The following is a 56,493-nucleotide window of genomic DNA, read 5'->3' as shown; positions in this document are numbered from 1 at the left end:
TGGCCTGGACTGGCATTCCGGGCCAGATCGATCAGCATCGGGACCGTATGAACGTCCGTGCCAGCAAGTCCCCTGACATCCTGCGCCATGCGACCGCCACCGTCCGGATAGGGGGCCAGCAAATTCTGAGGTGTCGAACGAAAAGCCACGACCGCAGAAGGATCGATCGCCAGCGGCGACAAAAAGCACGAAGGAGAGCCGGTCAGCAGCGTCATCGGATCCGGCCCGGCATCGGGCACCGGCGTCGCCGCGGGCTGAGACTGAGCTTCATTGGCGGCGCCAGACGGAGGCACAACCGAAGGGGTCGGCAAAGCCGTGGGCGCGGCGGCTGGCTGGACGGTCCCGGGCGCTCCCTGGGCCTGCGCCGAAGCACTCGCAACGAGACAGGCGACGATCGCGAACGATGCCCTCAGGCACGAAAGGCTCTCGGTCTTCATGGGCATGTTCTACTGTCTCGACAAAGCGGTGGAACAATACTGCCTGACCCAGCGAACAAAAGCAAGAAATGCACCGCCAAACGCGCTTCAACACACATACGACAACGACGGCGAGTCGACCCGGGCAACGGCAGAATCGAACCAGGGCGCTTTTCTCGCCAGCCAGCACGGGAAACCGGCACCGTTTACCAAGAATGCCCTTGGGAGCCAGCGAAACAACATTGTAAGAATTGACACATAGCATTTATGCCACAGGGAACCCTCAAAGGTTCTACGGAACATCATCGCATCTTGCTCGCGCCATGCCCTCGGTGTTAGCAGAGGGCCGGATGGGGACGATATGCTAACTGGTCTGATACGGTTCACGGCAGCCGGAGTGCTCGCGGTTTCGGTCTCGGCATGCACGTTCTTGCCTCGCTCGGGACCCGACCACCGTCAACTCGCGACCGAGGCCGCGGGTTCAGTGGCGCCGGAAGCCCGGCAGCCGGACCTTGCCTATGCGCTGGTCGATCTCTCCGACACGATCGTCAAGGCATCCGTTGCGTCTGCTCCGGGCTCGATCCATCAGTCTTTCGGCGGCGGTAAAGGCGGGGCCCCCGATATCAGGGTTGCGGTCGGCGATACGCTTCAGGTCACGATCTTCGAAGCCGTCTCGGGCGGGCTCTTTATTCCGAAGGATTCGGGAACTCGCCCCGGCAACTTTGTCACGCTCCCCTCCCAGGTAGTGGAGCGCAGCGGTGCGATCACCGTGCCTTATGCGGGGCGGGTGCCTGTCGTCGGCAAGAGCCTGAACGAGATTCAGGAAGACATCGTTTCCCGCCTTTCCAATCGCGCGATCGAGCCGCAGGTCCTGGTCACGTTCGCCGACCGCGGGTCCGAGGTCGCCGTCGTCGGGGACGTCAATTCGTCGGCAAAGCTCAAGGTCAATTTCGAAGGCGACCGCGTGCTGGATATGATCTCCCGCGCCGGCGGCCTGCGCTATGCCGGCCATGAGAGCTACGTCACGCTGCAGCGCCGCGGCCGGAAGGCAACGGTCTATTTCAACCGGCTCGTCCAGGAGCCGCGCGAGAATATCTTCGTCGCGCCTGGCGACACGGTCTATGTCTATCGTGAGCAGCGCTTCTTCACCGCCTTCGGCGCGTCCGGGTTGCAAGGCCGCTTCGATTTCGACGCGGAGAAGCTTTATCTCGCCGACGGCGTCGGCAAGGCGGGTGGCCTGCTGGATAATCGAGCCGATCCGGGCCAGGTCTTCATGTACCGCATGGAGAGCCGCCGCATGCTTGAGCAGCAGGGTGTTTCCCTGGAGAACTTCCCGGCCGACCAAAAGCAGATTCCGACGATCTATCGCGTCAACATGCGCCAGGGCCAAGGCCTGTTCCTGGCGCAGCGGATGGAAATGCGCGACCGCGACGTCATCTACGTCTCGAACGCCGATCAGGTCGAGCTGACCAAGTTCCTCAATCTGGTGAACGATATCTCGTCGACGGTCTCGGGCGTATCCAACGACGCGCTCGTTACGCGGAACTCGATCAGAGCTCTGAGAAATTGATGGTTCGCGCCGGGAGATGACAAGCTCCCGGCGCATTCCGTCCCTGAGCAAGCCGCTATCGCTGCAGCACGCTTGACGGCTCTTCGACACCTGACGGACGCCGTAACGGGACGCTCAGACCCACAAGGTCTTTGTTGTATGGCGGCTTCGCTGAAGCGGGCCTTCGGTTCTTCAGGTGAACCGGCATCCACTTCGCTCGAAAATGCTCGTGCAGCCTGCGCGCGGATTTTGTGAACAGAGGATCTGGTTCGGCCAGAAGGCCAAACCTGCAGCATCCTGGAGGCGAACGCTGATCTGTTCGAGGATGTCGAGCGTTTGGCTAGCGGCTGCACCCACATCTCGAAGAGCGTTTGATCGAGCGAATCTCGGGCCATGATCGTTGCCGAGATAACTGGGTGCTAGGCCGGACCGGGCTGCCATCAAACGGGCTTGCGCTTGTGGAGGCGCTGGCCGGCGAGCCTGCGCTGAAGCGTTATCACTTGCTGCCGGGCGCGCGCGGCAACCTGCTCGCCACCCTCGGCCGTCATCGGGAGGCGGCCGAGGCCTTCGAAAGCCCTCTCGGGCTCATGCAGAACGCCCGGGAGCGGGCGCTGATGCAGGAAAGGGCGGCGGAAGGAGCGCGCGGCGGGTCAGTGACACGCCGCTCCGCCGCGCCCGCTCAAGCCGCGCTTTCGGCTTCATTGCCTTCGGGGGCTGCAATGCCGCGGCCGACATCTGCATAGGCGAAGCCCTTGGCCCGGACCTGCTCGGCCCGGTAGACATTGCGCAGGTCGACCAGGACCGGCGCCGCCATCGCCGCCTTGACCCGGTCGAGATCGAGCGCGCGGAAGATGTTCCACTCGGTCACGATCACCGCCGCGTCCGCGCCCGCCACGCATTCATAGGCGTCGCCGCAATAGGTCACGCCCGCCGGCAGCACCGCCTTGGCCTGCTCCATGCCCTCCGGATCATAGGCGCGGATCGTCGCGCCGCCGTCGAGCAGGGCCGTGACCACCGCGATCGAGGGCGCGTCGCGCATGTCGTCGGTGTTCGGCTTGAAGGTCAGGCCTAGCACAGCGACCGTCTTGCCCCTGACCGCGCCGCCGCAGGCCGCGATCACCTTGCGCCCCATCGCGCGCTTGCGCTGGTCGTTCACCGCCGCCACCGTCTCGACGATGCGCGAGGGCGTGCCGTAATCCTGCGCCGTCTTGATCAGGGCCAGCGTATCCTTCGGGAAGCAGGAGCCGCCATAGCCCGGCCCGGCATGCAGGAACTTGCCGCCGATGCGATTGTCGAGGCCCATGCCGCGCGCCACGTCCTGAACGTTGGCGCCGACCTGCTCGCAGAGATCGGCGATCTCGTTGATGAAGGTGATCTTGGTCGCCAGGAAGGCGTTGGCCGCATATTTCGTCAGCTCGGCGGTGCGCCGGCCGGTATTCAGGATCGGCGCGTTGTTGAGATAGAGCGGCCGGTAGATATCGGCCATCACCGTGCGGGCGCGCTCGTCATCGGTGCCGACGACGATGCGGTCCGGCCGCTTGAAATCCTCGATCGCGGCGCCCTCGCGCAGGAATTCCGGATTGGAGACCACGGCGAAATCGGCATCCGGCCGCAGTTCCCGGATGATGCGCTCGACCTCGTCGCCAGTGCCGACCGGGACCGTCGACTTGGTCACGATCACCGTATAGCCCTTGATCGCCCCGGCGATCTCGCGGGTCGCGGCATAGACATAGGACAGGTCGGCGAAGCCGTCGCCGCGGCGCGAGGGCGTGCCGACCGCGATGAAGACCGCATCGGCCTGCGCCACCGGACCGGCGAGATCGGTGGTGAAGGACAAACGTCCCGCCGCCGCATTCGTCCGCACCAGATCCGACAGACCGGGCTCGAAGATCGGGATCTCGCCGCGCTTCAGAGCCGCGACCTTGGCCTCGACCTTATCGACGCAGACGACCTCGTGGCCGAAATCGGCAAAGCAGGCACCCGAAACAAGCCCGACATAGCCGGAACCAACCATCACGATCTTCATTCGTCACTCCTCAGCGATTCCAGGCGCGCCGCCGCGCTTGTCTCACGGACGATAGAGCCCTGTCATCACGCTCCATAGCGCTCCAAGCCTGCCCGTAGGCAGACCTGGGCGGCCCCAAGCTCTCGGCCGCACGCTTCAGGAGCGCGCGTAGATATCCTCGATCCGCACGATATCGTCCTCGCCCGTATAGCTGCCGACCTGGACCTCGATCAGCTCCAGGTCGATCTTGCCGGGATTGGCCATCCGGTGCGTGCAGCCGATCGGCAGGTAGATCGACTCGTTTTCGTGGATCAGGCGGATGGTGCCGTCAAGCGTGACTTCCGCGGTTCCGCGCACCACGACCCAGTGCTCCGAGCGGTGGAAATGCTTCTGCAGGCTGAGCTTTCCGCCCGGTTTGACATTGATACGCTTGACCTGGAAGCGCGAGCCGATATCGATCCGCTGATACCAGCCCCAGGGACGATACATCCGCAGGTGCTCGACCGCTTCCGGGCGCCCCTGCTGCTTGAGCTCCTCGACCAGCGCCTTGACCCTGGCAGCTTCCGATTTCGCCGCGACGAGGACAGCATCGCGCGTGGCGACGACAATCATGTCACGCAGGCCGATACCGGTGACCAGCATATCATCGCTGCGCAGCAAGGAGCCGGAGGTATCGAGGGCGACGACCGGCCCCTGCAAGACGTTGTCGGCGCCGTCCTTCGCCATCACCTCGTGGATCGAGTCCCATGCCCCGACATCGGACCAGTCGAAATCCGCAGACAGGACCCCGGCCTTGTCGGTCTTTTCCATCACCGCGTAATCGATCGAAATCTTCGTGATCTCGGCGAACGCTGCCGGGTCGAGCCGGATGAAATCGAGATCGGTCTTCGCCGCGTCCAGCGCGGCGCGAGCACCTGCGAGCACCTGCGGGGCAAAGCGTTCGAGCTCGGCGAGCATGGTCGCCGTCGAGAAAACGAAATTGCCGCTGTTCCAGAGGAAGCCGCGATCGAGATAGCCCTGTGCCGTCGCCGCGTCCGGCTTTTCCACGAAGCGCGCCAGGCGCCGCGCCTTGTCCGAACCCAGTGTCTCGCCCGGCTCGATATAGCCATAGGCCGTCGAAGGCTGGTTCGGAACAATGCCGAGCGTCATGATCCGCCCGTCGGCTGCGAGCGCAGCCGCCTCCAGGCAGTCTACCCGGAAAGCATCCGCATCCATCACCACATGATCCGCCGCCAGCGCCATCGCGACGGCGTCAGGTGAGCCGGCTTGGGCGAAAAGCGCACCAACTGCCACGGCGGCGGCCGAGTCGCGGCGCTCAGGCTCAAGGATGATATCGCCGGCGATGCCGAGCACATGCATCTGCTCGGCCACGACAAAGCGGAATTCCTGGTTGGTGATGACGACCGGCCGCCCGAATTGCGGGCCCTGAACCCGGAGCAACGTCGTCTGGAACGTCGACAGCCCGTCATCAAGCAGGTTGATGAACTGCTTGGGCATCGAGTCCCGCGACACCGGCCAAAGCCGAGTTCCCGCGCCGCCAGCCATGATCAGCGGCGTGACGATGACCCTTGTTCCGTCCCCGTTGGCTGGCTGAAGAGCGGGAGACCGGCTGGGTGCTGACGTTGATTCAACAGGCATGAAAAGGATCCATCGACGTGGAGAGACGCTGCTCTACCTCGCGCGCAAAAACCACAACGATCAGTAGGTATGCTTTATGTTGAAAAGCGTCCCGAAGGTTCGCGCAATGATCCGGATATCGAGCCAGATGCTGGCGTTCTCGACATACCAGAGATCCAGCTTAACGCGCTCAGCCATGCTTTCCGTGGTCGGCGTTTCGCCACGGCTGCCATTGACCTGAGCCCAGCCCGTCAGTCCGGGCTTGACGTGCTGGCGATAGGGATAATCGCCGATCAGCTGCTCGTAATATTCGTCATGAGCCATGGCGTGCGGTCGCGGCCCTACGATGGACATCTCTCCCCGCAGGACATTCCAGAGCTGCGGCAGCTCGTCGATGCTCAACTTCCGGATCCAACGGCCGACCGCAGTCACGCGATCGTCCTTGCGCGAGGCCTGCCGAACCACCTCCCCGTCTTCCATAACCCGCATGCTGCGGAATTTCAGGATCTTGAACGGCCGGTTGTTGAAGCCGTTGCGCGCCTGCTTGAACAGGATCGGGCCCGGACTGTCGAAGCGAATGGCAATCGCCGTCATGATCAGCAAGGGCGAGATCAGCAGCAGCCCCGAGCCGGCGACAGCGATGTCCAAGAACCGCTTGGCGGCACGCTCGCCCTCGCTCATCGGCGCGCGATGCACCTCGACCGCAACCAAGTTCGGACCGAAGCGCTCGACCGGACGCAAGACGAGATCGCCCAGCTTGCCGTCCAACATGAACTTGATCGGCAGCGGCAGAATCCGCAGCCGCGCGAAGACCAATTCCGCGAGGTCGAGGCGGCTGCTATCGAGCGCCACGACGATTTCCTGGATGTTCGACCCCCGGATCGCCGCGACGGCCTGGTCGAGGATCGTGTCCACGTTCCCCTCGGACGTTGCGTCACCGACAGGCAGGCGCACGCTCGCGTTCACCGACAAACCGAAAGGCGCGAGCCGCTGCGTCGTCCGGCTCAGGTCCCGGCCCGAACGATCGGAAATGATCGCGACCCGCCGTGTCGCGAATTTGCCATGCTCCAGTGCGCGGCGGATGAAGCCTTGCCAGTACAGGCGCGACATGGCGACCACGCCGAAAGCGACGACCACGAACGAGATGGTCGTCGCACGCGAGACGAGGTGCCCCGTCTTCAGCGCGAAGCCGATCAGCGTCAGGAACCCGGTAATGACGAGCCAAATGGCCAAGGCATTGGAAATCTGCCGGAGCGGCCGCAACAGCTCGATAGGCCGGTAAAAGCCACGCTGCTGCATTAGAAGAACGAAGAGGGCGGCAAAAAGCGCACCCAGCGCGGTGGAATCCACCAGGACGGACGAGGTCCCGTCCCGCACCACGTCGTAGACAAAACCACAAATCAGGCTCGAGCCAATAATCGCTGCAATATCGGTTAACGCAACGAAACGCCCCGAAAGGTCATAGCGAAACCGTATACCGCCTTCTCGGGTTGACTCGTTTGCAGCAACGAAATCGATCGCCATGAGAATCCCAATCATCGGTCAGCAGCGGGATATCTACGCTTTCTTAACCGCACTATCAACTATGAGCGCATCGCGTCGTTTTTTTAACGAAGATGAAACTTTTGATTGCCTGAAGCAAAGTCTGGGCCAGAAATCGGATGCGCCGCGCGTCCGGCCGGGCGCATGAACTGGAATCGAAATCTCCGTTCTCGTGCAGTGCGTTGTCGGAAGCGCCATAACCCAGATCCATGCATGATCGTGGCTTTCCTCCGCGATTCCGCATCACCGCCAAGGGCTCTTGTTGCGATAATTTTAGACACGGCGCGCACAGCCACCGGCAAATGTCCGCCACCGGAACCCCGTCCGCGCCCTGCTTCAGGATGAACGCCTTCTGGGCGTTTCAAGGGCTCAAATCAGGCTCGGATCATCATGCATGGTTTCAGGCGGCCTGCTTTCCAGCTCGGATTTGAGGGCGAGCCCGGCAGGCGTCGTATTGCCGAGGGCCGATTGGGCCGCGATCACTTCCTAAGCGGCTTGCGGAAACATGCGCCGCAAGGCGGGATCACGCGATGCTGTCGAGCGATCTGTCGCGAAGAGCCCCCCGGAATGCCGGCAGGAGATGACGATCTCCCGCCGGTTGCCTCACACGATAACCTCAGAGCGCGCTTGGAAACCCGAGACGACGAAGTGACTCCACAGGCTGTGCTGCGCTAGGTATCGCAGACAATTAGAAACGACGGACCGGCGGCATATGACGAGCCTGAAATTCGGTACTTCCGGCCTGCGCGGCCTCGTGACGGAGCTGGTCGGCCTGCCGACCTATGCCCATGTCCGCGCCTTCTGCGCCATGCTGCTGGAGGATCAGGCGGCCGGGCCGCAAAGCGAGGTGCTGATCGGCCGGGACCTGCGCTCGTCGAGCCCGCTTATCGCCGCGCAATGCGCGCAGGCCGTCGCCGATGCCGGGCTCAAGCCGGTGGATTGCGGTGCCGTGCCGACGCCGGCCCTCGCCCAGGCCGCCATGGCTGCCGGCAGTCCCGCCATCATGGTCACGGGCAGCCATATCCCCGACGACCGGAACGGGCTGAAATTCTACCGCGCCCAAGGCGAGATCGACAAAGCCGACGAGACACGCATTCTTGCCCAGCATGCCGCGCTCGCCCTTGCGGCAGCGCCAAATGTCTCGGTCGTGGCGCAACCGCGTGACGTGATTGCCAGCTACCGCGCCCGCTATGTCGATTTCTTCGCACGGGCGCTGGAAGGCCTCACCATCGGGGTCTATCAGCACTCCTCCGTCGGCCGCGACGTCATCTGCAAGGTACTGACCGCGCTGGGCGCCACACCGGTCGCATTGGGCCGCAGCGATGTCTTCATTCCCGTCGATACCGAGGCGCTGCGCCCGGAGGACGAGGATCTCGCCCGCCGCTGGGCCGGCGAGCGCAAGCTCGACGCGATCGTCTCGACCGATGGCGATGCGGATCGTCCGCTGGTCGCCGACGAGACCGGTCGCTTCCTGCGTGGCGACCTCGTCGGTGCCCTCACCGCGCGCTTCATCGGGGCCGACGCGATCGTCACGCCGGTCACGTCGAATTCGGCGCTCGACCGCCCGGGGTCGTTCGAGACAGTCGTCCGTACGCGCGTTGGCTCGCCCTATGTCATCGCCGGCATGGCGCAGGCCAAGACCGAGGGTGCCGATGTCATCATAGGATTCGAAGCGAATGGCGGCGTCCTGCTGGGCTCGGACGTCACGCGGGACGGGAGGCGCCTCGATGCCTTGCCGACACGCGACGCCCTGCTGCCGATCCTGGCGACGATCGCGCTGGCCCGCGGTTCCGGCAAGCCGCTGAGCACGGTGGCGGCGGAAGCGCGCTTCGCCATCGCCCTGTCGAACCGCCTGCAGGAGGTCGCGCAGGAGAAGACCGCAGCCCTGATCGCCCGGCTCGACGGCGAGGATGCGAGCTTCCGGGACACAGCCTTCGCCAGCCATGGCGGGGTCGCCGCACGCGATCGCCGGGACGGGCTGCGCCTGACGCTCGGCAACGGCGCAACGGTGCATTTCCGGGCTTCGGGCAATGCGCCGGAGCTACGCGTCTATGTCGAGGCGCCGACGCTCGAAACAGCCGAAGCGCTGCTTGCGGAGTATCTCGCTTTCGCCGCGGCGCAAACGCGTTAGAGCATCAGACGGAACATCGTATGCCGTTCGATGCCCTAGCTCTTTGATCTTGTATCGGCTTTGCCCGAAAACCGCGTTCCACTTTTCGGGCCGATGCTCTAGGACGATCCAAACTCGCCATACACGGCGAAAACACCCCGCACAGGAAGCGGCGCAGCCTGCCCGCGACCGTTTCTACAGGAAGCTCAGGTGGATCAAGCCCCTTCGTTCGAACGCGTGCTCCTGACCGGCGCGGCCGGCTTCGTCGGCTTCCATGTCACGCAGGCCCTGCTCGACAAGGGCGTTCAGGTTCTCGGCATCGACAACCTCACCCCCTATTACGACCCGGCCCTGAAGCAGGCGCGCCTCGACCGTCTCACGGCCCGCAACGGCTTCTCCTTCGAGCAGATCGATATCTCCGATTACGATGCCGTGCAGGCCGCCTTCGCCGCTTTCCGCCCGCAGGTGGTGATCCACCTCGCCGCCCAGGCCGGGGTGCGCTACTCGCTCGAAAACCCGCGCGCCTATGCGGCCTCCAATCTCGACGGCTTTCTCTCGATCCTCGAGGCCTGCCGGCATAACCCGGTCGACCATCTGGTCTATGCCTCGTCGAGCTCGGTCTACGGCGCCAATGCCAAGGTGCCGTTCAGCGAGCATGACGGGGCCGACCATCCGGTCTCGCTCTATGCCGCGACCAAGCGCGCCAACGAATTGATGGCGCATTCCTATTCCCATCTCTACGCCATCCCGACGACGGGCCTGCGCTTCTTCACGGTCTACGGACCCTGGGGGCGGCCGGACATGGCCTATTTCAAGTTCACCAAGGCGATCCTCGAAGGTCGCTCCATCGACGTTTACGACGAGGCGACGATGAGCCGCGACTTCACCTATGTCGACGACATCCGCGAGGCGATCGTCAGGCTGGCCGGCAAGCCGCCGCAGGCCAACCCGTCGGTCGACGGCAGGGCCGCGGACCCCGCAACGTCGTCCGCGGCCTGGCGCATCTACAATATCGGCAACCACACGCCGGTGCGTCTCGACCGTTTCATCGCGGCGATCGAGGATGCCTGCGGCCGCAAGGCGATCAAGCGGCACCTGCCCGCCCAACCCGGCGACGTTCCTGCGACCTATGCCGATGTGGCGGACCTGACTGCCAGCGTCGACTTCCAGCCTTCCACGCCGATCGAGACGGGCCTCGCCAGCTTCGTCTCATGGTATCGGGACTTCTATCGCATCTAAAAGCCATCCGCCTTCGAGACAGCAGGATCCGTGACATGACCGAAGCCTTCATCTGCGCCTATGTCCGCACCCCGATCGGCCGCTTCGGCGGCTCGCTGTCCTCGGTCAGGGCGGACGATCTCGGGGCCGTGCCGCTGAAGGCGCTGGTCGAGCAGAATCCAGGCGTGGATTTCAGCGCGGTCGACGACGTGATCTTCGGCTGCGCCAACCAGGCGGGCGAGGACAACCGCAACGTCGCGCGCATGTCGCTGCTGCTGGCCGGCCTGCCCAAGGAAGTGCCGGGCACGACGATCAACCGGCTCTGCGGCTCGGGCATGGATGCCGTCATCGCCGCGGCACGCGCAATCAAGGCGGGCGAAGCCGAGCTGATGATCGCCGGCGGCGTCGAGAGCATGTCGCGCGCGCCTTTCGTCCTGCCCAAGGCCGACAGCGCCTTCTCGCGCCATGCCGAAATCCACGACACCACGATCGGCTGGCGCTTCGTCAATCCGCTGATGAAGGCCCAGTACGGCATCGATTCCATGCCGGAGACCGGCGAGAACGTCGCCGCCGACTGCCATATCAGCCGCGCCGACCAGGATGCCTTCGCGCTGCGCTCGCAGCTCAAGGCGGTCGCCGCCCAGCAGAACGGCCGACTGGCCAAGGAGATCGTCCCGGTCCTGATTCCGCAGCGCAAGGGCGATCCCATCCGCGTCGAGATCGACGAGCATCCGCGCGGCGACACCACGCTGGAGAAGCTCGCCAAGCTCGGCACGCCGTTCCGCAAGGAAGGCGGGACCGTCACCGCCGGCAATGCATCGGGCGTCAATGACGGCGCGGCAGCGCTGATCATCGCCTCCGAGAAGGCGGCTGCGAAATACGGGCTGACGCCGATTGCGCGTATCCTGGGGGGCGCGACAGGCGGCATCGCGCCGCGCGTCATGGGTCTTGGGCCGATCCCGGCGACGCGCAAGCTTTGCGAACGCCTCGGCTTCAAGCCCAGCGATTTCGACATCGTCGAGCTGAACGAGGCCTTCGCCTCGCAGGGCATCGCGGTGCTGCGCGAGCTCGGCATCGCCGAGGATGGTGCGCATGTGAACCCGAATGGCGGCGCGATCGCGCTCGGTCACCCGCTCGGCATGTCCGGCGCCCGCATCAGCGGTACGGCCGCGTTGGAGCTTTCCTTGACCGGAAAGCGCCGGGCGCTCGCCACGATGTGCATCGGCGTCGGCCAGGGCATCGCGGTTGCGCTCGAGCGGGCGTGAACGCCTGCGCGGCAGCATCTCCCCGAACAGCGAATTCAACGCCCGGAATGAGAGGGCCTTGGTTTCGCCGCGGTTCGGGCGTTTCGCTGTCGCGCGAAAAAATGCTTCGTGACACCTGCCGTTCGGCGAAGGGGGATGTGAGTTGAGGCCGACGGTCAGGACCGGCGATCAGGGCGCGTGCGCCTCGCCCGTTTCATCTCCCCGCCTTTACGACCGCTGCCGCCAGGATTTCATCCCATGCCCCTGAGGTTTCTCGTGACCGGCGGTGCCGGCTTCATCGGTTCGGCCGTGGTGAGGAAGCTGATCGGCGAGACGGAGCATGAGGTCTGCGTCGTCGACAAGCTGACCTATGCCGGCAACCTCGCCTCGCTGGCACCGATCTCCGGCAGCAACCGCTACCGCTTCGAGCAGGCCGATATCGGCGACGGGGAGCGGATGAAGGCGATCTTCGCCGATTTCCAGCCCGACATCGTCATGCATCTCGCGGCCGAGAGCCATGTCGACCGCTCGATCGACGGGCCGGCGGCCTTCATCGAGACCAATATCGTCGGCAGCTTTACGCTACTGCAGGAGGCGCTGCGCCATTTCCGGGCGCTGCCGGAGGAGCGCAAGGCGCGCTTCCGCTTCCACCATATCTCGACAGACGAGGTCTTCGGCTCGCTGGGCAGCGACGGGTTCTTCCGCGAGGATACCGCCTACCAGCCGAACTCGCCCTATTCGGCCTCCAAGGCGGCGTCGGACCATCTGGTGCGGGCCTGGCACCACACCTATGGCCTGCCGGTAGTGATGACCAATTGCTCGAACAATTACGGGCCGTTTCACTTCCCGGAGAAGCTGATCCCGCTGATGATCATCAATGCGCTCGAGGGCAAACCGCTGCCGGTCTACGGCAACGGGCTCAATGTGCGCGACTGGCTCTATGTCGACGATCACGCCGATGCGCTGCTGACCGTCGCGACGACCGGCAAGCTGGGCGAGAGCTACAATATCGGCGGCCATAACGAGAAGACGAACATCGACGTGGTCCAGGCGATCTGCGCCATCCTCGACGAGCTCCGGCCCGACCCCAAGGGCGCCCGCCAGCGCCTGATCACCCATGTCACCGACCGACCGGGCCATGACGCGCGCTATGCGATCGATGCCGGCAAGATCGGCCGCGAGCTCGGCTGGGCACCGAAGGAGACTTTCGAGACGGGCCTGCGCCGCACGGTCGAATGGTATCTCGCCAACCCCACATGGTGGGGCGATATCCGTTCCGGCGTCTATCGCGGCGAGCGCCTCGGCGCGGCCTGAGCGGGGGAAGACATGCTGAGCGTCGAGGCAACGGCGATCCCTGCCGTCAAGATCGTCACGCCGAAGAAATTCGGCGACCATCGCGGCTTCTTTTCGGAAACCTGGAGCCGCAAGGCCTTTTTCGAGGCCGGGCTCGATCTCGATTTCGTCCAGGACAACCAGTCGTTGTCGGCGCCGGTCGGAACGCTGCGCGGCCTGCACTTCCAGTCGCCGCCTTTCGCGCAGGATAAGCTGGTGCGGGTCACGCGCGGCCGCATCCTCGATGTCGCCGTCGATATCCGGGCCGCCTCGCCAACCTTCGGCAAGCATGTCGCGGTCGAGCTTTCCGCCGAAAACTGGAAGCAATTGCTGGTTCCGGTCGGCTTCGCCCATGGCTTCGTCACGCTCGAACCGGATACCGAGGTGCTCTACAAGGTCACAGCTCCTTACGCGCCGCAGAACGACCACGGCCTCGCCTTCGACGACCCGGCGCTCGGCATCGACTGGCGGCTGCCGCTCTCCGGCCTCACCCTCTCCGACAAGGACCGCAAGCATCCGCGCCTCGCCGAGATGCTGCGTTATTTCGACTGATGACACTCCGTATCGCCGTCACCGGTTGGACCGGGCAAGTCGTCTGCGCCATGCTGGAACGTATTCCGGTCGGCGTTGAGGTCATCGCGCTGCGCCGCCCCGACCTCGATCTCGCCGTCCCGAAGACGGTCGCGCCCGCCCTGCGATCGGCCCGGCCCGACGTGATCGTCAACACCGCCGCCTATACGGCCGTGGACCAGGCCGAGAGCGAGCCGGAGCTTGCCATGCGCGTCAACGGCGAGGCGGCCGGCGAGGCGGCGCGGGCCGCGGCCGCGCTCGGCATCCCCGTGATCCAGCTCTCGACCGACTATGTCTTCGACGGCGCGCTCGACCGGCCCTATCGCGAGGACGATGCGACCGGCCCGATCTCGGCCTATGGCGCGAGCAAGCTCGCCGGCGAGCAGGCGGTCGCGGCGGCGACCGACAACCACGCCATCCTGCGCACGGCCTGGATCTACAGCCCCTTCGGCAGGAACTTCGTCAAGACGATGCTGCACCTCGCCGAGACGCGCGACGAGATCGGCGTCGTCGCCGACCAGGCTGGGTGTCCAACCAGCGCGCTCGACATCGCCGATGCGATTTTCACCGTCGCGCGCAATCTGACCGCACGGACGGACGATACTCGCTTGCGCGGCGTGTTCCACATGAGCGCGGCGGGAGAGGCCGTCTGGGCCGATGTGGCCGAGGCGATCTTCGCCGAGCGCGAGCGGCAGGGCGGCAAGCCAATCCGGGTCAAGCGCATCGCCACAGCCGATTACCCGACGCCGGCCCGGCGGCCCGCGAATTCCAGGCTCGATTGCAGCAAGCTTTCACAGGCTCATGGCGTGAGGCTGCCGGATTGGCAGGGCTCGCTCAGTGCCTGCGTCGCGCGGCTGCTTGGGGATCAAGGCAAGGAGCAGCAACGATGAAGGGCATCATCCTGGCCGGCGGCTCCGGCACGCGGCTGCATCCGATGACGCTGGCGATGTCGAAGCAGCTCCTGCCCGTCTACGACAAGCCGATGATCTACTACCCGCTCTCGACGCTGATGCTGGCCGGCATCCGTGAGGTGCTGATCATCTCGACGCCGCATGACCTGCCGAACTTCAAGCGCCTGCTCGGCGACGGTTCCGACTGGGGCATGAGCCTGACCTATGCCGAGCAGCCCCATCCCGGCGGGCTGGCGCAGGCCTATCTGATCGGCGCCGATTTCGTTGCCGGCGAACCATCAGCCCTGATCCTCGGCGACAATCTCTATTACGGCCACAGCCTGCCGGAGATGATGGCACGCGCGACGGCCCGCGCGAGCGGCGCGACCGTCTTCGCCTATCATGTCCGCGACCCCGAGCGTTACGGCGTGGTCCAGTTCGACAAAGCCGGCAAGGCGATCTCGATCGAAGAGAAGCCGAAGGCGCCGAAATCGAGCTGGGCCGTGACGGGCCTCTATTTCTACGACGCCGAAGTGGTCGAGATCGCCCGAAGCCTCAAGCCGTCGCCGCGCGGCGAGCTCGAGATCACCGATGTCAACCGGACCTATCTGGAGCGGGGCGCGCTCTCGGTCGAGTGCATGGGACGCGGCTTCGCCTGGCTCGATACCGGCACGCCCGACAGCCTTCTGGAAGCGGGCGAGTTCGTCCGCACGCTGGAAAGCCGCCAGGGGCTGCGCATCGCCTGTCCCGAGGAAATCGCCACGCGGCGAGGCTGGATTTCGGCTGCGCAGTTGACGCTGCTGGGCGAGAGGCTCGCGAAGAGCGACTACGGACAATACCTGCTGCGCATCGCGGGCGATCTCGGCGGATAGCTCACGCCGGATGCGTCGACACAGGGCTGCAATACTCTCGGGAGCATAGCAGTTCCCGGCCTCGACAACGTCAGGGCTCCATCGTCAACGCGTAGAACTTCTCATCGACCTCGCGGCGCGATTGGCGACATCAGCGAGGCCCAGGGCGACTGCAGCCAAGGTCAGCACGAGGGCGCCGATTATGCCCAGCGGCACGCTGATATAGGGCGAGCTCCATTTGGGCGGGCCATCGTCGATAGGAGGTCGCATCGCCCAATGTGAACGAGAATGGCTATCGCATCTGGTCATTGGCGCATCCTCTTGAATTGAGGTCGATCTAGATATGCTTCAATCGAACATTGACCACCACACGCCCAGCATTACCGGAAAGCTGACGACGCCGATATGCGTTGGTGAATCAATGGTAAACGCCTGAACCCGCCATCGTCGTCAGATGCAGCGCAACAGGGAATGTTGCGGACGCACAAACGCTGCCGTTGTCAGTGGCGCACCGATCTGAGCCGTCTCGAAGCCAATGACGGCACTGTCATAGTCATGCCGAGCAGCTTCGCCACAGTCCGCCACCGAGATCGCCGTGGCCGCAGTTCACGGCGCCTTTTCCTATACTGCTTGACAGCAGGGCCCACCGCTCGTCATCTGCATCCGTTCCCAGGGGGGCCTCGCTAGGAGGCTGAGATTCCGCCGGCTGGGCTTTCGAGCCCGGCAACGCGGTGACCCTCCGAACCTGATCCGGATCATACCGGCGTAGGGATGCGGGACATGCGGCCGTCACAGGCCCTGATTCCAGCTTGCGCTCGTGATCCTCCAGCGATCGACGCTTCGGCTTGGCCGCGCGTCCGAACGGAGTGGGTTGAAGTGACGCAAGCCGAGATCATCGCGGCGCTATCGGCGTTCATCGCGCTTCCCGACGCGTCGGAAGCCGTGTTCGAGGCGATGGCACTCAAGGTCTTCGCCTATCAGTTTCGCAACAACGAGCCCTATAAGCGCTTCTGCCTGCAGCGCGGCCGCACGCCGCTCTCGGTGAAGCGCTGGTGCGACATCCCGGCCGTGCCGATCACCGCCTTCAAGGACCTGACGCTGAGCTGTAGCCCGCCGGAGCAAGCCGAACGCGTCTTCATGACCAGCGGCACGACGCAAGGCATCCGCGGCCGCAGCTACCACCCGACGCTCGACGTCTGGAAGCGCTCGATGCTGGTGAATTTCCGGGCGCGCTTCATGCGTGGGCGCGAGCGCATCCGCATGGGCATCCTCTTCCCGGACGAGACGGAGCTGCCGAACTCCTCGCTCGCCACCTATCTCTCGCTCGCCAAGCGCGAATGCGGCACGGCGGATTCAGAGACCTTCATCAATGCCGCCGGTCTCGACCTCGACCGCTTGCTGGCAACGCTCGCGCAAGTCGAAGCCAGCGGCGAGCCCTATGCTCTGCTCGGCGCGAGCTATTCCTTCGTGCCCGTGCTGGACGCGCTCGCCGCGAGCGGCCGGCGCTTCGCCCTGCCGCAAGGCAGCCGCATTCTCGATACCGGCGGCTTCAAGGGCCAGTCGCGCGAACTGGGGCCGGACGAGTTCTATGACGGGCTCAGCGCCGCCTTCGGCGTGCCGCGTTCGGCCTGCATCAACATGTACGGGATGACCGAGCTCAGCTCGCAGCTCTATGACGACGGCAATGCCGTCTGTCCGTCGGTGAAATCCGGGCCGCACTGGATCCGCAGCCGCGTGGTCGATCCGCTCACCGGCACCGACCTGCCGGACGGCGAGCGCGGCGTTATCGTCCATCACGACCTCGCCCATTTCAACTGCGTCGCGGCGATCCTGACCGAGGATGCCGGCGAGATCGTGCCGGGTGGCTTCAAGCTGCTCGGCCGTGTCGATGGCGAGGCCTCGAAGGGCTGTTCGGTCGCGGTCGCCGAATTCCTCGCAGCGGCGCGAGGCTGATCGCCGTGATCGAGCATGCGGGCCATCTGCCGGGCCTGAACCGCGAGGCGTTGCGCTGGCGCGAGGTCAGTCACAGCGCCTGGGGCGAGAGCGCCATCATCGCGCTGCCGGAGCTCGACGAGGCGCAGGCAAAGGCGCTCTGCGCGCATGTACGCGACAATGCCCGCGTCAAGCTGAAACGGATGGAGACGGCGCGCATCGTCGCCGCGATCGATGCCGCCATCGCGCGCCTGCTCGACCGCAGCCACCCGCTGCGGCGCAAGGCCGAGCACCTGCTGCCGATCGTCACCGGCTATGATCGTGAGACGGTCCGGCTCGGCCTCACCGGCTATCTCAAGACCTTCCGGCGCCCGCAGCTCCTGCGTTTCCTGGCCGAGGACTTCGCCAATCCCGGCCTGCTCGACGGTTTCCAGCCGACGCCCAAGGGCGGTTATCTGCGCGCCCATGGCCCGGAGCTGCTGCTGCATGTCTGGGCGGGTAATGTGCCGGCGCTCTCGCTCTGGAGCCTGATCTGCGGCCTGCTGGTGAAGGCGGGCAATATCGGCAAGCTCGCCTCGGCCGAGCCGCTAACGGCCGGCTGGTTCGCGAAACTTCTCGCCGAGATCGACCCCGAGATCGGCGAATGCCTCGCCATCACCTGGTGGAAGGGCGGCGAAGCGGCTGCCGAGCCGGTCTTCCTGCGCGCGGCCGACACCGTCATGGCCTATGGCGGCAACGAGACGCTGACGGCGCTGCGCGCCAAGCTGCCGATCACGACCCGCTTCCTGCCGCATGGCCACAAGATCGGCTTCGGCGTGATCGCGCGCGAGGCGCTCGACAGCCGAAAAGCGCCCGCACTGGCCCGGCTCGCGGCCCATGACGTCACGCGCTACGAGCAGCAGGGCTGCTACTCTCCGCAGATGCTCTTTGTCGAGCGTGGCGGAAAGGTCAGCCCCTCGGAGTTCTCCCATTACGTCGCGCATGAACTCAGCTCCATCGTCTCGCGCCATCCGCGCCGTGCATTGTCACAGGGCGAAGCCGCCTCGATCGCCGCATGGCGTAGCGCGCAGGAGACGCGCGCGATGGATGGAGCCGCCGAGCTTCTCGGCGAGCCATCCGACAATTGGAGCGTCGTCCATGTCGAGACACCGGAAGCACTGAACCCGACGGGGCTGAACCGCACGCTCAAGCTGGTCTCGGTCGAAAGCCTCGACGATGTCCCCGCGCTCGTCGCGCCCTATCGCAACTTCCTGCAGACGGCCGGCATCGCCGCATCGCCCGAGCGGCTGTTCCGGCTTTCCGAGAAGCTCGGCTCGGTCGGCGTCAGCCGCATCGCGCCGCTTGGCCGCATGACCGCGCCGGAGGCCGGCTGGCATCATGACGGGCGCTTCAGCCTGCTCGACCTCGTCACTTTCACGGAGATCGAGCAATCAGCGGAAGCCGCCGCAGAAGGGTTCGCGCCCTATGTCGACTGAACCGCACAAGCCCGGCTTCGTCACGATCGAGCGGGCCAGCTATCGCTACGACGCGGCCGGCCCGGCCGTGGTCGATGCGGTCGACTGGTCGATCCCGCGCGGCGAGATTCATTGCCTGCTCGGCCGCAGCGGCTGCGGCAAGACCACCTTGCTCAAGCTCGCCGCCGGCCTGCTGATGCCGAACGAGGGCGCGATCCACATCGGCGGCGCGGCGCTGGCCGGCCCAAGCCCGCGCGCCGGCTTCGTCTTCCAGGCGCCGACGCTGCTCGACTGGCTGAGCGCGCTCGACAACGTCCTGCTGCCGGTCTCGCTGAAGCGCCGCCCCACCGTCGCCGACAAGGATGCCGCGCTCGACTTGCTCGAACGTGTCGGCCTCGCCGATTTCGCGACGCGCCGCCCGGCCGAGCTGTCCGGCGGCCAGCAGAGCCGCGTCGCCGTCGCCCGCGCCTTGGTGGGCAACCCCGACCTGCTGCTGCTCGACGAACCCTTCGCTGCGCTCGATGCCTTGACGCGCGAGGAGTTGCAGGACGACCTGCTGCGCCTCTGTGCGCTCCGCGGCACCACCGCCCTTTTCGTCACCCATGATATCGGCGAGGCTGTCTATCTCGCCGACACGGTCGCGGTCATGGCGGCCGGCCGCGTGACACATGTGCGCCGGATCGAGTTGGCCCGCCCGCGCCATCGCGACATGCGCTATGCGCCCTCGTTCATCGCCGCCTGCCGTGCTCTGCGTGATGCCATGGACGGCGCTGCCGCTGCCAGCAGGAGGCCGGCGGCATGATGGCTCGCCTGCCCTCGCTCCTGCTGCTCGTCGCGCTGCTCGCCGGCTGGGAAGCCTGGTGCCGGTTCGGCGGCTTGTCACCGCTCGTCCTGCCGCCGCCTTCCGCCGTGCTCGCGACGCTATGGAGCGAGATCGCGACCGGGCGGCTCTGGCCGCATCTGGCGATGACCGCCGCCGAGATGGCGCTCGGCCTCGGCATCGGCGCCGTCGTCGGGCTCGGTGTCGGCGTGCTGCTGGCGGAATTCCCGGCGCTGAGCCGGCTGCTGCGGCCCTATGTGCTGGCAAGCCAGCTCGTGCCGAAGCTCGCGCTCGGACCGCTCTTCATCATCTGGTTCGGCTTCGGCATGACGCCGACCGTCGTCATCACCGCGCTGATCTGCTTCTTCCCGCTGATGGAGAACACGCTGACCGGCATCAACGAGGTCGATGCCTCCCGCCGCGAGCTCTTCCGCATGCTGGGCGCCAGCCGCCCCCAGACCCTGCTGCGGCTCAAGCTGCCCGCGGCACTGCCGGTCATCATGGCGGGCCTGCGCGTCGCCGTCGTGCTGGCGTTGGTCGGCGCCGTCGTCGGCGAGTTCATCGGCGGGCGGATCGGGCTTGGCGCCTCGATCATCGCTGCGCAAAGCGTGATGGATTCGAGCCTGATCTTCGCGCTCTTCATCGTCATCACCGCCCTTGGAATGCTGCTCTACGAGGCCGTGCGCCTGATCGAGCGCCGCGTCCTGCATCGCTTCTCGAAAGGCTAGATATCCATGTCCGCGCTGCGCGCCTTCCTCATGCTCGCCCTCTCCTGTCTGGCCGCTGCCCCCGCGACGGCCCAGCCGCTCGACAAGGTCACCGTCGCCGGCTGGAGCCAGCCGATCAGCGAGATCACCAACCTGCTGGCGGAGCCGGACAAGGGCTTCTTCAAGGCGAAAGGCATCGCGCTCGACTATGTGCCGGGCAATGGCGGCGGGGCGGCCTTGCAGAACATGCTCGCGGGGCAGGCCGATATCGCCTTCACCGATCCGGCCGCGCTCTATCTCGCGCTCGACAAGGGCGAGAAGCTCGTCGCGATCTACAATATCTATCCGCAGAACGTCTTCAACGTTGTCGCGCTGAAGAGCAGCGGCATCCGCACCGCCGCCGATCTCAAGGGCAAGCGCATCGGCGTCTACAGCCTCGCCAGCGGCACCTACCAGAACCTGCTCGTGCTGCTGCATCAGGTGGGCCTGGGCGAGAAGGACGTGCAGGTCCAGCCGACCGGCCTGCTCAATTTCGCGCCGCTGATGCAGGGCCAGGTCGATGCCACCGCCGCGACCGATACCGGCCTGCTCGTCGCCCGCGCCAAAGGCCTGGGCGAGGCCAATGTCATCGAGGTCCGCGACCAGCTCAACCTGCCGAGCGACATCTTCGTCGTGAAGGAAAGCTATTACGAGCAGAACAAGCCGCTGCTGAAGCGCTTCCTCGCCGCCTATCGCGATTCCGCCGCCTGGATGATCGCAAAGCCCGAAGAGGCCGCGCGCATCGCCGTCACCCGCGCGATCAACGGCCGCGACGAGGCCGTGAACCTCGATATCATCAAGCTGCGCAATGCATCGAGCGTCTCGCCGACGACGGAGCGCGAAGGGCTTGGCCGCTTCGATCTCGATGCCTTGCAGAAAGGCGCCGACACGTTCCGCAGCCTCGGCCTGATCACCCGCCAGATCGACATGAAGACGGTGGTGAAGAGCGACCTGATCCCCGCGAAGGACGGCGCACCGTGAGCTTCCGCGACCGGGCGATCCTCGTCACCGGCGCGAGCCGCGGCATAGGGGCTGCGATCGCGAAGGCCTTCGCGGCCGAGGGCGGGATCGTCATCGTCAACTACCGGACGAACGAGGCGGCAGCCGAGGCCGTCGCTGCGGAATGCCGCGCTCTCGGCGGCGAGGCGCTGGCCATCGCAGCCGACGTCACCTCTCCCCAAGCCGTCGCCGAAATGGCGACGCGCATCGCGGAGGAGGTCGGGCGGCTCGACGTCGTCGTGAACAACGCCTTCGCGCCCTATCGCTTCGACCCGGACAACCGCACCCGCTTCTGGGAGACGCCTTGGGAGTCTTACGAGCAGCAATTCGAGGGCGCGGTGAAGGCGGCCTATACGGTCAGCCGCGCGATGCTGCCGCTGCTGCAGCGCCGCAGCGGCGCCAGTATCGTCAATCTTGCCAGCGATCTGGTGACGAGGCCGAGCATTCCCTATCACGACTACACGACCGCCAAGGCGGCGCTCGTCGGCTTCAGCCGCAATCTTGCGGCCGAACTCGGGCCGCTCGGCATCCGCGTCAACTGCGTCGCGCCGGGGCTGGTCTACCCGACTGAGGCGAGCGCGACGACGCCGGAGGAAGTCCGCGAGATGCTGATCGCGCAGATGCCCTTGCGCCGCATCGCAACGCCGGAGGATGTCGCCGGCCCCGTGCTCTTCCTCGCCAGCGACTGGAGCCGCTTTGTCACCGGCCAGGTGCTCCATGTCGATGGCGGGCTGGTCATGGCCTGACGGAGGCCCTCACTCGGCCTTCTTGCCGGCGGCGTCGAACTGCTTGAGATAGGCCAGCAGGTCGGCGATGCGCTTCTCGTCCTTGAGGCCGGCATAGATCATCTTGGTGCCTGCCACCTTGCCGCGCGGGTTCTGGATGTATTCGGCGAAGGTCGCCTCGTTCCAGGTGAGGCCGGAATCCTTCATCGCGGCGCTGTAGCTATAGCCGTCGCGCGTGCCGGCCTTCTGGCCGACGACACCGTTGAGGATCGGGCCGACCAGGTTCTTGGCGGTCTCGCCCACCTGATGGCAAGCGCGGCACTGGGCATAGACCTTCTCGCCGGCAGCGGCGTCCTGGGCGCGAGCGGGCTGGGTGGCGGCCGCGAGCAGGGCGGCGCCGGCGAGGATTGCGAACTTCATCTCGGAGATCCTATTGCTTGGGAGCGAAGGGGCTGACCCAGCCGCCGCTTTTCGCCGGCGCCTTCGGCGGGAAGGCCTGCGCGAGATAGTCGAGCAGGGTCTTGCGCATATCCGGATCGGGCTCCGGCATGCTGTGCTTCTCGGTCATCCAGTTGAGCGTCTCGTCCCAGCGGGCGCGATCCATGCCCTGCCGGCCGACGACCTTCATCGAATGGCAGGCGATGCAGTAGCCGAATGTCTCTTCGCGGCCGGGGAAATCCGGCAGCGTCTCGGCGGTCTCCTCCTGGGCGAAGCCGGCGGAGGGGGCGAGGAGGATGGCCGCGAGAGCGGCCATCCGAAGCGATTGCGCGAACACCATCGTCAACCCACCATGATGGCGATGCGATGGAGCGGGTTGGAGCCGTAGCCCTGCGGGTTCCAGTTCGTCGCGACATGCGGCTGGGCGACGCCGCGGGAATCGGTCGCCCGGGCCCAGAGCTCGAAATAGCCCTCGCTCGGCAGCTTGATCTTGCCCGTCCAGCGCACCCAATCGTAGCGGTTCTTCGGCTTGGCGAGCGTCATGGCATGCCAGCGCTGGCCGGCATCGAAGGAGACCTCGACCTTCGCGATATTGTGGTCGCCGGCCCAGGCTGCGCCGCGCAGCGTGACCTCGCGCGTCGTGGCCGGCAGGCGCGTGCCATTGGCCGGCGCGCTGATGATCGAGCGCACCGGCATCGAGGTCAGATCGGCGAAATTGGTCTTGCCGTCGGCATTCGAGCCGGGAACGAGCGGGACGGTGGGCACGCGATAGGAGGTGCCGCCCATGCCCTGCCCGTCATGCGGCGTCGCGCGGACGAGAATGCGGTTCAGCCATTTCGACGAGAGCGAGGCCGGCCAGCCCGGCACCACGAGGCGCAGCGGGCCGCCATGAATATGCGGTAGCGGCTCGCCATTCATCGCCCAGACGATCAGGCAATGCGGCTCCAGCGCCTTCTCGATCGGCATGCCGCGCGAGATCGCATCCTTGGTGGTATCGCCCGAGAGATGCGGATCGGCGCCGTAATGGCCGGTGAACTTGGCGGAGGCCTTGAGGCCCGCCGCCTTCAGCACGTCGGCGAGGCGCACGCCGGTCCATTCGGCGCAGCCGGCGCCGCCATTGGTCCATTGGTTGCCGCGTGCGGCCGGCTGATAGAAGGAACGGCCATTGCCGCCGCATTCCAGCACCATGCGGAAGGTCTGTGGCTTGAAGCGGGATTTCAGCTCCTTGACCGTCAGCGTCAGCGGCTTGTCGACCTCGCCCTCGATCTTGAGCTGCCAGCCATCCGCATCCTTGATCGGCTCCGGCACCTGACCGTTGTTGCGGATGAAGAATTTCGAGATCGGCGTGGTGTCGTCGTCGAGCAGGCTCTCGGGCGTCTCGGCGACGAGCGGACGGTCGCCGAGCAGGGTCAGGCCCTTGTCCTTGCCGGGATAGTCGAAGGGCTGCGGCCCCTTGGCCGGCGCGGCGGCCGGGGCACCTTGCGCGGCGGCAGGAGACGGTCGGGCGAGGCTGCCGGCAGCAAGGCTCAGGGCGGCGAGGCTGCCGCCGAGAATGAGACGTCGCGATGTACGGGGGGTATCGGTAGCGCCGGCAGCAGGAGCGGCATCGGTAGCGGCTGCGCCCTCGCGCAGGTCTGCTTCGTTGAGCATGGCGTTTCTCCCGAGGACATATTCCTCACTGGAGACGACGCTTCAGGCCTTCGATTTATTCCAAGCCGAGAGAAAAAATTCTCAGCCGAGGCAGGCGGGGCCGACGCTGCGCGCCTCGGCCAACGCCGCGACCTGCTCGCGCGGGATGCCGGGCTCGTCACGCGTGATCCTGGCAACGAGCGCGGCGATGCCGTCGAGGCGAGCCGGATCGATGCCGCGCCCGAGCAGGGCATAGCTCGCCCTCTCCCCTCGCCATGCACGAACCAGGAGGCCGTCGCGGTCCTGCACCGCCGGCTGCAGCGGCAGCGCCGCCTCGACCGGGGCGATCCAGAGGCCGACACGGCAACCGTTCGGGCCAACATAGCCGGCGAGCATGCCGCCGCCGCGACGCCCCGCTGGATCGAGCGAGAGATGGACAAGGCGCAACGAAGCGAGCGTGAGGTCCGGCAAGGCACCCGCATCCGCACCGGCCAACTCGACGCCGAGACGGGGCGCCTCGCCGGGCGTCGCCTGCGCGAGCCAGAGTTGATGCGCCGCCACGGCAGCGGAAAGCGACGAGCCCGGCGATTGCCGGTAGCCGATGCCGAGCGAGGCAGCGCCGACGAGCAATGCGAGACAGGCGGCGGCAGCCCAGGGCAGCCAGCGCGCGACGCGCGAGCGGGCTAGCGGCAACACGAAGGGCGGCGGCGCCGGCATGGGCGATGCGGCTTTGACGGTGGCGCGCAGCTTCGTCAGCGTCGCGACCTGCGCCGCAGCCTCGCGGTCATGAGCGAGCGCCGCCGCGACCTTGGCGGCTTGATCGGGCTCCAGCTCGCCGTCGACATAGGCGTTGAGCGTGGTCCAGGAGGGGCGTTCGCTATCGGTCACGTGTCGTTGGCTCGTTTGCGCTGCCGCGCGGCGAAGGGGCGGACGGCCCCGCCCTCGATCGCATTCAGAAGCAAAAGCCGCCCCCGGCTGAGGCGGCTCATCACGGTTCCCACGGGCACGCCCAGGATATCCGCCGCCTCGCCATAGCGGAAGCCGGCGAGATCGACCAGTTCGATGACTTCGCGATAAGGCTGCTCGAGACGCTCCAGCGCCTGCCTGACGGTGATGACCGCGATCATCCGGTCGTCATGGCGCCATTGCTCGTCTTCGAGCGTCTCCTCGGCAGCCAGCGCGCCGGTCTCGCCGCGGCGATGCTCGTCGATCCAGATATTGCGGAGGATCGCGAAGAGCCAGGCCCGGACGCGCTCCCCCTCCTCCGGCGGCGCGGCGGCAAGCGCCTTGGTCGCGCAGGATTGCAGGAGATCGGCCGCGCCGTCGCGGTTGCCGCTCAGGCGCAGAGCATAGGAGAACAGGCGCTCCCAGTTCTGGCGCAGCGCGCGCTCGACGATGATACGCAAGGACGAAGCCCTCCGCAGCGGATGCGCCCTGTCTAGCGCAGCCGCCGGGAGGCTCCAAGCCTCGCCAAATGCATCACCCCAACGAAAAGCCCCGCCGGTTGGGCCGGCGGGGCTTATGACAAAGCGTTATGGCGAGATGCCGATCAGGCCGCGTCGGCGCGGTCCGCGTTCATCACCTTGGCCCAGGCGGCGACGAAATCGTCGACGAACTTCCGGGCATTGTCGTCCTGGGCATAGACCTCGGCATAGGCGCGCAGCACCGAGTTCGAGCCGAAGACGAGATCGACGCGGCTGGCGGTCCACTTCACCGCGCCGGTCTTGCGGTCGCGGATCTCGTAGAGGCCGTCAGCGGTCGGCACCCAGCTGTATTGCATGTCGGTGAGGTTGGCGAAGAAGTCGCTGGTCAGCGCGCCGACACGGTCGGTGAACACGCCATGCTTCGTGCCGCCATGGTTGGTGCCGAGCACGCGCATGCCGCCGAGCAACACCGTCATCTCCGCCGCCGTCAAGCCGAGCAGCTGGGCCCGGTCGAGCAGCATTTCCTCGCCGGTGACGACATAGGCTTCCTTCTGCCAGTTGCGGAAACCGTCGGCGAGCGGCTCCAGCGGGGCGAAGGAATCCGCGTCGGTCTGCGCGGCGCTGGCGTCGCCACGCCCCGGTACGAAGGGCACGGTCACGTCGAAGCCAGCAGCCTTGGCCGCCTTTTCGACGCCGACATTGCCGGCGAGCACGATGACGTCGGCGACGCTCGCGCCGGTCGCCGCTGCAATCGGCTCCAGAACCGAGAGAACCCGCGCCAGACGCGCCGGCTCGTTGCCGGCCCAGTCCTTCTGGGGAGCGAGGCGGATGCGGGCGCCGTTACTGCCGCCGCGCTTGTCCGAGCCGCGGAAGGTGCGAGCGCTGTCCCAGGCGGTCGAGACGAGATCGGCCGTCGACAGGCCGCTTTCAGCGATCTTCGCCTTGACGGCGCCGACATCGTAGCCGACGCGGCCGGCCGGGACCGGGTCCTGCCAGATCAGCTCCTCGGACGGGACGTCCCGGCCGAAATAACGCGATTTCGGACCGAGATCGCGATGGGTCAGCTTGAACCAGGCGCGGGCGAAGGCATCCGAGAACGCGTCGAAATCGTTGAGGAAACGCTCCGAGATCGCCCGGTAGGCCGGATCGACCTTCAGGGCCATGTCGGCATCGGTCATCATCGGGTTGTGGCGGATCGCGGCGTCCTCCACATCGACCGGCTTGTCCGCATCGGCAATCGAGACCGGCTCGTACTGCCAGGCGCCGGCCGGCGACTTGCGCAGCTCCCAGTCATGGCGGAAAAGCATCTCGAAGAAGCCGTTGTCCCAGCGCGTCGGATGGGTGGTCCAGGCACCCTCGATGCCGCTGACGACCTGATCGCGGCCGATGCCGCGGCCCTTCCGGTTCATCCAGCCCAGGCCCTGGTCCTCAAGCGAGCCGCCTTCCGGCGCCGGGCTGAGATTGGCCGCATCGCCATTGCCATGGCTCTTGCCGATGGTGTGGCCGCCGGCGGTCAGAGCGACGGTTTCCTCGTCGTCCATCGCCATGCGCGCGAAGGTCTCGCGCATCATCGCGGCGGTCTTGAGCGGGTCCGGCTTGCCGTTCACGCCTTCCGGGTTGACGTAGATCAGGCCCATCTGGACGGCGGCCAGCGGGTTCGCCAGCGTCTTGGCATCAGCGACGTCGCCATAGCGATTGTCGCTCGGCGCCAGCCACTCCTTCTCCTCGCCCCAGTAGATGTCCTTCTCGGGGTGCCAGATGTCCTCGCGGCCGAAGGCGAAGCCGAAGGTCTTCAGGCCCGCGACCTCATAGGCGATCGTGCCGGCGAGCGCGATCAGGTCGGCCCAGCTGACGCGGTTGCCGTATTTCTTCTTGATCGGCCAGAGCAGGCGGCGCGGCTTGTCGGTATTGGCGTTGTCCGGCCAGGAGTTCAGCGGCGCGAAGCGCTGGTTGCCGGTGCCGGCGCCACCACGGCCGTCGGAGATGCGATAGGTGCCGGCGGCATGCCAGGTCATGCGGGCCATGGTGCCGACATAGCTGCCCCAGTCGGCCGGCCACCACTCCTGGCTGTCGGTCATCAGCGCGCGCAGGTCGTTCTTCAGCGCGGCGACGTCGAGCTTCTTCAGCTCCTCGCGATAGTTGAAGTCCTTGCCGAGCGGATTGGTCTTGCTGTCCTGCTGGTGAAGGATGTCCAGGTTCAGGGCGTTCGGCCACCAGCTGGTGACGGAACCGCCGGTCTGGGTCATCCCGCCATGCATGACCGGGCACTTGCCGGCCTTCTTCACGTCGCTGCCGTCCATGATATCCCCCTTCGGAGCCTGCTGAATCGGGTCTTTCCGGAAGGCGCCTGACGCCTCGCGCCGGAAGACGGCGCCTCCCGCATCCGCCCGAAGCCGATGCCGCGCCGTTCCATTCGAATGGTTCTAGGGAAAAGCTATCATAATGAGAACTTGAATTTTCAAATGATTACGATAAATTTTTCAAATGATCTCGATCAAGCATCTCCGCTATTTCTCAGCTTTGGCCCAGCATCGGCATTTCGGCCGCGCAGCGGATGCCTGCGCGATCAGCCAGCCGGCGCTGTCGCTACAGATCAAGGACCTGGAGGATCTGCTCGGCGCGCAACTGGTCGAGCGTGATCGCCGCCAGATCCGCCTGACCAGCCTCGGCGAGACCTTTGCCGGGCGGGCCCGGCAGATCCTGCGCTCGGTCGACGAATTGGCGGATCTTGCGCGCGCTTCCAACCCGTCCTTGGGCGGCCGCCTGCGGCTTGGCATGATCCCGACCGTCGCGCCCTATCTCCTGCCGGCCGTGATCCGGCGATTGACCGAGCGCTTCCCGGCGGTCGACCTGCGCCCCCGCGAGGCGGTTACCGGCAAGCTGACGGAAGACCTGATCTCCGGCGGGCTCGATGTCGCCGTCATGGCCCTGCCGGCCTCGGAACCTTCCTTGCAGCATCATCCGCTGTTCGACGAGGAATTCGTCCTCGTCAGGCCACTCGCCGACCAGAACAGGCCGCCGCCGGGCGTCGAAAGCCTGCGCGCGATGCGCCTGCTGCTGCTGGAGGAAGGTCACTGCTTCCGCGACCAGGCGCTGGCCTTCTGCAACATGGCACCGGGGTTGGCGCAGGACCCCATGGAAGGCAGTTCGCTGGCGACGCTGGTGCGCATGGTCGGCGCCGGCATGGGCGTGACGCTGATCCCGGAAATGGCGATCGCTGCGGAAACCTCAGCGGTCGAGGTCAGCATCGCGCGGCTGGCCGAGCCGCGGCCGGCACGCAGCATCGGGCTGGTCTGGCGCAGGACGAATCCGCTTGCCCAGCATTTCATCGAGATTGGCGAGATCGTTCGCGAGGAGCACGCCATGCTGCGGCGGCGGGATGGTGACGCAAATCCGCTGCCGACCCCGCCGCTCCAATAGAAAAGCGGCCCGTTTCCGGGCCGCTGATCATCAGGAATCTTGGCCGGCGAGGGCCGCTTACCAGCCAGGATGGCGGCGATAATACCCCGGGCGCGGCCCGTATCCGGGGCGCGGACCATAGCCGTAGCCCCGGCCGTAATAGCCATGACGGGGGCCAGGCCCGTAGCCGCCGCGGCCATAGCGCTGCTGGCGCTGGGTCTCGCGCATGATCATGTGGCGCCGTTCGGCAGCCGCCGACCAGGTGTATTCCGCGTCCTGCTGGTCCAGCCGCTGGGCAGTCGATGCCGGCAGATCCTGCGAGGCCATCGCCGGGGCCGCCAGCGCCATGCCGATGCCCAGAGCGGCGAGGGTGAGGAATTTACGCATAAGCTGTCTCCTTGAACTGACCACATTAAACGCGCCAACAGGCCAACGGTTCATGAACCGGATTGTTGGCTGGCGTTCATCAGGCGGGGATTGCCGCCCGATTGCCGGGCGCCTCGCCTGAGTGGTTTGCTGCGCGGCCCTTTGAATGCCCGATTGAGGCAAGGGCACGGCGCGCATCGTTGTTTCCCGGCGGAAGCCTTACGCGCCGCCTTCGACTTTTCCACAAGGGCTATGCAGGGTGCGCTTCTACAAAGATCCGAAGCGCTTGGCTGGGGCGCCAGGATTCGAACCTGGGAATGGCGGTACCAAAAACCGCTGCCTTACCACTTGGCGACGCCCCAATGTGCGGCGCCTTCTAGAACGCGGCGCCGCAACGCGCAACCGTCAAGCGGCCTTGTTCCCGCAGGCGCAGCAAGAATTCCTCCACAACCTGCAAAGAGCCTGTTGCGCCGAAGCCGCGTGCTGGCTATAAGCCGGCCACCAGCGGATCGGAGTGTGGCTCAGCCTGGTAGAGCACCTCGTTCGGGACGAGGGGGTCGCAGGTTCAAATCCTGCCACTCCGACCAAAATTTCCCGATAACTATCAAGATACTAGAAAATCGGCCCTTCGGGGCCTTTTTCTTTGACCGGCAGGTATGCCGAGCGTTTCACGCGTCCCCATCGCCGTGCTTCCACCGCGTGCTCCCGGCCCGCGGCTTCACGCCCAGTCGGCCACGATGATCCACCGGCTTCAGCAGGCCAGACTGCGGCTTGAACGTTCCGCGCCGTCAGCGCTATAGCCACCCGATGGCAAGCACATTCGACATTCCAGCGAGCATTGAAGCGCTCATCTTCGATTGCGACGGCACGCTCGTCGACACCTTGCCGATCTATGCCAGCGCCTGGGCCCATGGCTTCCAACCGTCCGGGCAGGCCATGGAGCGCGACTGGTATCTGGAACGCGCCGGCTATTCCGAACATGCGCTCATGGACCAGTTCGACGCCGACCACGGCGTCACGGTTGATCGGGAGCACGTCATCGACCTGATGCGCCGGAAATTCCTCATGGATATCGCTGCGGTGCAGGAGATCACCGCGATTGCCGGCATTGCCCGGACCCACCAGGGCAGCCTTTCGATGGCGGTCGCCTCCGGCGGCTCGCGCCAGATCGTTTCAGCCTGCCTCGAAGCGACCGGCCTGACCAAACTGTTCGCGACCGTCGTCACCATCGAGGACGTCACCAGGCCGAAACCCGCGCCGGACCTGTTCCTCGAGGCCGCTCGCCGCCTTGGGATCGAGCCGACGAAGTGCTGCGTCTTCGAGGATTCGCCGCAAGGCCTGGAGGCCGCGCGCAATGCCGGAATGCTCGCGATCGACGTCCGGACCGTCTGACCCCTCAGCAGGAATCACGCGCCAGGGACAAGGGCCGCACCTTCAGGGAAGCCGGCAAGGCACCGGACGTCGCCCCGAGCCCACTGCCCGGCTTCGGCAAGGGCATGAACGAAACGGCACGTCCATCGTGCGATCGAACACCGGTGATCAAGAGGGCTTGTTCGCCGACCGCTTCGTCGGCGCAATAGAGACGCGCTCGCTCAAACCGCCTGGGCAGAGCGTTGGCTCACGCTCCCGGCGTTTCACTCGATGATCGGAGCCCGATCCGCCATCTCGAGGAAAATAGCGATGCAGGCCGCAAAACACATCGCGATTGTCAGCATTCCACCCTCCGGACGCCGGAACGTCTCTCGTTTGGACCGACAATAACATCAAAATGCATTCGCATTCGCAGCAATCGTCGCTGCAGTGCAGCCAGAGCTCGTGGAGGCGCCAGGGTGGTGATGCCCGGCCAACGGTTGCCCGTGAAGGATGCGATGCCGCCGACGAGGGCTCCCGGCGGTTGGCACGAAATGTGCGGAATCCCCGAGGCGAGGAAGGAAACCGAACCACAATGACACAGATCGAATTCGGGGTGGCACAAGGCCACCGACCTCAGGTCCTTTCCGAGCAGGCCGTGGCCCTGCTGCTGGCCGGCGTCATCGTCGTCGGGCAGGCGAGCTGGCTCGCTCTGCTCGGCTACGGCACCTGGCGCCTGCTGTTCGGGTAGGCCTCGTTAGCGCTCAATCGTGCCATTCGAGGGTAGGGGCGCGATCGGCCAGTTCGAGGAAGATGCCGAGGCACCCAAGCATGATCGTCATCGCGGTCAGCATCGTGCCATCCTAGGCAATCCCGGAACTTCTGTTCCGACGACGATGATCCAGTTGCCCGCTTAATGCGCGGCTAAGGCGCAGCGTTAAGAAACGGTCAATTCATGCCTCAGCAGGCGCGCGCGGCCTCGGCGCTTCGGCCGACCGTCACCCATCCGTCAAACGGCACGACTATTGCGTCGGCCCCGAAACGGAGACCGACATGCTGCGCGACTGCCCGACCGACGCCAAAGCCACCCTCGCCCTGATCGCGATTTCAGCGATCTGCATCCTGGGCTGGCTTGCCGATCTCGGACTTTGAGCGCATTTTCGCGCCCGAATGGCCCCTGTCATCCGGCTCGACCAGCCTCTAGACTACGGCTGCAATGAATCGAATGGTTGGGCCATGAAGCGCATTACCCTCCTTGCCGGCATCCTCGGACTGGCCGTTTTCCTGTCCGGCTGCGACAAATGCGGCAATTTCAGCCCGCTGTTCGGGCCCTATGATACCAAGAGCTGCAGCGGCAAGTCGACCAGCTGAAGCCGCATCGCCAGAAATGAGCGACGAGATCGAGTTCGACCGCAGCGCGACGACGGAAGCCGGCACGGTCGCCAGCCTGTCCCCGCTGGTGCGCCGGATCATCGCCGGCAATAGCGGGCCGATGACCTTCACCGGGACCTGTTCCTATATCGTCGGCCGCGGCACCGTCGCGATCATCGATCCCGGCCCGGACGATGCCGGCCATGTCGAGCGCCTGCTGGCGGCGGTTCGCGGCGAGACGGTCAGCCATATCGTCGTGACGCACACGCATCGCGACCATTCCCCGGCCGTGCCGGCGCTGCAGGCCGCGACCGGCGCGACGGTGGTGGGCTGCGGGCCGCATCGCCCCTCGCGGCAGCTCGGCCCCGGCGAGGGCCGCGTGCTCGACGCCGCCGCCGATACCGATTTCGCGCCGGACCAGGAAATGCGCGACGGCGACGCCGTTTCCGGACCCGGCTGGAGCCTCGCCGCGGTCGAGACGCCGGGCCACACCGCCAACCATCTCGCCTTCACGCTGGCCGAGGAAGCGACGTTGTTCTCCGGCGATCATGTCATGGCCTGGTCGACCTCGGTGGTCGCTCCGCCGGACGGTTCGATGGCGGCCTATATGGCCTCGATCGAGAAGCTGCGCGGGCTGGAGCATGCCCGCTACTGGCCGGGCCATGGCGGCCCGGTCACCGAGCCGCAGCGTTTCCTGCGCGGGCTCGTCCAGCATCGGCGCCAGCGCGAGGCCGCGATCCTCAACCGGCTCGGCGCAGGCGACGAGACGATCGCCGCGATGGTGCCGGTGATCTATCAGGGCCTGGCGCCGGCCCTGCACGGGGCTGCCGCGCTCTCCGTGCTGGCGCAGCTCGAGGACCTCGTCCTGCGCGGCACCGTCCTGTCCAGCGACGCCATTCCCGCTCTCGCCAGCCGCTACAGGCTCGCCTGACGCGCCCCCTCAGCGGCTCTCGGTCAGAAGCTCGATCTCGTCGGCGAAGGCCGCGATCCGGGCTGCGTTCGCGCCGAGATCGTGGCTGCCGAGGCGCGAGGCGGAGCGGATGTCGATCCGGCTGCCATCGACGCGCGGCCGGATGCGGATGGTGATGTCCTCGGAGAAGCGCAGGATGCGGCCGCGCGCGACGGCCTCGACCCGCCCGGCCCCGCTACGCCCACCCGGGCGCGCCGTCTCCAGCACCTGCCAGCCGAGACCCAGCGCCGCCCGTCTGGCAAGATCGAAGGCAGCGTCTGCCGGCAGTTCGAGCAGGATCGGCACGGCCTTGGGATAGGCCTGCCGCTGCAGGCGCCGGCGCTCGGCGGGAAGATCGGGCGGAACCCGCCCGACGCGCGCGGTCAGCGCGGCCTGCGAGCGGCTGAAGGCGGGCGGATCGTCGATATCGGTCGAGACATCGGCGAGAGCCGGCCGGGTCACGAGCCGGACCGCGACATAGCCGGCCGGCGCGAGCAGGATGAGCGACAGCAGCATCGCGCCTGCCGCCTTGCCGACGCCGCGATGGCCGGAATGCCAGATGCGGATGAAGGCGAGGATGGCGAGGCCGAGCGCCGCAAGCACGAGAACATAGGCGCCGGCAACCGGCGCAAGCCCCTCGATGCTTGGTTCCCGCAATCGCACGAGCAGCAGGGACAGCAACAGCACCGCACAGGAAAACCAGGCCAGCCGCCGGCTCCAGACGGCCGCGCGCGAAACCGGTTCCTCGAAGACGAGACGGCGGTGCATGCCCTTTCGTGCCCGTCGCGCAACCGGAAGGCAAGCTGCGGGACACGCTAAGCGTAATCTTAATCAAATCGGCAATAAAACGGTGGAACGAGGTCAGGCTGCGGCCTGCCCCCCGCCTTCGTCACCGCCTTATCGCCGCCTGTCACGCCCGAGTGCCGCCGTGAAATTCTTCCCCTCGTCGATCCAGAACTATCTCGTCGCGACCATGGCGTGCCTGTGCGTGCCCGGCATCGGGGCGCTGGGCTACATGGCGTACCAGTCCATCTCGGATGTGCGCACGAACATGGAGCTGGCCGAGCTGGTCGAGGCCGACAAGGCCCTGCTGCTCGCCGGCAACGCGATCCGCACCGCGCGCGGCCAGGCCCAGACCAGCATCCAGGTCGCCGACGATCCGGCCGCGACGCTGAAGCAGATCGAGGAGAGCAATCGCAGCCGCATCGCTGACGCGGTCGCGCAGCTCGGCGAGACCGGCCTGCCGGGCCGCCAGGAGCTGATCGCCGGCATCCTGCAACAGCAGAAGCTGACCGACGCCCGGATGGCCGATCTCTATGCCGAGGCGTCGAAGCCGAAGGCGCAGCGCAGCCTTGCTGCGACCATGCCCTGGTATAACGGCATCGGCGCGATCGAGGCCGCCATCGTCAAGGCCTCGGACGAGACCTCCAACGCCGCCCGCCTCGCCGACCCGATCCTCGCCGACCTGCAGGGCTTCAAATCGGCCGGCTGGGACGTGCGCTCGAATTACGGCACGCAGTGCTCGGTGCTCCGCCCGGTCTTCGGCTCGGGCAAGGCGCTGGAAACCGCGCAGATCCGCAGGCTCGGCGAATTGCGCGGCGTCTCCAACACCTCCGGCGAAACATTGAAGCAGCTCGCCTCCCGCCCCGGCGTCGGCAGCGAGCTCGCCCGGAAGGTCGGCGTGATGTCGGCCGAGGTCGAGGCCTCGAACCGCAAGATGGACGAGCTGATCGGCAAGCTCGGCCAGGGAGCCGGCCCCGTCATCGCGGCAGAAGAGTGGACGAAGCAGTGCAATGCGCCGTTCACCGCCATCGTCTCGGCCGTCACCCAGTCGCTCGACGACATGGTCGTGCGGACCGACAAGAAGCTCAACGCCGCCTGGATCAAGCTCGGCATCGTCGCCGCGCTGCTGGCCACCCTGCTCGCGATCTGCGTGATGAGCCTGCGTGGCGTGCAGCGCCGGATCGCGCGGCCGCTGGTCTCGCTGAAATCCGCGCTGGACGAGATGCAGCAGGGCAATTTCGCCAAGGCCATCCCGGCCGCCCCCTCGCCGGACGAGATCGGCGCGCTGAGCGGCGCGCTCGAAATCTACCGCGAGAACGCACTCGCCCTCGAACAGAACCGGCGCGACCGCGAACTCGCCATGCTCGCCGATGCCGAACAGGCCGCCCATGTCCAGAAGCTGCTCGGCGAAGTCGCCACCATCGTCGCCGATGCGCGCGAGGGCAATTTCTCCGGCAAGGCGCAGGTCGGCGGCATGGAAGGCCCGCTGAAGGAGCTCGTCGAGGGCATCAACGAGATCAACGCGGTGGTCGACGGCGCGACGACGGAGTTCGCGGAAGCCCTGTCGGCGATCGCGGGTGGCGACCTGACCAATCGGGTCGAGACCACCTATCGCGGCCGCTTCGCCGACCTGAAGGGCGCGATCAACGAGACGGTTGACCGTCTCTCGGACACGGTGGCGACGATCCAGACGACCTCGGCCGATGTGGGCCTTGCCGCACGCGAGATCAACATGGGCGCCGACGATCTGTCGAAGCGCACCGAAGAGCAGGCCTCCTCGCTGGAGGAGACCGCCGCCACGACCGAGGAGCTCGCGGCCTCGGTCAAGGCTTCGGCCCAGGCCTCGAAGGATGCCGCGCGGATCGCCGACGAGGCGATGCAGGCAGCCGAGAGCGGCGGCACCATCGCCGGCCAGGCGGTCGATGCCATGGCCCGGATCGAGACCGCCTCGCAGAAGATCTCCGACATCATCCGCGTCATCGACGACATCGCCTTCCAGACCAACCTGCTGGCGCTCAACGCCGCGGTCGAGGCGGCCCGTGCCGGCGATGCCGGCAAGGGCTTCGCCGTCGTCGCCTCGGAAGTGCGCACGCTGGCGCAGCGCTCCAGCTCCGCGGCCAAGGACATTTCCGGGCTGATCTCCTCGTCCAATGTCGAGGTCGGCGAGGGCGTGAAGCTGGTGCGGCAGGCCGGCGATCAGCTCGCCCGCATCCTCGCGGCCTCGCAGAAGGTCGCGGCGACGATCGCCGATATCTCGGCGGCCTCGGGCGAGCAGGCCAACGGCATCGACGAGATGAGCCAGGCCGTGGCGCATCTCGACGAGATGACGCAGCAGAACGCGGCCTTGTCCGAGCAGAGCGCGGCCTCGGCCGGCTCGCTCTCCGGCCGGATCGAGCAGCTCAACGCGCTGGTCGCGGCGTTCAAGACCGGCCGCGAGGCGGCCGGCCAGGCGGGTTACGCCCAGCCAGCCACGGCGCCGCGTGCCAAGGCGCCGGTGCGCGTGGCGGCAAGCCAGGCAACCATGGCATCCGACGAACCGGCGCGTCTGCGCCAGCTCGCCGAAGCCGCCTTCGTCCAGTCCCGCTCCGCCCCGCGCAAGGTCGCCAATGGCCGCGTTCAGGACGCCGGGTGGGAGGAATTCTGAGGCAACAGCCCCCGGAATGACATGACCAGAATATCGGAACGGCGCCCTCTCGGGCGCCGTTCGCGCTTCCAGGCAGCGGGCCGGGCCAGCCCTTTAGCCCGGCAGCCGATAATCGCTGAACATCTCGCGCAGCTTCGTCTTCTGGATCTTGCCGGTCGCGGTGTGAGGGATGGCTTCGACCAGCACGACATCGTCCGGCAGCCACCATTTCGCGATCTTGCCGGTCATGAAGGCAAGCATCTCGTCCTTGCCCGGCTTGCGCCCCGGCTTCGGCACGATCACCAGCAGCGGTCGCTCGTCCCATTTCGGATGGGCGATGCCGATCACAGCGGCTTCCGCGACATCGGGATGGCCGACCGCGAGGTTCTCCAGATCGATCGAGGAAATCCATTCGCCGCCGGACTTGATGACGTCCTTGGAGCGGTCGGTGACCTGCATGTAGCCGGCGGGATCGATGGTCGCGACATCGCCGGTGTCGAAGAAGCCGTGATCATCGAGGATGCCGTCCTCGTTGCGATAATAGGCGCCCGCGACCGCCGGCCCGCGCACCTTGAGTCGACCGAAGGTCCTGCCGTCCCAGGGCAGGTCCGCGCCGGCATCGTCGGTGAGGCGGAACTCGACCGTGAAGGGCGGATGGCCCTGCTTCACCTTGAGATCGTAGAGCGCGTCGCCCGAAAGTCCTTCATAGACCGGCTTCAGCGAGCAGAAGGAGCCGAGCGGGCTCATCTCGGTCATGCCCCAGGCATGGGCGACGGTGACGCCGAACTTGCGTTCGAAAGCCTCGGTCATCGCACGCGGACAGGCCGAGCCGCCGATGACGACGCGCTTCAGCGTCGAGAGCCCGCCGCCGGTCGCCTCCAGATGCTGGAGCAGCCCGAGCCAGACGGTCGGCACCGCCGCCGTCATGGTCACGCCCTCCTCCTCCAGCAACTGGTGCAGCGAAGGCCCGTCGAGCCGGGCGCCCGGCATGACCAGCTTGGCCCCGGTCATCGGCGCGGAATAGGCCAGCGACCAGCTATTGGCATGGAAGAGCGGCACGACGGGCATCACCGTGTCGCGCGCCGACAGGCCCATATAATCAGGCGCGGCACAGGCAAGCGCGTGCAGCACGTTCGAACGGTGCGAGTAGAGCACGCCCTTCGGCCCACCGGTCGTGCCCGAGGTGTAGCAGAGCCCGGCCGCCGTATTCTCGTCGAATCGGCTCCAGGCGAAATCGTCGTCCGCCTCGGCCAGCCAATCCTCATAGGCGACGGCGCCCTTGAGGTTCGTCTGCGGCATATGCGCGGCGTCGGTCAGGACGATATAGCGCTCGATGCTCGGAAGCTTGTCCTGGATCGCCTCGATCATCGGCACGAAGGTGAGGTCGAGGAAGAGCAAACGGTCTTCCGCGTGATTGATGATCCAGGCGATCTGCTCCGGGAACAGCCGCGGATTCACCGTATGCGTGATCGCGCCGATGCCGCTGATGCCGTACCAGAGTTCGAGATGGCGATCGGTGTTCCAGGCCAGCGTCGCGACACGGTCTCCCAGCGCGATACCGTCTTTCTGCAGCCGCTTCGCCACTGTCAGCGCGCGGCTGCGAATCTGGACATAGCTGCGTCGCCTGAGAGCGCCATCCTCGACGGCGCGGCTCACCACCTCGCGCGTGCCGTGCTGGACGGCGGCGTGGTCGATGATGCGGTGGAGCAGAAGGGGCCAGTCCTGCATCAGGCCGAGCATGCGCATATCCTCCCAGATCCATTTTGCCGGAGGATAACGACCGGCTTCCGCGAAAGGAAAGTCATCCGATCGAAGGCTCGCCTGCGCGCGCGAGATGGTTTAGGTCTGATCCTTCAAAGAGCGGGGGAACGCCATGACCGCAGCCAAAGCCGTGCCACAGGCTGTGACCGAACCGGACCGGGTCTGGTTCCGCTTCCTGCGGCTGCACCAGCGCATGCTGATGCAGATGACGGCGCGCATCCGCACGCTCGGCCTCTCGATCCCGCAATTCGACCTGCTCTCGACCCTGACCGAGCAGGAAGGCATCAGCCAGAGCGAGCTGGCCGAGAAACTCTATGTGACCAAGGGCAATGTCTCGGGCCTCGTGGACCGGCTGGTGCAGGCCGGGCTGGTCGAACGCCGCGCGATTGCCGGCGACCGGCGTTCCTATGCGATGCATCTGACGCCTGAAGGGCGCCGCCTCGCCGAGGCCGGCATCGCCGCCCAGCGCGATTTCGTCGCCAGCACGCTCGGCAAGCTGAAGCCGGACGACCTCGCCGAACTCGACCGGCTCGTGCTGGTCTGGCGCGACCTCGCCCGCGCCGTCGATGCCGAGTGAGCGGCGATGGCCGACGGCATCGACCTGACCGCCTCCGCCACTGCCTTGCGTCAAGCGCTGCTCGCCCGTCGCTTCAGCGCCGCCGATCTCCTTGAAGCGACCTTCGCCCGCATCGATACGCTGAACCCGCGCCTCAACGCGATCGTCACCGAGGATCGCGACGCCGCCCGCGCGATGGCGAAAGCTTCGGACGAGCGCATCGCCAATGGCACGGCCCGCCCGCTCGAAGGGCTGCCGATCACGATCAAGGACGCGTTCGACGTCGCTGGTTTGCCGTCCTCCGGCGGTTTGCCCGCCTATCGCGAGCGTGTTCCCGCTGATGATGCCGCCCCGGTCGCCAGGCTGCGGGCCGCCGGTGTGGTGATCATCGGCAAGACGAACGTCCCCGTCTTCTCCGGCGATTTCCAGAGCTACAACCCGGCCCATGGCGTGACCAACAATCCCTGGGACGAGACGCGCTCGCCCGGCGGCTCGTCGGGCGGGGCTGCGGTTGCCGTCGCGACCGGCATGAGCGCCTTCGAGCTCGGCTCCGATCTCGGCAGCTCGATCCGCTGGCCGGCCCATGCCTGCGGCGTGTTCGGGCTCAAGACGAGCTGGGGGCTGGTCTCGACCTGGGGCGCGATCCCGCCGCCGCCCGAGCGGCGCACCTTGCGCAATGTCGACCTGATGGTCGCCGGCCCGATCACCCGCGCCGCCGAAGACCTCGACCTGATCCTGCCGGTGATCGCCGGGCCGCGCGATACTGCCTTGCCCTCGCCTGCCCTGCCCGCACCCCGCCAGACCAGCGCGAAAGGCCTGCGCGTCGCGCTCTGGGCCGACGATCCCTTCGCGCCGGTGGATCGCGAGGTATCCGATGCCGTGCGCGAGGCCGCCCGCCGCTTGGCCGAGGCCGGCGCGATCATCGACGAGACGGCGCGTCCCTCGGTTCGCTTCACCGACGCGTTCGAGGTCTATGCACTGCTGAACCATGCCGTCGTCGCCTATGGCTTGCCGCCGAAGGTGCGCGCCCGCATCCAGGCGCAAGCCGCCCGCTTCAGCCCGAACGACCTGTCGCATCAGGCCTTGCAGGCGCGTGGCGCCCGGATGACGCCGGGCTTCTACCAGCAGATCAACCAGCGCCGCCTCGCCCAGAAGCGGCAATGGGCGAGCTTCTTCACCCGCTACGACGTCGTGCTCTGCCCGCCGGCCCCGGTTGCCGCGATCCCGCATGACCATGGCGCGGATATCCATGCGCGGCGCCTCATCGTGAACGGCGAGCCGCGGCCCTATCTCGACTTCCTGCTCTGGGCTGCGCTCGCGACCGGAGCGGACCTGCCGGCCCTGTCGGCGCCGGTCATGCGCTCGCGCGACGGCCTGCCACTCGGCGTCCAGATCATCGCGCCCTTCGGCGAGGACCGCACGGCCATCGCCGTCGGGGCGATGCTGGAAGAGTTCGGCGGTCGTTTCACCCCGCCGCCAGCCGCTCGCTGAGCCGCCCGGACAGGCCATTACGCCCGTTTGGCGCGCACCCTTTCCGTTTCGCTCGCCCTGCGGCAGAGTCTACCGTCCCCTGCACCAAAATCGCTCAACATTTGCGGTCACTTCAGCTTACACTGGCAAGAATATTAAACAGAACCGGGAGCCCATCATGCTGTCGAATGTCGCCGTCAGGGATATCGAGACCCTCGTCCATCCCTATACCAACCTCGCCACGCATCGGCAGACGGGCCCGCTGATCCTGGAGAGCGGCAAGGGCATCTATGTCTACGATTCCGCCGGCAAGGAATATATCGAGGGCATGGCCGGGCTCTGGTGCACCTCGCTCGGCTACTCGAACCAGGAACTGGTCGAGACCGCCTATGAGCAGATGAAGAAGCTGCCCTTCACCCATATCTTCGGCGGGCGCAGCCATGACCCGGCGATCGAGCTGGCCGAGAAGCTGAAGGAGATCGCTCCGGTTCCGATCTCCAAGGTGTTCTATGGCGCCTCCGGCTCCGACGCCAACGACACCCAGGTCAAGATCGTCTGGTATCTCAACAACGCGCTCGGCCGGCCGCAGAAAAAGAAGATCATCTCGCGGCTGAAGGGCTATCACGGCGTCACCGTCGCCTCGGCCTCGCTGACCGGCCTGCCGAACAACCATATCGATTTCGACCTGCCGCTGCCGGGCATCCTGCACACCTCCTGCCCGCACCATTACCGCTTCGCCGAGCCCGGCGAGAGCGAGCAGGACTTCTCGTCGCGGCTGGCCGCCGAGCTGGAAGAGATGATCCTGCGCGAGGGGCCGGACACGGTCGCCGCCTTCATCGCCGAACCCGTCATGGGCGCCGGCGGCGCGATCATCCCGCCGGAGGGCTATTTCGAGAAGATCAACGCCGTGCTCGGCAAGTACGACATCCTGTTCATCTCGGACGAGGTCATCACCGGCTTCGGCCGCACGGGCAAGATGTTCGGCACCGAGACCTACGGGCTCAACGCCGACTCGATCTCGCTCGCCAAGCAGATCACCTCGGCCTATTTCCCGCTCAGCGCCGTGATGATGAACGACAAGATCTATGACGTGCTCGTCGACCAGAGCCGCAAGATCGGCACCTTCGGCCACGGCAACACCTATGCCGGCCATCCGGTCGGCTGCGCCGTCGCAGTCAAGACGCTGGAAATCTACCAGCGCGACAAGATCGTCGAGCATGTCGAGAAGGTCTCGCCGACCTTCCTGCGCCGCCTGAACAAGCTGGGCGACCACCCGCTCGTCGGCGAGGCCAAGGGCGTCGGCCTGATCGGCGGCGCCGAGCTGGTCAAGGACAAGCAGACCAAGGCCTCGTTCGAGGGCAAGAAGGGCGTCGGCGCCAAGGCCGTGGCCTATGCGCTGGAAGAGGGCTTCATCACCCGCGCCATGGGCGACCGCCTCGCCTTCTGCCCGCCGCTCGTGATCAACGAGGCCGAGATCGAGGAAATGTTCAACCGTTGCGAGCGCGCCCTCGACAAGACGCTGAACTGGGCCAAGGCCGAAGGCCTGCTGACCTGATCACTCCAAGATCGTAGAAAGACCGAAGGCCGGGCGGCAGCGCCCGGCCTTTTTCGTGTTCAGCAATATGGCGAAATCGGAGATCGCCGCCCGAAAACGCCACGAACAGATCACAGAGGCGCCCCGGCGCCGTCCCGATCAGGCATCAGAGATGGAGGGGTCGGCAGGCGCGAGCCGCCGGCACGAGGTCCATCAGCTTGAGTCAGGAGCCATGCTTCAACGCGACGCCCAGTCCACGACACCGGTCCGCAAGGGTTTCCACGACGCCACGGCGCGGGCGACCTATGCGACCCTCTTCCGCCCGATCGCGATTCAGGCGGTCGCCGCGGGAACCCGACAGATGTCGCCTGCGTTGAAGCAGCACGGCGAAGCGCGCAGGGCCGATCTGCCAGGCGTTCTCCGCCACGGTTTCATCGACTGAAACCTCCCCTTCGAGACCCAATGACTTGGCCGGTGCGGAGCTTGCTCCCACCGGCCTTTTTCTTGGGTTGATACCCCAAGCTCATCCCAGCGCGCGCCACGCTGTCATTCCGGGGCATGCCGCAGGCTTGAACCCGGAACCCACGACTGGGTGCGGCGCTTCGCTTGACTGATCGGGCAGAGGCTCGCCCGGTCGTGGGTTCCGGGTTCTTCGCTACGCGAAGCCCCGGAATGACAAAGGTGGCTCACCCAAAAGCATGCCCAAACGAAAACGGGCGGCCCGGAGGCCGCCCGCTTAATTCTCAGGATCGTCCGACCGATCAGACGACGATGACCTTCGCGCCCGCGGGCACGCGGTTGAACAGGTCGATCACGTCGATATTGCGCATCCGGATGCAGCCCGACGAGGCCGAGCGGCCGATCGTCTCGGGCTCATTGGTGCCGTGGATGCGATAGAGCGTGTCCTGGCCGTTCTGGTAGAGATAGAGCGCGCGCGCACCGAGCGGGTTGTCCGGGCCGCCATTCATGCCGCCGGCGACCGGCTTCAGATGCGGCCAGCGCTTGATCATCTCGGCCGGCGGCGTCCAGCGCGGCCATTCCGCCTTGCGCTGCACGACGGCCTCGCCGGTCCAGCCATAGGCTTCCTCGCCGGTGGCGACGCCATAGCGGATCGCCTTCTTGTTCGGCAGGACGAGGTAGAGGAACTTTTCCTTGGTATCGATGTAGATCGTGCCCGGCGGCTGCCCGGTCGGATCGGCGATCTCGTAGGGGAGATAGGGCAGGTAAGTGTCGAACTTGGGGACGAGCGCGATATATTCAGCATCACGGGCTGACAGCTCCGGAGCGGCCACGCTCTTATACTGGCAGGCGCCCAGCAGGGCGGACAGCGCCAGCGCGACGAAAACGGTCTTCTTCATAGCCTCCACCCAGCCGACCCGAAGGCAGCCTTTATGATGAATCGAACGTTAACGCTTCGTATCGCCAGGGCGCTTCCCCAAAAGCGGCGGCTCGGCGAAGCACTAGGCCTCAAACGGCCATGGTGCAATCCGGTTCCGTTTCCGGGGCTCAGAAGGCCGTTTGGCGTGGCAAAGCGGCCACGCATGGCGTTTCAGGCTGATTTGATGCAGGGGTAACCGGCTTTGACGACCCTGCTCTTCACCCACCCGGCCAGCCTCGCGCATGCGATGCCGGCGGGCCATCCCGAATGCGCCGACAGGATCAAGGCGGTCGAGCAGGCGCTCGAGGCTGAGCGATTCGCGGCCCTGATTCGGCTGGAAGCGCCGCTCGGCACGCTCGACCAGGTCGCGCTCTGTCATCCCGAATCCTATGCGCAGGCGCTGATCGCCTCCACCCCTGCGACGGGCTTCGTCCAGGTCGATGCGGACACGCTGATGTCGCCCGGCACGATCGAGGCGGCACTGCGCGGTGTCGGTGGCGCGGTCGCAGCCGTTAACGAGGTGATGGCCGGCAAGGCGCGCAATGCCTTCGTCGCGATGCGCCCGCCCGGCCATCATGCCGAGCGCGAGCGCGCGATGGGCTTCTGCTTCTTCAACCATGCCGCGATCGCGGCACGCCACGCGCAGAAGGCGCATGGCGCCGAGCGCGTCGCCGTGATCGACTGGGACGTGCATCACGGCAATGGCACGCAGGACATCTTCTGGGACGATGCCTCGGCGCTCTACGCCTCAGTCCACGAGATGCCGCTCTATCCCGGCACCGGCTCGGCCATGGAGCGCGGCACGCAGGGCACGATCGTCAATGCCCCCTTGCGGGCTGGCGACGGCTCCGACGAATTCCGCGACGCCTTCGAGACGGCGATCCTGCCGCGTCTCGATGCCTTCCGTCCCGATCTCGTGGTGATCTCGGCCGGGTTCGACGCGCATTGGCGCGACCCGCTCGCCAGCCTCAACCTGCGCGAGGCGGATTTCACCTGGGCGACCCAGAAGCTGATGGCAGCGGCCGACCGCCATGCCGGCGGCCGGATCGTCTCGGTGCTGGAGGGCGGCTACGATCTCGACGCGCTGGCGAAATCGACCGCCGCCCATGTCTCGGCGCTGATGGAGGGCTGAGCGCCGGAAGCGCCGCGCCTACTCCAGCGGCGCCGTCCCGGCGATCTCGATGCCGAAGCCGGAGAGGCCGACGAAGGAGCGCGGCGAGGAGGCGAGGTTCACGATCGAGCGGACGCCGAGATCGCGCAGGATCTGAGCGCCAAGGCCGACCTCGCGCCATTGCTGGCTGCGCAGCGTGTCGGAATTCTCATCCTCGACGCTCTTGACCGGCACGCCGGCGCTGCCGTCGCGCAGATAGATCAGCACGCCCTTGCCTTCCTGCTGGAAGCGCCGCAGCGCGCACTGGACCGAGCTTCCACCGCCGAGCACGTCGGCGACGACATCGGCGCGATGCAGACGGGCCGGCACCTTCTCGCCGTCACCGAGCTTGCCCATCACGAAGGCGAAGTGCTGGGTGTTGTCGAAGGGCGTGACATAGACGTGGCCGGTCACGTCGCCGAACTCGGTCTTGACCGGGAAGGAATGCACCCGCTCGACCAGCTTCTCGCGCGACTGGCGATAGGCGATCAGGTCCGCGACGGTGATCTGCTTCAAACCGTGCTTCTCGGCGAAGGCGGTGATCTGCGCGCCCTTCATCACCGTGCCGTCGTCATTGGCGAGTTCGCAGATGACACCGACCTGCGGGAGGTCGGCGAGCTTGCACAGGTCGACCGCGGCTTCGGTATGGCCGGAGCGCATCAGCACGCCGCCATCCTTGGCGATGAGCGGGAAGACATGGCCGGGGCGGACGAAATCGGCCGCGCCCATATTGCCGTTGGCGAGCGCACGCACGGTGTTGGTGCGCTGCTCGGCCGAGATGCCGGTGGTCAGCCCGTGCTTGACGTCGACCGTGATGGTGAAGGCGGTGCCGAGCGGGGCATCGTTCGAGGAGACCATCGGATCGAGGCGCAGGCGCCGCGCCTCGCTCGCGGTCAGCGGCGCGCAGACGATGCCGCAGGTGTTGCGGATGATGAAGGCCATCTTCTCCGGCGTGCAGAGCGAGGCGGCGACGATGAGGTCGCCTTCGTTCTCGCGATCGTCGTCATCGGTGACGATGACGATCTCGCCGCGGGCGAAGGCTTCGATGGTCTCGGCGACATTGTTGGACATGGCAGCCTCGCGTGGCCCGGACAGGCCGAGGAAATCATTGGGGGTGACGGCGCCGCCGGTAGCGGCGGTGATGCGCTCGGCGCTTTCGCGAGAGATCCAGGCGGCGGGGTCGTTGCAGAGCGCGGTCACGCTGGCCGGCGACAGGCCGACCTGCTTTGCGAAGGCGCTGCGCGCGATCTTGTTCTGCCGGAGCCAGACGTCGAGCTTCATGACGCGAAGCTAATACGGCGCCGCTTCATTCGCAATGAATGGTCGATGCATTTTCAGTATTGCTGAAATGCATAATTCTAGCACCGTCATGCTCGGGCTTGCCCCGAGCATCTCATGACGAGGAGGCTCCTTACCAGAGCCTCTCCGGCCAGAGATTCTCGGGTCTGCGCTGCGCTTCGCCCGAGAATGACGCCTTACGTCACTCCTGGAACGGCCAGCGCGGCTCGACGACGCCGACCTGCGCGCGATGGCGCAGATACTGGTCGGCCAGCACGCAAGCGACCATCGCCTCGCCGACCGGCACGGCACGGATACCGACGCAAGGGTCGTGACGGCCCTTGGTGAACATCTCCGCCTCGCCGCCAGTGCGGGTCACGGTCGCGCGCGTCGCCAGGATCGAGGAGGTCGGCTTCACGGCGAAGCGGGCAACGATCGGCTGACCGGTCGAGATGCCGCCGAGGATGCCGCCGGCATGGTTGGAGAGGAACAGCGGCTTGCCGTCATTGCCGGCGCGCATCTCGTCGGCATTCTCCTCGCCGGAGAGCGCGGCCGCACCGAAGCCCTCGCCGATCTCGACGCCCTTGACCGCATTGATGCTCATCAGCGCGGCGGCGATCTCGGAATCGAGCTTGGCGTAGATCGGCGCGCCCAGCCCCGCCGGCACGCCCTCGGCGACGATCTCCAATACGGCGCCGATCGAAGAGCCGGACTTCCTGACACCGTCGAGATAGCCCTCGAAGAAAGCGGCTGCCTTGGCGTCGGGGCAGAAGAACGGGTTGCGGCCGATCTCGTCCCAATCCCAGTTGGCGCGGTCGATCTTGTGCGGCCCCATCTGCACGAGCGCGCCGCGCACGATCATGCCCGGCACGACCTTGCGGGCGATGGCGCCGGCGGCGACGCGCATAGCCGTCTCGCGCGCCGAGGAGCGCCCGCCGCCGCGATAGTCGCGGATGCCATATTTGACGTCATAGGTGTAGTCGGCGTGGCCGGGCCGGTACTTGTCCTTGATGTCGGAATAGTCCTTCGAGCGCTGGTCGACATTGTCGATCAGCAGCCCGATCGAAGTGCCGGTCGTGACCTGCGCGCCATCGCTCTCGCGGGCGAAGACGCCGGAAACGATGCGGACCTCGTCCGGCTCCTGACGCTGCGTGGTGAAGCGCGACTGGCCCGGCCGGCGCCGGTCGAGATCGCCCTGGATATCGGCCGCGGTCAGCGGCAGCAGCGGCGGGCACCCATCGACGACGCAGCCGATGGCGGGCCCATGGCTCTCGCCGAAGGTGGTGACGCGGAAGAGATGGCCGAAACTGTTATGCGACATGGAGACCTGACTGGGCTGAAGCGCTGGCTTCTTACTCGGTTTCCGGCAGCAACGGCAGCCCCTGAAACGGATCGTGGGCCGAAACTCCCAACGGAACGAAATGGCGCAGGTTTCTCGTCAGGACGATCAGGCCGTGTACCTCTGCCGTTGCCGCTATGGCGATGTCTTCGAAGCCTGGCTGATGGGCGCGCGCGCCGTCGAGCATCCGCCCAGCAGAATGGGCACAGTGCAAATCGAAGGGCAGCACTCTGGGCCCATAAAAATGCTCGACGGCCTGCCACCACTCACGAAGCGCGCGCATCTTGGTCATGGCACCCTCGCGCTCGGCCTTCTCTATTCCCGCCATCACCTCGGTCGCGGTGATCACCGACAGGAACAGGTAAGGGCTCGCCCGATCAAGCCAAGCCGCCAACTCCCCTGCCGCGGCCCGCTTCGAGTGAGCCAGCGCCGAGATCACATTGGTGTCGAGCAGGAACATCAGAGATCGACGGGCCGGCCGGGCTTTCCGCCGCGTTCGGGAATATCCTCCGCCTCGCCGGGGAAGGCCGCCAGCAAACGCCCGAGACTCGGAACGCGCGCGAGCCGCTCATAGTCCTCGAAGGACAGGATGACCGCGTCCTTGCGGCCATGACGAGTAATGACGGACGGTGTCCCGCGGACTGCCTGATCGACCACCGCCGACAAGGTCGCCTTCGCGTCCTTGAGCTGAATCTCTCGCATCGCCGCCTCCGATATGACTACTCTGGTCATTTAAGAGCGACGAGCGCCGAAAGCAATGATTCGACCGGAACGCTTGAGAGATTTCGCCTGCTTCCACCCACTTCAATGAGCCGGCCCCTTCGCCGGTGCCGCCGGGGCGCCCTCCCAGCGCGTATGCGCCGGCAGGTTCTCGCCCTTCATGATGACGGTGAGCAGGCCGATCTGGGCGTAGTCGCCGACATGGGTGTCGTAGAGCACGGTCGCGCCCGCGCCGACGCAGACGCCCTTGCCGAGGCGCACCCGGCCGACCTTCATGACCCGGTCCTCGTAGAGATGGGTCTGCAGCGCCGAGTGGGCGTTTACCGTGCAGTAGTCGCCGACCTTGATGCAGTCGAACTCGGTGATATCGGTCGAGTCGAGCCAGACGCCCTTGCCGTATTTCGCGCCGAACAGCGTCAGGAACCAGGGCAGGAACGGCGTGCCGCGCAGATAGTCGAACAGCACCTTGCCGCCGAGGCCCCAGTACATCACCGCCACCGCCTCGGTGCGCATCGCCCACCACGACCACATCGGCTTCATCACGGGCTTGTAGACGCCCATCATCAGCCATTTGACGGCGGCGCAGATCAGTGCCTGCACCACGGCGATCGCGACCGCGACGCCCATGAAGGACAGGACAAGGCCGAGCCAATCGCCCTCGTTGATCTTCTGCTGCAGCACCATGTCGACCGCGATCGTGCCGAAGGTGATGAACAGCATCGCAGGGAAGGAAGTGTGCAGCGCCTCGAACAGGCCGCGCCCGAACTGCTTGGCGAAGGAGGGCTTGTAGGTCCAATCGGCACCGAGATCGACCTTCTGCCGCGTCGGCAGGCGGATCGGCGGCGAGCCGAACCAGGTATCGCCGGCCTGCATGCGGTCATTGGCCGGGGGTTTCGACTTGATGCCGATCAGCACGCGATCGGGGATGACGGCGCCGGGCGGCACCACCGCATCGTTGCCGACGAAGACCTGATCGCCGGTGCGCGTCGCGTCGAGGCGCATATAGCCGCGGCGCATATCCTCGTCGCCGAAGACGACCTCGTCGGCGATGAAGTTGCCGGCGCCGATGCCGGTCAGGTCATAGCGGCCGGAGAGATTGGTCGAGATCTCCGCGCCCTTGCCGATACTGGCGCCCATCAGCCGGTACCAGGCGCGCATATAGATTGTGGCGAAGAGCGAGGAGAGCGTCTCCAGCGTCACTTCGGTCGCCAGCGCCACCGTCCATTTGCGGGCGTAGAAGCTGGAATGGATCGACCAGGAGCCGGAGGTCACGCGCGGCAGGATCGCCCAGCGCAGGCCCGCCATCAGAAGCACGGTGAAGGCGATCAGGCCGATCGCCGTCGGCCAGGTCAGGATCGGCAGGAACCAGAGATAGCTGATCTCGGTCCAGCCGGCGATCCAGTAGTCGATCTTGTCGAACAGCCAGAAGGCCGGGAAGATCGGCAGCAGGCTGACCGGCGGCAGCACGACCAGCATCAGGATGTAGAAGGCCGTCAGCAGCGCGCGCCGGCCGGGCGAAGCCTCGGCCTGCGGCGGCAGGGCCGCGACATCGACCATGCCGATCTTGCGAGCAGGCGTGCCGTCCCAGATCTCGGCCTCGCCGACATGGGCGCCGGGCGCGATCGCGGTGAGGTCGCCGATCTCGGCATGGTCGCCGATCACCGCGCCATGGCCGAGCACGACCGAGGCGCCGGCCGAGACATCCTTGCCGATGGTGATCCGGCCGATGATCAGCTTGTCGCCGATCGCCTCGCCATTGGCGAAGGTGGTCTTGGAGCCGAAGCTCGTGCCATCGCCGATCTCGATCAGATCGATGGCACCGGCTTCGTAGTCGGAAATGATGACGTCGCGCCCGACCTTGGCGCCGAGCAGGCGCCAGTAGAAGCGCATCACCGGCGTGCCCTGCAGCCACTTGATATGGACGAGCCCGGCGACGCGGGCGGCGAACCACCAGCGGAAATAATAGACGCCCCAGAGCGGATAGACGCCCGGCTTCGTCCGGCCGAGCACCAGCCATTTCAGCGCGATGGCGATGAGGCCGGTGACGACGATGATCGCGACATAGACGCCGAGCAGCGCGGCGATCTGGCCGAGGAGCGGCAGGTCCTCGCCCGAGAGGATCATGTAGGTGACGAAGACGCCGAGCCATTGCGCCGTCGCAAGGCCGATGATGACCGGGAGCGCCGCGGCCTGGGCCAGACCGCAAAGGAAGCGCCGCAGGAAGGGGGGCGGCGTGAAGGAGAGATCCTCGGCCACGGCGACGCCGCGCTCGTCGAGCAGCACAGCCATCGCCCGGAGCGTGCGGGCGGCATAGACATCCTGCAGCGTGATACCGGCATAGGCCGGCGTCTCGCGTACGATCGAGATGAAGCGGGCCGCGAGCAGCGAATGCCCGCCGAGATCGATGAAGAAATCCGCCTCCAGCGGCAGGCTCGCCGTGCCGAGCACCCGCTTGGCCGCCTCCAGCAGCGCGGCTTCCGTCGCGTTGCGCGGCGGCTCCTGCTCGCCATCGGCGCTCGGCGCCGTCAATGGCGCCGCCTTCAGCATCTTGCGGTCGACCTTGCCGGAGACCATGCGCGGCAAGGAGCCGGCCGCCTCGAAATGCGCCGGCACCATATAAGGCGGCAGCTTCTCGCGCAGCGCCGCGCGCAGAACCGGCCCATCGACCGCGACGCCGGGCTCGGGCACGACGAAGGCGACGAGGCGTTCGATACCGTCATCGGTGCGCAGCACGACCGCCGCCTGCGCGACGCCCGGCTCATCGGCAAGCTTGGACTCGATCTCGCCAAGCTCGACGCGGAAGCCGCGGATCTTGATCTGGTCGTCGATGCGGCCGTGGAAGACGATGTTGCCGTCGGCATCGAGGCTGACGGCATCGCCCGAGCGGTAGAGGATCGGATCGCCCTCGCCTGCGACGCCCGTGAAGGGGTTGGCGATGAACTTCTCGGCCGTCAGCTCGGGGCGGCCGTGATAGCCCTTGGCGACACCAGGGCCACCGATCAGCAACTCGCCCTGCTCGCCCGGATGGACGAGGCGCATGTCCTCGCTGACGATGTAGGCCGTGTAGTTCGGGATCGGCTTGCCGATGGTCACGGTCTCGCCGGGCACGACCTCGGCAGCCGTCGCAACGACCGTGGCCTCGGTCGGCCCATAGGTATTGAGGATGCGCCGGCCAGGCTTCGACCATTTCTGCACGATCGCCGGCGGCAGCGCCTCGCCGCCGAGCAGGATCAGCTTCAGCGAGGGCACGTCGGCCGGCAGGATGCCGAGCAGCGTCGGCACGGTGTCGATGATGGTGACCCCGGCCTCGTTCAGAATCGCCGGCAGCTTCTCGGCATCGCCCATCATCTCGGGCGAGGCGACGAAGAGGGTCGCGCCGACGAGATAGGGCGTCCAGATCTCCTCCATCGACAGGTCGAAGGCGACGGAAGCGCCCTGGAAGGCGACATCGTCCGGCCCAAAGCCGTAGAGCGCGTTTCCGGAGCGCAGGAAATGGCAGATGTTGTGGTGGCTGATGACGATCGCCTTGGGCGTGCCCGTCGAGCCCGAGGTATAGATCAGATAGGCGGGATGATCGGCGGTGAGCCCGGCCGGACGCGCCGGCGGCTCGGTCCCGTCAGCGCCCGCGGCAAGGCCCTCGGGCGTCCAGACGGCGCGCTCCGTCGCCTCGGCCCGGCCGGCCCAGCCGGCGCAGGTCACGATGCCCTTGGCCTGGGCATCGTCGAGGCAGGTCGCGATGCGCTCGACCGGCGCTTCGGCATCGAAGGGAATCCAGGCCGCGCCCGCGCGGGTGATCGCGATCTGCGCGACGAGGAGGTCGATGCCGCGCGGCATCCACAGCCCAACCATGTCGCCGGGCCCGATGCCGGCAAGCTGGAGGCCGCGGGCCTGACGCCCGGCCTCGGCCCAGACCTCGGCATAGCTCAGGCGGCGCTCGCGGTCGGTGAGAGCGGGATGATCGGGGCGAAGCGCGGCAGTGGCCGCAAAAATCTCGGCCAGCACCTCGTCCCGAATCAAATCGGGACGCTTCTCGCCGGCCAGCATGGCGAGGGGGTTGGCGGCAGCCGCGTCAGACGCCGCCGACAGCTTCGTCATATCGTTCATCGCGCCCCGTTGCGCTGAAAGGCCCGCCGCTGACACCGCGGCAGACCCTGCCTGCAGCTCTGCGATGCCCTATCACGCACCTCGTGAAGAAAACCGGAATCGTCGCTCCCGCCTCGCGACATCCGCGTGAGCCCCCCGGCCGGGCAGGCCGCCGCATCACAACGCCTCGCTAGCATATTCTCCCTGCAAAATCACGCCTGAACCGGCCATGAATGCCGCCGGCGCCGCCGTGATCCCGCCGCGTGCAAACTCAGATCCAGTCCGCCTTGTTCCCGTTGACGACGAGCAGCTTGCCCTGCCAGATCTCGACCATCGAGGCCTCGCGCGGCGCCACCGCCCCGACCAGCGCCAGCACGGCGCGCGCGACGCCGCCATGGCTGACGATCACCGTCTCACGCTGGAGTTCTGCCAGAACCGGGCGGATCCGCTCGGCCAGCATGCGATAGCTCTCGCCGCCCGGCGGCACGAAACCCCATTTGTCGCGCTCGCGCAGATGCGCCTGCTCGCGCTCGGCCTTGCGGATGTCCCGCCAGGTGAAGCCTTCCCACGCGCCGAAGGTCAATTCGCGCAGGCGATCGTCGACACGGTACTCGCCGGCCGGCAAGGCGAGCTCACGCCGGAGGATGTCCATGGTCTCGCGCGCCCGCTGCATCGGCGAGCCGATATAATCGAGATCTGCGTAAGCCGGCTCCAGCGCCTTCAGGCGGCCTGCGGCCTCGGCGGCTTGACGGCGGCCGAGATCGTTCAGCGGAATATCCTGCCCGCCCTGCAGCCGGCCCTCCCGATTCCAATCGGTCTCGCCATGGCGGACGAGGATGAGGCGGTGAGGAAGCGATAGCGGAACCATGTCCCGCTTCTGCACGCCGGCACCAGCAGGGTCAAAGCTCTTCCCGGGGCTTTCTGGCGATGGCGACAATCGGCCGCTTTCTGTGGCCGAAATTACACGGCGTGTGTATAGCGCCCTTGCCTCGTCACTAGCGGAACAGCATGCCCCCTGCCCTCACCCTGCCCGACGGCCGCAGCCTCGCACTTCCCGCGACGCCGCTCGTCATGGGCATCGTCAACATGACGCCCGATTCGTTCTCGGATGGCGGGCTGCTGGCAACCGCGGAAGCGGCCGTCGCCCATGGCGCGCGCCTCGCGACCGAGGGCGCCGCCATCGTCGATATCGGCGGCGAATCGACCAGGCCCGGCCATGCGACTGTCGATGCCGCGACCGAGATGGCGCGCGTGCTGCCGGTGATCACCGGGCTGAAGGCCAAGGTCGAGACGCCGATCTCGATCGACAGCTACAAGGCCGATGTCGCGGAAGCGGCGCTCGCAACCGGCGCCTCGATCGTCAACGATGTCTGGGGCGCCCAACGCGATCCCCGCATCGCCGCGGTCGCGGCGCAAGCCGGCGCGCCGATCATCCTGATGCATAACCGCGAGAGCATCGACGCCTCGCTCGACATCTTCGACGAGGTGCTGCGCTTCCTGGAACGTTCCATCGCGATCGCGACACAAGCCGGCGTGCCGCGAAGCCAGATCGTCGTCGATCCCGGCATCGGCTTTGGCAAGACAGTGCGCCAGAATCTCGACCTGATCCGCCATCTCGACCGGCTCGCCGTGCTCGGCTGCCCGGTCCTGCTCGGCGCCTCCCGGAAATCGACGCTCGGGCGCATCACTGGCCGCGAGGTCCCGGCCGAGCGGCTCGCCGCCAGCATCGCCGCGCATCTCTATGGCGCGAGCCGCGGCGCCGCCATCATCCGCGCCCATGACGTCGCCCCGCATATCGACGCGCTCAAGACCTGGGCCGCCATCGAAGACAGCATGAAAGCAGACCTGTGAGCGAAACCGGCCGCATCCTGATCGAGAAACTCGATATCTACGCCTATCATGGCTTCTTCTCGGAAGAGGAGCGGCTCGGCCAGCGCTTCGTGCTCGACCTCGTGCTCGATGCCGACCTGCGCGCCGCGGCCGCCAGCGACCGGCTCACTGATACCGTCGATTACGGCCGGGCCGTCGCGATCGTGGCCGAGGCTTTCACGGCCCGCCGCTATCATCTGCTGGAAGGCGCGGCGCGCGCCGTGGCGCTGGCGCTTTTCGACGCCTTCCCGACCGTCGCGGGCGTCGAGGTCACCTTGCGCAAGCCGGCCCCGCCGATCCCGGCGACGCTCGGCTCGGTCGGCATCCAGTTGAGGTTCCAGCGTGAAGGTTGAAGCCGCACTCGCCTTCGGCGGCAATATCGGCGACCCCGTCGCGGCCTTCGCCGCGGCGCTGAAGGGGCTGCGCGAGCATTCCAGCGTGACGCTCGGCCGGTTGTCCTCGATCTATCGCACGCCGCCCTGGGGCAAGACCGACCAGCCGGAATTCCTCAACATGGCGGCGCTGGTCGAGACCTCGCTGCAACCGGCGGACCTGCTCGCCTTCTGCCTGGAGCTGGAGCGCGCCGGCGGCCGCGAGCGTCGCGAGCGCTGGGGACCGCGCACGCTCGATATCGACATCCTGACCTATGGCGATGCGATCATCGACCAGGCGCGGTTGCAGATCCCGCATCCGCGCATCCCCGAACGCGCCTTCGTACTGACACCGCTGGCCGAGATTCTGCCGCAACGTCGGATCGGCGGGCGCAGCGTGACCGAGTTGCTCGCCGCCGCCACAGACGAAACGATCCGCCGCGACGATGCAGCGACGGATCGGTTGAAGGCACTGCTGGAAGTTTAGCTCACCACTTCGACATCGGGTCGATCAGGCGCATCGCCGGTCGATCCGATGAGCGGTGTCACTCGCCCTTGTCGAGGGAGATGTCCGGCGCGGTCGGCACCTTCATGCCGACGACATGGTAGCCGGCATCGACATGCATGATCTCGCCGGTGATGCCGCGCGACATGTCGGAGACGAGGAAGACCGCGGTCTCGCCGACCTCCTCGATGGTGACCGTGCGGCGCAGCGGCGAGTTGTACTCGTTCCAGCGCAGGATGTAGCGGAAATCGCCGATACCCGAGGCAGCCAGCGTCTTGATCGGGCCGGCCGAGATCGCGTTGACGCGGATCTTCGAGGGGCCGAGATCGGCGGCGAGATATTGCACGCTCGATTCCAGCGCGGCCTTGGCGACGCCCATGACGTTATAGTGCGGCATCCACTTCTCGGCGCCGTAATAGGTCAGGGTCAGCATGGCGCCGCCATCCGGCATCAGCTTCTCGGCGCGCTGGGTGATCGCGGTAAAGGAATAGCAGGAGATCAGCAGCGACTTGGTGAAGTTCGCCTCGCTCGTCTCGACATAGCGGCCGGTCAACTCGTCCTTGTCGGAGAAGGCGATGCAATGGACGACGAAGTCGAGCTTGCCCCAGAGCTTCTCGACCTCGGCGAAGACCGCGTCGATCGTGGCGCCGTCGGTGACGTCGCAATGGCCGACGACATGGCCACCGAGTTCCTTGGCGAGCGGCTCGACGCGCTTCTTCAGCGCATCGCCCTGATAGGTGAAGGCGAGTTCCGCACCCGCGTCCGCCGCCGCCTTGGCAATGCCCCAGGCGATGGAGCGGTTGTTCGCGACGCCCATCACGAGCCCGCGCTTGCCCTTGAGGAGATTGGCGGTCGGCGAAACGGCGTTGGAATCAGGCATGGGAGACCCGCAGATGAATGACGAGCAGGTCTCTTAGAACAGTCGCAGGGAAACGGGAACCGCTTTTGATGCCCGCCTCCACGGCTGAATCATGCATAAGGCCGCGATCTGCGGCCCGCGCACCTCGTTTTCAGCCATGCTGGCGCCGGAGCCGACTCAGTTCGCCTCGTCCCGCGCCTTCATCAGCGCCGTCAGCTCGGCGTCGCTTGCCGGCATCTCGATATCGATGGCGACGAACAGGTCGCCGACAGCGCCCTTCTCGCCCTTGAGGCCCTTGCCGCGCAGGCGGAACTGCCGGGCCGTGCCGGTCAGCGGCGGGATGTTCATCTCGACCGCGCCGGTCAGGGTCGGCACATGCAGCGGCCCGCCGAGCACGGCCTTGGCGAGCGGCACCGCGACGCGCGTGCGCAGGTCGTTGCCATCGACGACGAAGCGGGAATCCGGCTTCACCTTGATGGTCATCATCACGTCGCCGGCCTCGCCCGAGAACGGATCGGTCTGGCCGAGCCCGCGCAGGCGCATCACCTTGCCGTCGCTTACCCCCTCGGGGATCGTGATCTCGACCTCGCGCCCGCCCGGCAGCTTGACCCGGCGGGTGCCGCCGGTCGTGGCCTGCGCCAGCGTGACCTCGAGCGTGAAGCTCTGCTCCGGCGGCTTCTGCGGCTCGGGCTTGCCACGGGCGCGCCGGGAGCCCTCGCCGAAGAGCGAGGAGAAGATGTCGGAGGCATCGAAGCCGGCATCACCCGCTCCGCCGCCCGGACCGGCGCGACCGCCAAAGGGATTGCCGCCGCCCTGGCCGAAATTGAACTCGAAGCCACCGCTGCGCCCGCCGCGGCCGGCACCCATGCCCTCGAAGCCCTGGAAGCGCGGCTTGCCCTCGGCATCGATCTCGCCGCGGTCGAACTGCTTGCGCTTGGCCTCGTCGCCCAGGATCTCATAGGCCGTGTTGAGTTCGGAGAACTTGTCCTGCGCCTTGGGGTCGTCCCGATTGCGGTCCGGGTGCAGCTCCTTGGCGCGGCGGCGGAAAGCCTTCTTGAGTTCCGCATCGCTCGCGCTGCGGGCGACGCCCAGAACCTGATAGGGATCGCGCATTCAAACCTCTTTCACACAAAGTCGAACGGCCGGCGCCAAAGCCGCCAGCCGCCCGCTTCAGCTCATGTGGGTACGGTGTGGCGCGTACGCAACACTTACTCGGGGCCGTTTTGCACCCGGCACGGCAACGACGCAAGCGGCGTGAAAAGCTAGCT

51 protein-coding genes, 2 tRNA genes and 1 riboswitch (2 of these 54 only partly in view) are annotated in these 56,493 nt (G+C 66.6%); of the genes, 29 read left to right on the top strand and 24 right to left on the bottom strand.

Going from position 1 to position 56,493, the window contains the following annotated elements:
- Positions 1–437 carry the 5' portion of a hypothetical protein gene (locus AC07NY_RS11750; RefSeq protein ID WP_494583984.1) on the bottom strand. The gene continues 382 nt to the left of window position 1, outside the view, so only the first 437 of its 819 coding nucleotides appear in the window; the start codon lies at positions 435–437; its stop codon lies beyond the left edge, outside the window.
- A 376-nt stretch (positions 438–813) separates the two neighbouring features.
- Between AC07NY_RS11750 and AC07NY_RS11745 the strand changes: the two genes are divergently transcribed.
- Positions 814–1,986, top strand: a complete 1,173-nt coding sequence (locus tag AC07NY_RS11745) for a polysaccharide biosynthesis/export family protein (RefSeq protein ID WP_494583983.1) — start codon at positions 814–816, stop codon at positions 1,984–1,986.
- A gap of 658 nt (positions 1,987–2,644) precedes the next feature.
- Here the strand turns inward: AC07NY_RS11745 and AC07NY_RS11740 are convergent.
- The 3 genes from AC07NY_RS11740 to AC07NY_RS11730 all read right to left on the bottom strand — a co-directional run bounded on the left by AC07NY_RS11740 (position 2,645) and on the right by AC07NY_RS11730 (position 7,111).
- The gene (locus tag AC07NY_RS11740) at positions 2,645–3,991 is read right to left on the bottom strand and encodes a UDP-glucose dehydrogenase family protein (protein ID WP_494583982.1); all 1,347 of its coding nucleotides are present in this window, start codon (positions 3,989–3,991) and stop codon (positions 2,645–2,647) included.
- A gap of 135 nt (positions 3,992–4,126) precedes the next feature.
- Positions 4,127–5,515, bottom strand: coding sequence for a mannose-1-phosphate guanylyltransferase/mannose-6-phosphate isomerase (locus AC07NY_RS11735; RefSeq protein WP_494583981.1), 1,389 nt, complete (start codon positions 5,513–5,515; stop codon positions 4,127–4,129).
- A gap of 153 nt (positions 5,516–5,668) precedes the next feature.
- Positions 5,669–7,111 (bottom strand): undecaprenyl-phosphate glucose phosphotransferase, encoded by a 1,443-nt coding sequence (locus AC07NY_RS11730; protein WP_492284687.1) that lies wholly within the window; start codon positions 7,109–7,111, stop codon positions 5,669–5,671.
- 730 nt (positions 7,112–7,841) lie between these two features.
- Here AC07NY_RS11730 and AC07NY_RS11725 point away from each other — a divergent pair.
- The 13 genes from AC07NY_RS11725 (at position 7,842) to AC07NY_RS11665 (ending at position 22,041) form a co-directional block, all read left to right on the top strand.
- Positions 7,842–9,260: a phosphomannomutase gene (locus AC07NY_RS11725; protein ID WP_492284688.1), complete on the top strand. Its 1,419-nt coding sequence runs from the start codon at positions 7,842–7,844 to the stop codon at positions 9,258–9,260.
- 189 nt (positions 9,261–9,449) lie between these two features.
- On the top strand, positions 9,450–10,478 hold the full coding sequence (locus AC07NY_RS11720) for an NAD-dependent epimerase (RefSeq protein WP_492284689.1): 1,029 nt from the start codon (positions 9,450–9,452) through the stop codon (positions 10,476–10,478).
- A gap of 35 nt (positions 10,479–10,513) precedes the next feature.
- Positions 10,514–11,722 (top strand): 3-oxoadipyl-CoA thiolase, encoded by a 1,209-nt coding sequence (gene pcaF, locus AC07NY_RS11715; RefSeq protein ID WP_494583980.1) that lies wholly within the window; start codon positions 10,514–10,516, stop codon positions 11,720–11,722.
- A gap of 237 nt (positions 11,723–11,959) precedes the next feature.
- Positions 11,960–13,015: a dTDP-glucose 4,6-dehydratase gene (gene rfbB, locus AC07NY_RS11710; RefSeq protein ID WP_494583979.1), complete on the top strand. Its 1,056-nt coding sequence runs from the start codon at positions 11,960–11,962 to the stop codon at positions 13,013–13,015.
- Positions 13,016–13,027: 12 nt separating this feature from the next.
- Positions 13,028–13,585 (top strand): dTDP-4-dehydrorhamnose 3,5-epimerase, encoded by a 558-nt coding sequence (gene rfbC, locus AC07NY_RS11705; RefSeq protein WP_494583978.1) that lies wholly within the window; start codon positions 13,028–13,030, stop codon positions 13,583–13,585.
- Entirely contained in the window at positions 13,585–14,493 is a 909-nt protein-coding gene (rfbD, locus tag AC07NY_RS11700) for a dTDP-4-dehydrorhamnose reductase (RefSeq protein WP_492284693.1), read from the top strand. The genes rfbC and rfbD overlap by 1 nt, the downstream gene beginning before the upstream one ends.
- Positions 14,490–15,365, top strand: a complete 876-nt coding sequence (rfbA, locus tag AC07NY_RS11695; protein WP_492284694.1) for a glucose-1-phosphate thymidylyltransferase RfbA — start codon at positions 14,490–14,492, stop codon at positions 15,363–15,365. The genes rfbD and rfbA overlap by 4 nt, the downstream gene beginning before the upstream one ends.
- A 640-nt stretch (positions 15,366–16,005) precedes the next feature.
- Positions 16,006–16,134: riboswitch (TPP riboswitch) on the top strand.
- An 86-nt stretch (positions 16,135–16,220) separates the two neighbouring features.
- Entirely contained in the window at positions 16,221–17,297 is a 1,077-nt protein-coding gene (locus AC07NY_RS11690; protein ID WP_494583977.1) for a LuxE/PaaK family acyltransferase, read from the top strand.
- Between the two features lie 5 nt (positions 17,298–17,302).
- Positions 17,303–18,751, top strand: coding sequence for an acyl-CoA reductase (locus AC07NY_RS11685; protein ID WP_494583976.1), 1,449 nt, complete (start codon positions 17,303–17,305; stop codon positions 18,749–18,751).
- Complete coding sequence (locus AC07NY_RS11680) at positions 18,741–19,532, top strand: ABC transporter ATP-binding protein (protein WP_494583975.1); 792 nt, start codon at positions 18,741–18,743, stop codon at positions 19,530–19,532. The genes AC07NY_RS11685 and AC07NY_RS11680 overlap by 11 nt, the downstream gene beginning before the upstream one ends.
- The gene (locus AC07NY_RS11675; RefSeq protein WP_494583974.1) at positions 19,529–20,278 is read left to right on the top strand and encodes an ABC transporter permease; all 750 of its coding nucleotides are present in this window, start codon (positions 19,529–19,531) and stop codon (positions 20,276–20,278) included. The genes AC07NY_RS11680 and AC07NY_RS11675 overlap by 4 nt, the downstream gene beginning before the upstream one ends.
- A gap of 6 nt (positions 20,279–20,284) precedes the next feature.
- Positions 20,285–21,277, top strand: a complete 993-nt coding sequence (locus AC07NY_RS11670; RefSeq protein ID WP_494583973.1) for an ABC transporter substrate-binding protein — start codon at positions 20,285–20,287, stop codon at positions 21,275–21,277.
- Positions 21,274–22,041, top strand: a complete 768-nt coding sequence (locus AC07NY_RS11665; protein ID WP_494583972.1) for an SDR family oxidoreductase — start codon at positions 21,274–21,276, stop codon at positions 22,039–22,041. The genes AC07NY_RS11670 and AC07NY_RS11665 overlap by 4 nt, the downstream gene beginning before the upstream one ends.
- Before the next feature lie 9 nt (positions 22,042–22,050).
- Here AC07NY_RS11665 and AC07NY_RS11660 read toward each other — a convergent pair whose 3' ends face one another.
- The 6 genes from AC07NY_RS11660 to katG all read right to left on the bottom strand — a co-directional run bounded on the left by AC07NY_RS11660 (position 22,051) and on the right by katG (position 27,811).
- Positions 22,051–22,440, bottom strand: a complete 390-nt coding sequence (locus AC07NY_RS11660) for a c-type cytochrome (protein ID WP_492284701.1) — start codon at positions 22,438–22,440, stop codon at positions 22,051–22,053.
- A gap of 10 nt (positions 22,441–22,450) precedes the next feature.
- Positions 22,451–22,774 carry a hypothetical protein gene (locus AC07NY_RS11655; RefSeq protein WP_494583971.1) on the bottom strand — a complete coding sequence of 108 codons (324 nt, stop codon included), beginning with the start codon at positions 22,772–22,774 and terminating at the stop codon, positions 22,451–22,453.
- A 26-nt stretch (positions 22,775–22,800) separates the two neighbouring features.
- Positions 22,801–24,108: a sulfite oxidase gene (locus AC07NY_RS11650; RefSeq protein WP_494583970.1), complete on the bottom strand. Its 1,308-nt coding sequence runs from the start codon at positions 24,106–24,108 to the stop codon at positions 22,801–22,803.
- Positions 24,109–24,189: 81 nt separating this feature from the next.
- Positions 24,190–24,975: an anti-sigma factor family protein gene (locus tag AC07NY_RS11645; RefSeq protein WP_494583969.1), complete on the bottom strand. Its 786-nt coding sequence runs from the start codon at positions 24,973–24,975 to the stop codon at positions 24,190–24,192.
- Entirely contained in the window at positions 24,972–25,493 is a 522-nt protein-coding gene (locus AC07NY_RS11640; protein WP_492284705.1) for a sigma-70 family RNA polymerase sigma factor, read from the bottom strand. The genes AC07NY_RS11645 and AC07NY_RS11640 overlap by 4 nt, the downstream gene beginning before the upstream one ends.
- 143 nt (positions 25,494–25,636) lie before the next feature.
- Positions 25,637–27,811, bottom strand: a complete 2,175-nt coding sequence (katG, locus tag AC07NY_RS11635; RefSeq protein WP_494583968.1) for a catalase/peroxidase HPI — start codon at positions 27,809–27,811, stop codon at positions 25,637–25,639.
- 184 nt (positions 27,812–27,995) lie between these two features.
- Here katG and AC07NY_RS11630 point away from each other — a divergent pair, with 184 nt between their 5' ends.
- Positions 27,996–28,931 (top strand): hydrogen peroxide-inducible genes activator, encoded by a 936-nt coding sequence (locus AC07NY_RS11630; RefSeq protein WP_494583967.1) that lies wholly within the window; start codon positions 27,996–27,998, stop codon positions 28,929–28,931.
- Positions 28,932–28,988: 57 nt separating this feature from the next.
- Here the strand turns inward: AC07NY_RS11630 and AC07NY_RS11625 are convergent, their stop codons facing one another.
- Both AC07NY_RS11625 and AC07NY_RS11620 read right to left on the bottom strand, forming a co-directional pair.
- Complete coding sequence (locus tag AC07NY_RS11625; protein WP_492284708.1) at positions 28,989–29,297, bottom strand: hypothetical protein; 309 nt, start codon at positions 29,295–29,297, stop codon at positions 28,989–28,991.
- Positions 29,298–29,563: 266 nt separating this feature from the next.
- A tRNA-Gln gene (locus tag AC07NY_RS11620) sits at positions 29,564–29,638 on the bottom strand.
- Positions 29,639–29,786: 148 nt separating this feature from the next.
- Here AC07NY_RS11620 and AC07NY_RS11615 point away from each other — a divergent pair.
- The 5 genes from AC07NY_RS11615 (at position 29,787) to AC07NY_RS11595 (ending at position 32,928) form a co-directional block, all read left to right on the top strand.
- Positions 29,787–29,863, top strand: a tRNA-Pro gene (locus tag AC07NY_RS11615).
- 220 nt (positions 29,864–30,083) lie between these two features.
- The gene (locus AC07NY_RS11610; protein WP_494583966.1) at positions 30,084–30,668 is read left to right on the top strand and encodes an HAD family hydrolase; all 585 of its coding nucleotides are present in this window, start codon (positions 30,084–30,086) and stop codon (positions 30,666–30,668) included.
- A gap of 553 nt (positions 30,669–31,221) precedes the next feature.
- Positions 31,222–31,377, top strand: a complete 156-nt coding sequence (locus AC07NY_RS11605; protein ID WP_494583965.1) for a hypothetical protein — start codon at positions 31,222–31,224, stop codon at positions 31,375–31,377.
- 485 nt (positions 31,378–31,862) lie between these two features.
- Positions 31,863–31,997, top strand: coding sequence for a hypothetical protein (locus AC07NY_RS11600; RefSeq protein WP_494583964.1), 135 nt, complete (start codon positions 31,863–31,865; stop codon positions 31,995–31,997).
- 16 nt (positions 31,998–32,013) lie between these two features.
- Positions 32,014–32,928 (top strand): MBL fold metallo-hydrolase, encoded by a 915-nt coding sequence (locus AC07NY_RS11595; RefSeq protein WP_494583963.1) that lies wholly within the window; start codon positions 32,014–32,016, stop codon positions 32,926–32,928.
- A gap of 9 nt (positions 32,929–32,937) precedes the next feature.
- On the opposite strand, the gene AC07NY_RS11590 is transcribed toward AC07NY_RS11595, so the two are convergent.
- Positions 32,938–33,714 carry a DUF1499 domain-containing protein gene (locus AC07NY_RS11590; RefSeq protein WP_494583962.1) on the bottom strand — a complete coding sequence of 259 codons (777 nt, stop codon included), beginning with the start codon at positions 33,712–33,714 and terminating at the stop codon, positions 32,938–32,940.
- 160 nt (positions 33,715–33,874) lie between these two features.
- On the opposite strand from AC07NY_RS11590, the gene AC07NY_RS11585 reads away from it, so the two are divergent.
- The gene (locus AC07NY_RS11585; protein WP_494583961.1) at positions 33,875–36,373 is read left to right on the top strand and encodes a methyl-accepting chemotaxis protein; all 2,499 of its coding nucleotides are present in this window, start codon (positions 33,875–33,877) and stop codon (positions 36,371–36,373) included.
- A 93-nt stretch (positions 36,374–36,466) separates the two neighbouring features.
- On the opposite strand, the gene AC07NY_RS11580 is transcribed toward AC07NY_RS11585, so the two are convergent.
- Complete coding sequence (locus AC07NY_RS11580) at positions 36,467–38,092, bottom strand: long-chain-fatty-acid--CoA ligase (protein ID WP_494583960.1); 1,626 nt, start codon at positions 38,090–38,092, stop codon at positions 36,467–36,469.
- A 133-nt stretch (positions 38,093–38,225) separates the two neighbouring features.
- Here AC07NY_RS11580 and AC07NY_RS11575 point away from each other — a divergent pair, with 133 nt between their 5' ends.
- The 4 genes from AC07NY_RS11575 (at position 38,226) to AC07NY_RS11560 (ending at position 42,115) form a co-directional block, all read left to right on the top strand.
- Entirely contained in the window at positions 38,226–38,690 is a 465-nt protein-coding gene (locus tag AC07NY_RS11575; protein WP_492287637.1) for a MarR family winged helix-turn-helix transcriptional regulator, read from the top strand.
- A 6-nt stretch (positions 38,691–38,696) separates the two neighbouring features.
- The gene (locus AC07NY_RS11570; RefSeq protein ID WP_494583959.1) at positions 38,697–40,160 is read left to right on the top strand and encodes an amidase; all 1,464 of its coding nucleotides are present in this window, start codon (positions 38,697–38,699) and stop codon (positions 40,158–40,160) included.
- A gap of 157 nt (positions 40,161–40,317) precedes the next feature.
- Positions 40,318–41,694: an aspartate aminotransferase family protein gene (locus AC07NY_RS11565; RefSeq protein ID WP_492287635.1), complete on the top strand. Its 1,377-nt coding sequence runs from the start codon at positions 40,318–40,320 to the stop codon at positions 41,692–41,694.
- 55 nt (positions 41,695–41,749) lie between these two features.
- Positions 41,750–42,115, top strand: a complete 366-nt coding sequence (locus AC07NY_RS11560; RefSeq protein WP_494583958.1) for a hypothetical protein — start codon at positions 41,750–41,752, stop codon at positions 42,113–42,115.
- A 319-nt stretch (positions 42,116–42,434) separates the two neighbouring features.
- Here the strand turns inward: AC07NY_RS11560 and AC07NY_RS11555 are convergent, their stop codons facing one another.
- Positions 42,435–43,031 carry a L,D-transpeptidase gene (locus AC07NY_RS11555; RefSeq protein ID WP_492287633.1) on the bottom strand — a complete coding sequence of 199 codons (597 nt, stop codon included), beginning with the start codon at positions 43,029–43,031 and terminating at the stop codon, positions 42,435–42,437.
- Positions 43,032–43,253: 222 nt separating this feature from the next.
- Between AC07NY_RS11555 and AC07NY_RS11550 the strand changes: the two genes are divergently transcribed.
- Positions 43,254–44,183 (top strand): histone deacetylase family protein, encoded by a 930-nt coding sequence (locus tag AC07NY_RS11550; RefSeq protein ID WP_494583957.1) that lies wholly within the window; start codon positions 43,254–43,256, stop codon positions 44,181–44,183.
- Positions 44,184–44,201: 18 nt separating this feature from the next.
- On the opposite strand, the gene ribB is transcribed toward AC07NY_RS11550, so the two are convergent.
- The 6 genes from ribB to AC07NY_RS11520 form a co-directional block, all read right to left on the bottom strand.
- A complete protein-coding gene (ribB, locus tag AC07NY_RS11545) occupies positions 44,202–45,482 on the bottom strand; it encodes a 3,4-dihydroxy-2-butanone-4-phosphate synthase (protein ID WP_492287631.1) in 1,281 nt (426 codons plus the stop codon).
- Positions 45,483–45,681: 199 nt separating this feature from the next.
- A complete protein-coding gene (gene aroC, locus AC07NY_RS11540; RefSeq protein ID WP_494583956.1) occupies positions 45,682–46,800 on the bottom strand; it encodes a chorismate synthase in 1,119 nt (372 codons plus the stop codon).
- Between the two features lie 31 nt (positions 46,801–46,831).
- Positions 46,832–47,278, bottom strand: coding sequence for a type II toxin-antitoxin system VapC family toxin (locus tag AC07NY_RS11535; protein WP_494583955.1), 447 nt, complete (start codon positions 47,276–47,278; stop codon positions 46,832–46,834).
- Positions 47,278–47,520 carry a type II toxin-antitoxin system Phd/YefM family antitoxin gene (locus AC07NY_RS11530; protein ID WP_494583954.1) on the bottom strand — a complete coding sequence of 81 codons (243 nt, stop codon included), beginning with the start codon at positions 47,518–47,520 and terminating at the stop codon, positions 47,278–47,280. The genes AC07NY_RS11535 and AC07NY_RS11530 overlap by 1 nt, the downstream gene beginning before the upstream one ends.
- A gap of 102 nt (positions 47,521–47,622) precedes the next feature.
- Positions 47,623–51,642 (bottom strand): Pls/PosA family non-ribosomal peptide synthetase, encoded by a 4,020-nt coding sequence (locus AC07NY_RS11525; RefSeq protein ID WP_494583953.1) that lies wholly within the window; start codon positions 51,640–51,642, stop codon positions 47,623–47,625.
- Positions 51,643–51,892: 250 nt separating this feature from the next.
- Entirely contained in the window at positions 51,893–52,489 is a 597-nt protein-coding gene (locus AC07NY_RS11520; protein ID WP_494583952.1) for a histidine phosphatase family protein, read from the bottom strand.
- Between the two features lie 140 nt (positions 52,490–52,629).
- On the opposite strand from AC07NY_RS11520, the gene folP reads away from it, so the two are divergent.
- The 3 genes from folP to folK are packed head-to-tail and all read left to right on the top strand — an operon-like array spanning position 52,630 to position 54,348.
- A complete protein-coding gene (gene folP, locus AC07NY_RS11515) occupies positions 52,630–53,472 on the top strand; it encodes a dihydropteroate synthase (protein WP_494583951.1) in 843 nt (280 codons plus the stop codon).
- The gene (gene folB, locus AC07NY_RS11510) at positions 53,469–53,843 is read left to right on the top strand and encodes a dihydroneopterin aldolase (protein ID WP_492287626.1); all 375 of its coding nucleotides are present in this window, start codon (positions 53,469–53,471) and stop codon (positions 53,841–53,843) included. The genes folP and folB overlap by 4 nt, the downstream gene beginning before the upstream one ends.
- Positions 53,833–54,348 (top strand): 2-amino-4-hydroxy-6-hydroxymethyldihydropteridine diphosphokinase, encoded by a 516-nt coding sequence (gene folK, locus AC07NY_RS11505; RefSeq protein WP_494583950.1) that lies wholly within the window; start codon positions 53,833–53,835, stop codon positions 54,346–54,348. Before folB ends, folK begins: the two co-directional genes overlap by 11 nt.
- Positions 54,349–54,406: 58 nt before the next feature.
- Here folK and fabI read toward each other — a convergent pair whose 3' ends face one another.
- The 3 genes from fabI to AC07NY_RS11490 form a co-directional block, all read right to left on the bottom strand.
- Positions 54,407–55,246 (bottom strand): enoyl-ACP reductase FabI, encoded by an 840-nt coding sequence (gene fabI, locus AC07NY_RS11500; protein ID WP_306224018.1) that lies wholly within the window; start codon positions 55,244–55,246, stop codon positions 54,407–54,409.
- A 156-nt stretch (positions 55,247–55,402) separates the two neighbouring features.
- On the bottom strand, positions 55,403–56,338 hold the full coding sequence (locus AC07NY_RS11495; RefSeq protein ID WP_494583949.1) for a DnaJ C-terminal domain-containing protein: 936 nt from the start codon (positions 56,336–56,338) through the stop codon (positions 55,403–55,405).
- Between the two features lie 149 nt (positions 56,339–56,487).
- Positions 56,488–56,493: the 3' portion of an RT0821/Lpp0805 family surface protein gene (locus tag AC07NY_RS11490; protein ID WP_494583948.1), read on the bottom strand. The gene runs 465 nt beyond the window's last position; the window shows 6 of its 471 coding nt (coding positions 466–471); the start codon falls outside the window, past its right edge; the stop codon is at positions 56,488–56,490.

The sequence above is a fragment of the Allobosea sp. GW821-FHT09G06 genome, assembly GCF_059416005.1.
Note: the sequence above shows the minus strand (reverse complement) of the source record. Positions and strands in the feature narration are given on the sequence as shown.

Excerpts from the sequence above, each read along its gene's own strand:
- AC07NY_RS11740 (WP_494583982.1), bottom strand. The coding sequence starts at position 3,991 with ATGAAGATCGTGATGGTTGGTTCCGGCTATGTCGGGCTTGTTTCGGGT.
- AC07NY_RS11735 (WP_494583981.1), bottom strand. The coding sequence starts at position 5,515 with ATGGCTGGCGGCGCGGGAACTCGGCTTTGGCCGGTGTCGCGGGACTCG.
- AC07NY_RS11730 (WP_492284687.1), bottom strand. The coding sequence starts at position 7,111 with ATGGCGATCGATTTCGTTGCTGCAAACGAGTCAACCCGAGAAGGCGGT.
- AC07NY_RS11725 (WP_492284688.1), top strand. The coding sequence starts at position 7,842 with ATGACGAGCCTGAAATTCGGTACTTCCGGCCTGCGCGGCCTCGTGACG.
- pcaF (WP_494583980.1), top strand. The coding sequence starts at position 10,514 with ATGACCGAAGCCTTCATCTGCGCCTATGTCCGCACCCCGATCGGCCGC.
- rfbB (WP_494583979.1), top strand. The coding sequence starts at position 11,960 with ATGCCCCTGAGGTTTCTCGTGACCGGCGGTGCCGGCTTCATCGGTTCG.
- rfbC (WP_494583978.1), top strand. The coding sequence starts at position 13,028 with ATGCTGAGCGTCGAGGCAACGGCGATCCCTGCCGTCAAGATCGTCACG.
- rfbD (WP_492284693.1), top strand. The coding sequence starts at position 13,585 with ATGACACTCCGTATCGCCGTCACCGGTTGGACCGGGCAAGTCGTCTGC.
- rfbA (WP_492284694.1), top strand. The coding sequence starts at position 14,490 with ATGAAGGGCATCATCCTGGCCGGCGGCTCCGGCACGCGGCTGCATCCG.
- AC07NY_RS11680 (WP_494583975.1), top strand. The coding sequence starts at position 18,741 with ATGTCGACTGAACCGCACAAGCCCGGCTTCGTCACGATCGAGCGGGCC.
- AC07NY_RS11675 (WP_494583974.1), top strand. The coding sequence starts at position 19,529 with ATGATGGCTCGCCTGCCCTCGCTCCTGCTGCTCGTCGCGCTGCTCGCC.
- AC07NY_RS11670 (WP_494583973.1), top strand. The coding sequence starts at position 20,285 with ATGTCCGCGCTGCGCGCCTTCCTCATGCTCGCCCTCTCCTGTCTGGCC.
- AC07NY_RS11660 (WP_492284701.1), bottom strand. The coding sequence starts at position 22,440 with ATGAAGTTCGCAATCCTCGCCGGCGCCGCCCTGCTCGCGGCCGCCACC.
- AC07NY_RS11655 (WP_494583971.1), bottom strand. The coding sequence starts at position 22,774 with ATGGCCGCTCTCGCGGCCATCCTCCTCGCCCCCTCCGCCGGCTTCGCC.
- AC07NY_RS11650 (WP_494583970.1), bottom strand. The coding sequence starts at position 24,108 with ATGCTCAACGAAGCAGACCTGCGCGAGGGCGCAGCCGCTACCGATGCC.
- katG (WP_494583968.1), bottom strand. The coding sequence starts at position 27,811 with ATGGACGGCAGCGACGTGAAGAAGGCCGGCAAGTGCCCGGTCATGCAT.
- AC07NY_RS11630 (WP_494583967.1), top strand. The coding sequence starts at position 27,996 with ATGATCTCGATCAAGCATCTCCGCTATTTCTCAGCTTTGGCCCAGCAT.
- AC07NY_RS11625 (WP_492284708.1), bottom strand. The coding sequence starts at position 29,297 with ATGCGTAAATTCCTCACCCTCGCCGCTCTGGGCATCGGCATGGCGCTG.
- AC07NY_RS11610 (WP_494583966.1), top strand. The coding sequence starts at position 30,084 with ATGGCAAGCACATTCGACATTCCAGCGAGCATTGAAGCGCTCATCTTC.
- AC07NY_RS11605 (WP_494583965.1), top strand. The coding sequence starts at position 31,222 with ATGACACAGATCGAATTCGGGGTGGCACAAGGCCACCGACCTCAGGTC.
- AC07NY_RS11600 (WP_494583964.1), top strand. The coding sequence starts at position 31,863 with ATGAAGCGCATTACCCTCCTTGCCGGCATCCTCGGACTGGCCGTTTTC.
- AC07NY_RS11595 (WP_494583963.1), top strand. The coding sequence starts at position 32,014 with ATGAGCGACGAGATCGAGTTCGACCGCAGCGCGACGACGGAAGCCGGC.
- AC07NY_RS11590 (WP_494583962.1), bottom strand. The coding sequence starts at position 33,714 with ATGCACCGCCGTCTCGTCTTCGAGGAACCGGTTTCGCGCGCGGCCGTC.
- AC07NY_RS11580 (WP_494583960.1), bottom strand. The coding sequence starts at position 38,092 with ATGCTCGGCCTGATGCAGGACTGGCCCCTTCTGCTCCACCGCATCATC.
- AC07NY_RS11575 (WP_492287637.1), top strand. The coding sequence starts at position 38,226 with ATGACCGCAGCCAAAGCCGTGCCACAGGCTGTGACCGAACCGGACCGG.
- AC07NY_RS11570 (WP_494583959.1), top strand. The coding sequence starts at position 38,697 with ATGGCCGACGGCATCGACCTGACCGCCTCCGCCACTGCCTTGCGTCAA.
- AC07NY_RS11565 (WP_492287635.1), top strand. The coding sequence starts at position 40,318 with ATGCTGTCGAATGTCGCCGTCAGGGATATCGAGACCCTCGTCCATCCC.
- AC07NY_RS11555 (WP_492287633.1), bottom strand. The coding sequence starts at position 43,031 with ATGAAGAAGACCGTTTTCGTCGCGCTGGCGCTGTCCGCCCTGCTGGGC.
- ribB (WP_492287631.1), bottom strand. The coding sequence starts at position 45,482 with ATGAAGCTCGACGTCTGGCTCCGGCAGAACAAGATCGCGCGCAGCGCC.
- aroC (WP_494583956.1), bottom strand. The coding sequence starts at position 46,800 with ATGTCGCATAACAGTTTCGGCCATCTCTTCCGCGTCACCACCTTCGGC.
- AC07NY_RS11535 (WP_494583955.1), bottom strand. The coding sequence starts at position 47,278 with ATGTTCCTGCTCGACACCAATGTGATCTCGGCGCTGGCTCACTCGAAG.
- AC07NY_RS11530 (WP_494583954.1), bottom strand. The coding sequence starts at position 47,520 with ATGCGAGAGATTCAGCTCAAGGACGCGAAGGCGACCTTGTCGGCGGTG.
- AC07NY_RS11525 (WP_494583953.1), bottom strand. The coding sequence starts at position 51,642 with ATGAACGATATGACGAAGCTGTCGGCGGCGTCTGACGCGGCTGCCGCC.
- AC07NY_RS11520 (WP_494583952.1), bottom strand. The coding sequence starts at position 52,489 with ATGGTTCCGCTATCGCTTCCTCACCGCCTCATCCTCGTCCGCCATGGC.
- folP (WP_494583951.1), top strand. The coding sequence starts at position 52,630 with ATGCCCCCTGCCCTCACCCTGCCCGACGGCCGCAGCCTCGCACTTCCC.
- fabI (WP_306224018.1), bottom strand. The coding sequence starts at position 55,246 with ATGCCTGATTCCAACGCCGTTTCGCCGACCGCCAATCTCCTCAAGGGC.
- AC07NY_RS11495 (WP_494583949.1), bottom strand. The coding sequence starts at position 56,338 with ATGCGCGATCCCTATCAGGTTCTGGGCGTCGCCCGCAGCGCGAGCGAT.